47 protein-coding genes (2 of these 47 only partly in view) are annotated in these 57671 nt (G+C 57.8%); 33 read left to right on the top strand and 14 right to left on the bottom strand.

The window, feature by feature from the left end:
- The 7 genes from QFX05_RS04340 to glmM form a co-directional block, all read left to right on the top strand.
- Window positions 1–878: the 3' portion of a DNA-directed RNA polymerase subunit alpha gene (locus QFX05_RS04340; protein WP_279741260.1), read on the top strand. It extends 115 nt beyond the left edge of the window; the window shows 878 of its 993 coding nt (coding positions 116–993); its start codon lies off the left edge, out of view; its stop codon occupies window positions 876–878.
- Window positions 879–983: 105 nt separating this feature from the next.
- Window positions 984–1637, top strand: a complete 654-nt coding sequence (gene rplQ / locus QFX05_RS04335) for a 50S ribosomal protein L17 (RefSeq protein WP_279741258.1) — start codon at window positions 984–986, stop codon at window positions 1635–1637.
- A 174-nt stretch (window positions 1638–1811) separates the two neighbouring features.
- A complete protein-coding gene (gene truA / locus QFX05_RS04330) occupies window positions 1812–2777 on the top strand; it encodes a tRNA pseudouridine(38-40) synthase TruA (RefSeq protein WP_279741256.1) in 966 nt (321 codons plus the stop codon).
- Between the two features lie 365 nt (window positions 2778–3142).
- Window positions 3143–3586 (top strand): 50S ribosomal protein L13, encoded by a 444-nt coding sequence (rplM, locus tag QFX05_RS04325; protein ID WP_005505035.1) that lies wholly within the window; start codon window positions 3143–3145, stop codon window positions 3584–3586.
- 32 nt (window positions 3587–3618) lie between these two features.
- Window positions 3619–4110, top strand: coding sequence for a 30S ribosomal protein S9 (gene rpsI / locus QFX05_RS04320; protein WP_279741253.1), 492 nt, complete (start codon window positions 3619–3621; stop codon window positions 4108–4110).
- Between the two features lie 171 nt (window positions 4111–4281).
- Window positions 4282–5349, top strand: coding sequence for a polyphosphate kinase 2 (gene ppk2 / locus QFX05_RS04315; protein WP_279741251.1), 1068 nt, complete (start codon window positions 4282–4284; stop codon window positions 5347–5349).
- Window positions 5350–5592: 243 nt separating this feature from the next.
- Window positions 5593–6951: a phosphoglucosamine mutase gene (gene glmM / locus QFX05_RS04310; RefSeq protein ID WP_279741249.1), complete on the top strand. Its 1359-nt coding sequence runs from the start codon at window positions 5593–5595 to the stop codon at window positions 6949–6951.
- A gap of 164 nt (window positions 6952–7115) precedes the next feature.
- Here glmM and mscL read toward each other — a convergent pair whose 3' ends face one another.
- The 3 genes from mscL to coaA all read right to left on the bottom strand — a co-directional run bounded on the left by mscL (window position 7116) and on the right by coaA (window position 9778).
- Window positions 7116–7496 carry a large conductance mechanosensitive channel protein MscL gene (mscL, locus tag QFX05_RS04305; protein WP_279741247.1) on the bottom strand — a complete coding sequence of 127 codons (381 nt, stop codon included), beginning with the start codon at window positions 7494–7496 and terminating at the stop codon, window positions 7116–7118.
- Between the two features lie 292 nt (window positions 7497–7788).
- Window positions 7789–8661 (bottom strand): M15 family metallopeptidase, encoded by an 873-nt coding sequence (locus QFX05_RS04300; RefSeq protein ID WP_279741245.1) that lies wholly within the window; start codon window positions 8659–8661, stop codon window positions 7789–7791.
- A gap of 160 nt (window positions 8662–8821) precedes the next feature.
- Complete coding sequence (coaA, locus tag QFX05_RS04295) at window positions 8822–9778, bottom strand: type I pantothenate kinase (protein ID WP_279741243.1); 957 nt, start codon at window positions 9776–9778, stop codon at window positions 8822–8824.
- Window positions 9779–9962: 184 nt separating this feature from the next.
- Here coaA and glmS point away from each other — a divergent pair, with 184 nt between their 5' ends.
- The 3 genes from glmS (at window position 9963) to QFX05_RS04280 (ending at window position 14200) form a co-directional block, all read left to right on the top strand.
- Entirely contained in the window at window positions 9963–11846 is a 1884-nt protein-coding gene (gene glmS / locus QFX05_RS04290) for a glutamine--fructose-6-phosphate transaminase (isomerizing) (protein WP_279741241.1), read from the top strand.
- 252 nt (window positions 11847–12098) lie between these two features.
- Window positions 12099–12542, top strand: coding sequence for a holo-ACP synthase (locus QFX05_RS04285; protein ID WP_279741239.1), 444 nt, complete (start codon window positions 12099–12101; stop codon window positions 12540–12542).
- A 71-nt stretch (window positions 12543–12613) separates the two neighbouring features.
- Window positions 12614–14200: a bifunctional ADP-dependent NAD(P)H-hydrate dehydratase/NAD(P)H-hydrate epimerase gene (locus QFX05_RS04280; protein WP_279741237.1), complete on the top strand. Its 1587-nt coding sequence runs from the start codon at window positions 12614–12616 to the stop codon at window positions 14198–14200.
- 222 nt (window positions 14201–14422) lie between these two features.
- On the opposite strand, the gene QFX05_RS04275 is transcribed toward QFX05_RS04280, so the two are convergent.
- From QFX05_RS04275 to QFX05_RS04265, 3 genes are all read right to left on the bottom strand, one after another.
- Window positions 14423–15904 carry a sugar transferase gene (locus tag QFX05_RS04275; RefSeq protein WP_279741236.1) on the bottom strand — a complete coding sequence of 494 codons (1482 nt, stop codon included), beginning with the start codon at window positions 15902–15904 and terminating at the stop codon, window positions 14423–14425.
- 501 nt (window positions 15905–16405) lie between these two features.
- Entirely contained in the window at window positions 16406–17188 is a 783-nt protein-coding gene (locus QFX05_RS04270; protein WP_279741235.1) for a phosphatase, read from the bottom strand.
- A gap of 28 nt (window positions 17189–17216) precedes the next feature.
- A complete protein-coding gene (locus QFX05_RS04265) occupies window positions 17217–18479 on the bottom strand; it encodes a glycosyltransferase (RefSeq protein WP_279741234.1) in 1263 nt (420 codons plus the stop codon).
- Between the two features lie 144 nt (window positions 18480–18623).
- Here QFX05_RS04265 and alr point away from each other — a divergent pair, with 144 nt between their 5' ends.
- From alr to tsaD, 5 genes are all read left to right on the top strand, one after another.
- Entirely contained in the window at window positions 18624–19937 is a 1314-nt protein-coding gene (gene alr, locus QFX05_RS04260) for an alanine racemase (protein ID WP_279741233.1), read from the top strand.
- Entirely contained in the window at window positions 19937–20542 is a 606-nt protein-coding gene (gene tsaE, locus QFX05_RS04255) for a tRNA (adenosine(37)-N6)-threonylcarbamoyltransferase complex ATPase subunit type 1 TsaE (RefSeq protein ID WP_279741232.1), read from the top strand. Before alr ends, tsaE begins: the two co-directional genes overlap by 1 nt.
- 23 nt (window positions 20543–20565) lie before the next feature.
- Window positions 20566–21393 carry a tRNA (adenosine(37)-N6)-threonylcarbamoyltransferase complex dimerization subunit type 1 TsaB gene (gene tsaB, locus QFX05_RS04250; RefSeq protein ID WP_279741231.1) on the top strand — a complete coding sequence of 276 codons (828 nt, stop codon included), beginning with the start codon at window positions 20566–20568 and terminating at the stop codon, window positions 21391–21393.
- Window positions 21394–21918, top strand: a complete 525-nt coding sequence (gene rimI / locus QFX05_RS04245) for a ribosomal protein S18-alanine N-acetyltransferase (protein ID WP_279741229.1) — start codon at window positions 21394–21396, stop codon at window positions 21916–21918.
- Window positions 21919–22062: 144 nt separating this feature from the next.
- On the top strand, window positions 22063–23163 hold the full coding sequence (tsaD, locus tag QFX05_RS04240; RefSeq protein WP_279741227.1) for a tRNA (adenosine(37)-N6)-threonylcarbamoyltransferase complex transferase subunit TsaD: 1101 nt from the start codon (window positions 22063–22065) through the stop codon (window positions 23161–23163).
- 139 nt (window positions 23164–23302) lie between these two features.
- On the opposite strand, the gene QFX05_RS04235 is transcribed toward tsaD, so the two are convergent.
- The gene (locus QFX05_RS04235; protein WP_279741225.1) at window positions 23303–24451 is read right to left on the bottom strand and encodes a glutamate--cysteine ligase; all 1149 of its coding nucleotides are present in this window, start codon (window positions 24449–24451) and stop codon (window positions 23303–23305) included.
- 299 nt (window positions 24452–24750) lie between these two features.
- Window positions 24751–26199, bottom strand: coding sequence for a class I SAM-dependent methyltransferase (locus tag QFX05_RS04230; RefSeq protein WP_279741223.1), 1449 nt, complete (start codon window positions 26197–26199; stop codon window positions 24751–24753).
- A 226-nt stretch (window positions 26200–26425) separates the two neighbouring features.
- Here QFX05_RS04230 and groES point away from each other — a divergent pair, with 226 nt between their 5' ends.
- The 8 genes from groES (at window position 26426) to guaA (ending at window position 36884) form a co-directional block, all read left to right on the top strand.
- On the top strand, window positions 26426–26713 hold the full coding sequence (groES, locus tag QFX05_RS04225; RefSeq protein WP_005505066.1) for a co-chaperone GroES: 288 nt from the start codon (window positions 26426–26428) through the stop codon (window positions 26711–26713).
- A 106-nt stretch (window positions 26714–26819) separates the two neighbouring features.
- The gene (gene groL, locus QFX05_RS04220) at window positions 26820–28406 is read left to right on the top strand and encodes a chaperonin GroEL (protein WP_279741221.1); all 1587 of its coding nucleotides are present in this window, start codon (window positions 26820–26822) and stop codon (window positions 28404–28406) included.
- A gap of 308 nt (window positions 28407–28714) precedes the next feature.
- Complete coding sequence (gene guaB / locus QFX05_RS04215; protein WP_279741219.1) at window positions 28715–30232, top strand: IMP dehydrogenase; 1518 nt, start codon at window positions 28715–28717, stop codon at window positions 30230–30232.
- A gap of 145 nt (window positions 30233–30377) precedes the next feature.
- A complete protein-coding gene (locus tag QFX05_RS04210) occupies window positions 30378–31508 on the top strand; it encodes a GuaB3 family IMP dehydrogenase-related protein (RefSeq protein WP_049353743.1) in 1131 nt (376 codons plus the stop codon).
- Window positions 31509–31821: 313 nt separating this feature from the next.
- Entirely contained in the window at window positions 31822–32109 is a 288-nt protein-coding gene (locus QFX05_RS08390; protein ID WP_459550495.1) for a lactococcin 972 family bacteriocin, read from the top strand.
- Between the two features lie 236 nt (window positions 32110–32345).
- Entirely contained in the window at window positions 32346–34394 is a 2049-nt protein-coding gene (locus tag QFX05_RS04205; protein ID WP_279741217.1) for a hypothetical protein, read from the top strand.
- On the top strand, window positions 34394–35065 hold the full coding sequence (locus QFX05_RS04200; RefSeq protein ID WP_279741215.1) for an ABC transporter ATP-binding protein: 672 nt from the start codon (window positions 34394–34396) through the stop codon (window positions 35063–35065). Before QFX05_RS04205 ends, QFX05_RS04200 begins: the two co-directional genes overlap by 1 nt.
- Window positions 35066–35291: 226 nt before the next feature.
- Window positions 35292–36884, top strand: a complete 1593-nt coding sequence (gene guaA, locus QFX05_RS04195) for a glutamine-hydrolyzing GMP synthase (protein ID WP_279741213.1) — start codon at window positions 35292–35294, stop codon at window positions 36882–36884.
- Between the two features lie 240 nt (window positions 36885–37124).
- Here guaA and QFX05_RS04190 read toward each other — a convergent pair whose 3' ends face one another.
- The gene (locus QFX05_RS04190; RefSeq protein ID WP_279741211.1) at window positions 37125–37586 is read right to left on the bottom strand and encodes a hypothetical protein; all 462 of its coding nucleotides are present in this window, start codon (window positions 37584–37586) and stop codon (window positions 37125–37127) included.
- A gap of 294 nt (window positions 37587–37880) precedes the next feature.
- Here QFX05_RS04190 and QFX05_RS04185 point away from each other — a divergent pair, with 294 nt between their 5' ends.
- The gene (locus QFX05_RS04185) at window positions 37881–38837 is read left to right on the top strand and encodes an AEC family transporter (protein ID WP_279741210.1); all 957 of its coding nucleotides are present in this window, start codon (window positions 37881–37883) and stop codon (window positions 38835–38837) included.
- A 127-nt stretch (window positions 38838–38964) separates the two neighbouring features.
- Here QFX05_RS04185 and QFX05_RS04180 read toward each other — a convergent pair whose 3' ends face one another.
- The 3 genes from QFX05_RS04180 to QFX05_RS04170 form a co-directional block, all read right to left on the bottom strand.
- Window positions 38965–40770 (bottom strand): glycoside hydrolase family 13 protein, encoded by a 1806-nt coding sequence (locus QFX05_RS04180; RefSeq protein ID WP_279741209.1) that lies wholly within the window; start codon window positions 40768–40770, stop codon window positions 38965–38967.
- A 151-nt stretch (window positions 40771–40921) separates the two neighbouring features.
- Complete coding sequence (locus tag QFX05_RS04175) at window positions 40922–42733, bottom strand: glycoside hydrolase family 13 protein (RefSeq protein ID WP_279741208.1); 1812 nt, start codon at window positions 42731–42733, stop codon at window positions 40922–40924.
- 59 nt (window positions 42734–42792) lie between these two features.
- Window positions 42793–43671, bottom strand: a complete 879-nt coding sequence (locus QFX05_RS04170) for an endonuclease/exonuclease/phosphatase family protein (RefSeq protein ID WP_279741206.1) — start codon at window positions 43669–43671, stop codon at window positions 42793–42795.
- A gap of 436 nt (window positions 43672–44107) precedes the next feature.
- Here QFX05_RS04170 and QFX05_RS04165 point away from each other — a divergent pair, with 436 nt between their 5' ends.
- The 5 genes from QFX05_RS04165 to QFX05_RS04145 all read left to right on the top strand — a co-directional run bounded on the left by QFX05_RS04165 (window position 44108) and on the right by QFX05_RS04145 (window position 51769).
- Window positions 44108–45751 (top strand): alpha-glucoside-specific PTS transporter subunit IIBC, encoded by a 1644-nt coding sequence (locus tag QFX05_RS04165; RefSeq protein ID WP_279741205.1) that lies wholly within the window; start codon window positions 44108–44110, stop codon window positions 45749–45751.
- A gap of 245 nt (window positions 45752–45996) precedes the next feature.
- A complete protein-coding gene (locus QFX05_RS08365) occupies window positions 45997–46815 on the top strand; it encodes a MurR/RpiR family transcriptional regulator (RefSeq protein WP_279741203.1) in 819 nt (272 codons plus the stop codon).
- An 87-nt stretch (window positions 46816–46902) separates the two neighbouring features.
- A complete protein-coding gene (locus tag QFX05_RS04155) occupies window positions 46903–47361 on the top strand; it encodes a cell shape determination protein CcmA (RefSeq protein ID WP_279741202.1) in 459 nt (152 codons plus the stop codon).
- Window positions 47362–47472: 111 nt separating this feature from the next.
- Window positions 47473–51474, top strand: coding sequence for a DEAD/DEAH box helicase (locus QFX05_RS04150; RefSeq protein ID WP_279741200.1), 4002 nt, complete (start codon window positions 47473–47475; stop codon window positions 51472–51474).
- Complete coding sequence (locus QFX05_RS04145) at window positions 51467–51769, top strand: hypothetical protein (RefSeq protein ID WP_279741199.1); 303 nt, start codon at window positions 51467–51469, stop codon at window positions 51767–51769. The genes QFX05_RS04150 and QFX05_RS04145 overlap by 8 nt, the downstream gene beginning before the upstream one ends.
- Before the next feature lie 90 nt (window positions 51770–51859).
- Here the strand turns inward: QFX05_RS04145 and QFX05_RS04140 are convergent, their stop codons facing one another.
- Together QFX05_RS04140 and QFX05_RS04135 are read right to left on the bottom strand one after the other, a co-directional pair.
- The gene (locus QFX05_RS04140) at window positions 51860–52045 is read right to left on the bottom strand and encodes an FmdB family zinc ribbon protein (protein WP_005505091.1); all 186 of its coding nucleotides are present in this window, start codon (window positions 52043–52045) and stop codon (window positions 51860–51862) included.
- 227 nt (window positions 52046–52272) lie between these two features.
- A complete protein-coding gene (locus QFX05_RS04135) occupies window positions 52273–52947 on the bottom strand; it encodes a 5-formyltetrahydrofolate cyclo-ligase (protein ID WP_279741197.1) in 675 nt (224 codons plus the stop codon).
- Window positions 52948–53298: 351 nt separating this feature from the next.
- Between QFX05_RS04135 and galU the strand changes: the two genes are divergently transcribed.
- The 4 genes from galU to QFX05_RS04115 form a co-directional block, all read left to right on the top strand.
- Complete coding sequence (gene galU, locus QFX05_RS04130) at window positions 53299–54207, top strand: UTP--glucose-1-phosphate uridylyltransferase GalU (protein WP_279741195.1); 909 nt, start codon at window positions 53299–53301, stop codon at window positions 54205–54207.
- 302 nt (window positions 54208–54509) lie between these two features.
- A complete protein-coding gene (locus tag QFX05_RS04125) occupies window positions 54510–56105 on the top strand; it encodes a hypothetical protein (RefSeq protein WP_279741193.1) in 1596 nt (531 codons plus the stop codon).
- Window positions 56106–56526: 421 nt separating this feature from the next.
- Window positions 56527–57027 carry a DedA family protein gene (locus QFX05_RS04120; RefSeq protein WP_279741192.1) on the top strand — a complete coding sequence of 167 codons (501 nt, stop codon included), beginning with the start codon at window positions 56527–56529 and terminating at the stop codon, window positions 57025–57027.
- Between the two features lie 96 nt (window positions 57028–57123).
- Window positions 57124–57671: the 5' end (the start) of a LysR substrate-binding domain-containing protein gene (locus QFX05_RS04115; protein ID WP_279741190.1), read on the top strand. Its footprint extends 637 nt past the window's final position; only the first 548 of its 1185 coding nucleotides appear in the window; its start codon is at window positions 57124–57126; its stop codon lies beyond the right edge, outside the window.

Below are 57671 nucleotides of genomic sequence, written 5' to 3'. Positions count from 1 at the left end.
GCCGTACTCTGCTGTCTTCCATCCCCGGCGCCGCTGTTACCAGCGTCCGCATTGATGGTGTACTGCACGAGTTCAGCACCGTTCCCGGCGTGACCGAGGACGTCACTGAGATTATCTTGAACATCAAGAAGCTCTCCATCTCTTCTGAGAACGACGAGCCCGTCGTGGCCTACCTGCGCAAGCAGGGCGAAGGTGAACTGACCGCAGGCAACATCGAGGTTCCCGCTGGCGTGGAGATCCACAACCCGGAACTGCACCTGGCAACCCTGAACGCCTCGGCAAACTTCAACGCTGAGCTGGTTATTGAGCGCGGTCGCGGCTATGTGACTGCAGCTCAGAACAAGGCCGGCGATGGCGAGATTGGCCGTATCCCGGTTGACTCCATCTACTCCCCGGTTCTGAAGGTTACCTTCAGTGTGAACGCGACCCGTGTTGAGCAGCGCACCGACTTCGACAGCCTGACTCTGGATGTCGAAACCAAGGAAGCCATCGCACCGCGTGACGCTGTTGCTTCTGCAGGCAGCACCCTGGTCGAGCTCTTCGGCCTGGCACGTGAGCTGAACATTGCCGCTGAGGGTATCGAAGTTGGCCCGTCGCCCGCCGACGAGTCCATGGCAGCTGATCTGGCACTGGCGATTGAGGAACTGAATATGTCCGTTCGTTCCTACAACTGCCTCAAGCGCGAGGGTATCCACACTGTGGGTGAGCTCGTGACCCGCAGTGAAGCTGACCTGATGGATATCCGTAACTTCGGTGCTAAGTCCATTGACGAGGTCAAGGCAAAGCTCATCGAACTCGGCCTGTCCCTGAAGGACTCCCCTCCCGGTTTCGAGCCTGCTGCACGCCCGCTTGATGACGAAGACGGTTCCGGCGAATAATTTCGACCGAATAGTTCACCCGGTTCCACCGGGATCAGTCAAACTTGATTCCCTAAGAGGCTCCGCTGCTGGGGCGTTAGGGAACGCAACTATGGAGATTTAACTATGCCTACTCCCACTAAGGGTCCCCGCCTCGGCGGTTCCCCGACCCACGAGCGCCACATGCTCAACAACTTGTCGGCGCAGCTGTTCCAGCACAAGCGCATCACCACCACCCTGACCAAGGCAAAGCGCCTGCGTCCGGTGGCAGAGCGCTTCATCACCTTCGGTAAGAAGGGCGACCTGGCTGCTCGCCGTCGCGTGCTGCGTTCCATCACCGACAAGTCCGTCGTGCACGAGCTCTTCACCGTTATTGCTCCGGCAATGGCAGAACGCCCCGGTGGTTACACCCGCATCATCAAGATCGGTAACCGCAAGGGTGACAACGCTCCCATGGCAGTCATCGAGCTCGTAATGGAGCCCGTTGCAACCCAGGGTGCAGTTGCTGAGGCAACCAAGGTTGCTGAGAAGGCAGCTGAGGGTACCAAGGCTGAAGCTGCTGAGGGTCTGCCCGCAGGTTCTCACGCACCCCTGGAGTCCGGCGAGGCTCCCGAGGGCTTCGAGGTTAAGGGTAACGCCGATTCCATGAAGTACCACGTGCCCGGTTCCCGCTGGTACACCAGCACCAAGGCTGAAATCTGGTTCGACTCCGCTGAGTCGGCAGAGGCTGCAGGTTATGCCCCCGCAGGTGGCGCAGCAGCACAGAAGGTTTCCGAGTAATACGGATTCCAGCTGATTTAGGCTAAGCCTAAAATATGCCAATCCGCCGTCCACTATTGTGGGCGGCGGATTGGCATATCTGCATATTTTAAGATGAATCTATTCCTGAGGGTACCCAATCTTCAAGAACTTTGCCAATATTTTCGTACACTATTACTGCTGAAAGGCACACCAATGCAGAATGCTACTGCTTTAGAGAATTACGAAGAGCAGCTTTTCATTGCTACGCACCGCGTACGAATTGATTGCGCCTACGACGGTTCCCTTTTCAGCGGATGGGCTGCCCAACCGAACCTTGTCACGGTGCAGGGAGTTATTGAGAACGCTCTTGAGCTGATTTTGCGTGCATCTCACCGCGTGGTGGTCGCGGGCCGAACTGATGCCGGTGTGCATGCGGAAGCTCAGACCCTGCATTGCGATCTGAGCGATGAGGATTGGACTCGCCTGCAAGGTCGAACGGGGGAGGATGACCCGACGGCTGCCCTAGGTCGCCGCCTCACCGGTGCTTTGCAACGTTGCCTCTACGATGCGGAAGAGCAGTTGAACTTGCCGAAGAACGTCCGCGGTATTATGCGGGGTGCTATTCAGATTCACCGGGTCGCTGAGGTTCCCTTCGATTTTGATGCACGCTTCTCTGCTACCGGCCGCCGCTACGTTTATCGCATTGTAGATGGTGCGGCGGACGGTCTTAACCCTCTGCAGCGCACCTACACCTGGGCAGTGCCTGAGTATCTGGATTGCGCTAATCTTAATGAATCGGCACAGCAGCTACTCGGTCTGCGTGATTTTCTCTCTTTCTGCAAACCGCGTGAAGGTGCGACCACGATTCGTGAGCTGCGAGAGCTTAGCTTCACTCGCACAGAGAGTGGTCTTATTGAGGTGCGCGTGGTGGCTGATGCCTTCTGCCATCACATGGTGCGTTCGCTCGTGGGTGCTCTGGTGCTCTACGGTACAGGTAAACGTGACGCCGCCTGGTTGCGTGAGCGGATTGAGAACCCTGGACGCGAGGCTTCGCTGACTTTGGCACCTCCGCACGCGCTTGCTCTGGCTGAGATTTACTACCCTGCGCCGGAGTTGTACGGAGAACAAGCTGAGCGTGCTCGAGCAATGCGTGAAGACCACGAGGCACAGAGCGTTTAACGCCCTGTGTATATTGAGCACCGTCATGTGCTGGAAGTGATAAGGGGCTCAACGTAGGAGCACAACCGTCGAGGGTGAATTACACGAATGGAATTTAAAAATGTGTTTAAGACAAAAAAGCCCTATTTTTAAGGCTTTGGCGGTGGATTAAGCACTCGACGTCCTGTATAGTGTTGATATGTTGTGCGTGTTCTACCCGGGCGCACTCTAAATCGCTGTCTAGTTGCAGGACGTTAAGGCGGTGTAGAGTACGGGCAGAACGGGCGGCAGCTCGGTCCTCACCCGGGTGTTCGTCATGCACGTAAGTAAAAGGCGCGATACCCAACTAAGCGCCGTATGTACATTTCGAGACAAAGGCCAATATTTTGCGCACTTATACTCCCAAGCCCGGCGAAGTCGAGCGCCAGTGGCACGTCATTGACGCCACCGACGTTGTTCTCGGCCGCCTCGCAAGCCAGACCGCTATCCTGCTGCGCGGTAAGCACAAGCCGACTTTTGCTCCCCACGTTGACACCGGTGACTTCGTTATCATCGTGAACGCTGAGAAGGTTGCCCTGACCGGTGCAAAGCTCGAGCAGAAGCGTGCATACCGCCACTCGGGTTACCCCGGCGGTCTGAAGTCCGTGAACTACGCAGAGCTGCTTGAGACCAACCCCGTTCGCGCGGTTGAGAAGGCTGTTAAGGGCATGCTTCCCAAGAACAAGCTTGCTGCACAGCAGCTCAAGAAGCTGAAGGTCTACGCTGGCCCCGAGCACCCGCACGCGGCACAGCAGCCCAAGACCTACGAATTCAACCAGGTCGCCCAGTAATTCGGGCCTACGAAGAAACAATAGGAGAAATCGTGGCTCAGAACGAAGAGCAGATCGTAGTCGAGGAAGAGCTGACCAGCTACACCTCGGAGTCCGCTGCCCCCGCAGTGGCTAAGGCAGCACGTCCGGCACTGACCGTTGCAGGCGCAGCAGTTGGTCGCCGCAAGGAAGCAGTGGCACGCGTTCGCGTTGTGCCCGGTTCCGGCAACTGGACCATCAACGGTCGTAGCCTGGAAGAGTACTTCCCCAACAAGCTTCACCAGCAGGACGTCAACCAGCCCTTCAAGCTCCTGGAGCTCGAGGGCGCATACGACGTAATCGCACGCATCAACGGTGGTGGCCCTTCCGGTCAGGCAGGCGCTCTGCGCCTGGGTATCGCTCGTGCACTGAACGAGATTGACCGCGAGAATAACCGCCCCGCACTGAAGAAGGCTGGCTACCTGACCCGTGACGCACGCGTCATCGAGCGTAAGAAGGCTGGTCTTAAGAAGGCACGTAAGGCTTCGCAGTTCTCCAAGCGTTAATCGCTGGTTTTACGAAGCACTACGCCCCGTCTATCCCATTGGGAGAGACGGGGCGTTCTGCGTATCTACCGGCCTTAAACGTTAAGGGTGTTTGTAACTGTTACGTTTGTTCATAGAAGAGCACACCGGTAGAGTTAAAGAGTCAAAGCAGACAGGAAGAAAAGAGTACTCATGGCAGAGCAGAATCCCTCCACCAAGCCCGAAGAGCAGGCAGTGGAGGCTCCTCAGACTGAAGCCGAGCAGCACACCGCTGAAGGCGCACACGCATACACCGATTCTGAGAAGAAACAAGCCATCAAGGAAGCTCTGAAGCCCCAGGCACGCCGCACCTCCGTCGTTGAAGACTACTCGGCAGAGCTGGACGAAATGGCTTCCCTCACCCGCGCCCTCGGCAAGGACAAGAAGGACGACAAAACCTCTCAGGCATGGAAGAAGGGCTACCCCTACGACACCAAGCTCAGTCGCAAGGCATACGAGAAGGAAAAGCGCGCCCTGCAGATCGAGCTGCTGAAGCTGCAGCTCTGGGCTAAGTCCACCGGTCAGAAGATCCTCATCATTTTCGAAGGCCGTGACGCAGCAGGTAAGGGTGGCTCCATTAAACGCTTCACCGAGCACCTGAACCCCCGTGGTGCTCGCGTTGTCGCACTGGAGAAGCCGACCGATATCGAACAGACCCAGTGGTACTTCCAGCGTTACATCAAGCACCTGCCCTCCGGCGGCGAAATCGTTCTGATGGACCGCTCCTGGTACAACCGTGCCGGCGTTGAGCGCGTTATGGGTTACTGCACCCAGGCACAGTACTTCGAGTTCATGCGCGAAGTTCCGGACCTGGAGCGCATGCTGGTGAACTCCGGTATCCACATCATCAAGTTCTGGTTCTCCGTCACCCGCGAAGAGCAGCTCGCACGCTTCACCTCCCGCCGTACCGACCCGGTTCGTCAGTGGAAGCTTTCCCCCACCGACCTAGCATCCTTGGACAAGTGGGACGACTACACCGCGGCGAAGGAAGCAATGTTCTTCTACACCCACACCGGTGACGCCCCCTGGACCGTTATCAAGTCCAACGACAAGAAGCGAGCACGTCTGGAAGCAATGCGTTATGTGCTCTCCCAGTTCGACTACCCCTCCAAGGATGAGGGTGTCGTGGGTGAACTCGATTCGCTGATTGTCCGCTCCGCATCACACGTCTTCGAGGACGAGTCCGGTGACTCCCCCGACGGATTCCCCGTCGTCAAGTAAGCGTTGATAGATAGGGGAGAGCAACAACTCAACCCTACGGCGATAGAACAGCTAAACAGCTTGCATTATGAAGGTGCCTGTCTCTCTTTTCCCAACCGCGGGAACGGAGAGCAGGCACCTTTGTGCGTCTGCAGAAACATTAGCTATGAAGCAGATATGTAGCCGCTGAAAATCACTTTCTGATTATGAAGAATTTACGGTGTATGCACCTAAGCAGAGTTATGCGCATCGTAAAATAAAAGGGTGACTGAACGACTTTTTGGAACCGACGGCGTACGCGGTCTGGCAAACGATGTAATTACTCCCGCCCTGGCTATGGAGCTCGCGCAGGCGGCTTCTATTGTTCTGGGCTTTGACACGGTAGAAGAGGGTGTACGCCCCCGTGCCGTGATCGCAAATGACTCCCGATCCTCTGCAGACTTTATTGTCTCTGCGATGAAGGCTGGCTTCGCTAGCGCAGGTGTTGACGTGCTGGATGCCGGTATTGTCCCCACCCCCGCAGCAGCTTACCTGGTGGCACACACCGGTGCTGACTTCGGCGTGATGATTTCTGCATCGCACAACCCCGCAGCAGACAACGGTATTAAGTTCCTGGCCCGCGGCGGCCAGAAGCTGGAAGACTCGGTTGAAGACGCTATTGAGCGTGTTTACCGCGATAAGTCCTTCCGCTACCCGACTGGTGGTGCTGTGGGTACCGTCAAGCCCCTGGAGAACGGTACCGAGGCTTACGTGGAGCACCTGGTCTCCACCCTGCCCGAAGGCACGCCCCTCGCAGGTATGAAGATTGTTCTGGACTGCGCAAACGGTGCAGCCTACACGGCATCCCCGAAAACCTTCGAAGCACTGGGTGCAGAGGTTATCGCACTGGCTGTAGAGCCTAATGGCACCAACATCAACGATGGCGTGGGTTCCACTCACCCCGAGAAGTTGCAGGCAGCTGTCGTTGAGCACAGTGCGGACCTCGGTATTGCCCACGACGGTGACTCTGACCGTTGCCAGGCAGTTGACGAAAAGGGCAACCTGGTAGACGGCGACCAGATTATGGCTATTCTGGCTGTTGCAGCTAAGCGCGAAGGTAAGCTCGTAAAGGACACCCTCGTCGCAACTGTGATGAGCAGCCTTGGTCTGGAACTGTACCTGCGCGAGCACGGCATTACCCTCGGCCGTACCGCTGTGGGCGATCGCTACGTCCTCGAGTCTATGCGCGAGCACGGCTACAACCTCGGCGGCGAGCAGTCCGGCCACGTCATTATGAGCGACTACGCAACCACCGGTGACGGCGTTCTGACCGGCATCCAGCTGGCTGCAGAGGTTGCCCGAAGCGGCCAGACCCTCTCCGAGCTGGCAACCCGCATGCAGCCCACCCCGCAGCGTCTGATCAATGTTAAGGGCGTTGACCGTCTGGCGGTCAAGACCAACGAGGCACTTGCTACCGCTGTGAGCAAGGCTGAAGGCATACTGGGTGACAGCGGCCGCGTGCTGCTGCGTGCATCCGGCACTGAGCCTCTCGTTCGCGTCATGGTTGAAGCTGCAACCCAGGAGCAGGCTGATGAGGTTGCTCAGCAACTGGCAGACGTGGTGGCTAAGGAACTGGCACTCTAAACGTATTCTTCCCTAGCGGAGGATTGAGAAAGGGTTGGGAAGGTAACACTTTCCCAGCCCTTCTGCATTATCTTGAGTGGGTGCAGGGGGAAGAGGGTACGGAAAACCCCCGCATCCACAGGGGATACGGGGGTTTGAAACTTAGTGGTAGAGAGCAGAGCAAATTACTTCTTTGCCAGAGCGTCGCGGATCTCCTTCAGAAGGTCGAGCTCGGTCTCTTCCTTTTCAACAGCCTCGTCTTCAGCTTTCTGCTTAGCCAGTGCGATTTCAGTCAGCTTCTGAACCGGGATAACAACTGCGAAGTATACAGCAGCTGCAATCAGAACGAAGTTGACAACAGCGGTCAGGAACACACCAATCTTGACCTGGCCGAAGACCAGGAAGTCGTCGAAGTTGGGGGAGCCAATCAGCATGGAGATAGCCGGCATCAGGACGGCCTGGACAAGCGAGGTCACCACAGCGGTGAAGGCCGTACCCATAATCAGACCAACTGCGAGGTCGATGACGTTACCGCGGATTAGAAAATCTTTAAAACCCTTAAGCATGAGATATAGAATAGCGCCTTTTAGATGTTCCAAATGCCATATTCTGAGAAAATTTTCGCTGTAAAATATGTGTTTTTCTTCACAGGACTTCTAATGTGCCCAGTACTTAAGGTTTAGGTCGCATGAAGCTGAGTGAAAATCTCTAAAACCTGCGAAAAACCGCGGATTTGCAGGACTTATACGCGAAAAAATATACATCTACTGTGCCTATTTAATTCCGACACGGAAGCTAGAAATATGACACGCATCACCACCCAGCGCACCGGGTAAAGCCGAAAGATTAGCTCAGAGCCTAGTTCGCACTTGCATAATCGGGTGCCGCACCCGTACCGATAAACTCCTCAAAAGTCTTCGCGCCCGAAGACACATACTCCTGAGCAATCTGCACACCCACATAGCGATAATGCCACGGCTCAAAATGATAACCGGTTACCGACTGCCGACCATTAGGGAAGCGCAAAATATATCCGTAACGCGGAGCGTTCTTCGCCAACCACTGACCAGCCAGCGTATCGCGGTAACACTCCTCCAAGCGGCAACCCTCAGGAGAGGCAAAATCAATCGCCAAGCCCGTCTGATGCTCCGAATAGCCGGGACGAGCCGACAACTGGTCCGCCACTTGCTGACCGTTCACCGAAACCCAATACTGATAGGTCTGCTGCTGCACCGCATACGAACGATACGCGCTAGAAACAAGCATAGTCACGCCATCAGTAACAGCCGCATCAATCATCGTATCTGCCGCCTTAGCCGCCTCAGCGCGCAATTGATGACCATAGAACTCCACCAGGTCACTCGGCTCCCAATCCTGCTGCGCAAAGGGGCGCATTTTATTCACGAGGCAACGCAATGAGTGCGGCTGAGACTCAACACTCGGCTGTGCAAGCGCCAATGGGGAAGAAGATGCGCTCGCAGAAGCCGAAGCACTGGTAGCAGAAACAACAGGAGAGGGTGCGGCAGAAGAGGCCGCCGAAGCCGTCGCAGACTCAGCGGCAGAAGCGCTCGCTGCAGAAGATGAAGAAGACGCTCCCTGACCCTGCGAACCACAAGCCGCCAATAAGGCGGTACCGCCAACACCCAAAGCGGCACCCAAGAGAGTACGGCGGTTCACCGCAGAACTATCAAAAGACTCCTGGGCGGTAGACGTACGGTGCAGGGACTTCACAATAACTCCTCATCATGGCGTAGATGCATACAAAAGCGCCGGAAGCCTAAACCCGCCCCGGGAGGGAGTGGAGCCTCCGGTGCCTTCTACTAGAATGCACCACAAACGCGCTACACGGGCAATTAAAGCCGCACACGAACAATAAAAACCTAAAGAACCTCTAGTTCTTACGCAGAAGAACCTGCTCCACGGTATGCTCGGCGCCCTTCTGTAGAATCAAATGCGCACGAGCACGAGTAGGCAAAATATTCTGCAACAGATTCGGCTCATTCACGCTCTTCCAAATGCCGGTCGCAACCTCAACTGCCTGCTCATCGCTCAACTCCGCATAACGCTTGAAATACGACTGAGGATTCGTAAAAGCCGAAGAACGCAGAGTCAAGAAACGACTCACATACCAGCGCTCAATATCCTCAGTGTGGGCATCCACATAAATAGAGAAATCAAAGAAATCGCTCAGCGTCAGATCAGAAGTCTCCGGCCCCTCAGCATGAGAAGGCGCCAAAACATTCAAACCCTCAAGAATCAGCACATCCGGTGCCGTGACCTCAATATGCTCATCCGGCATGATGTCGTAATACAGGTGCGAATACTTTGGCGCCACCACGCGCTCAGCACCGGACTTCACCTGCGACACAAAATTCAACAGAGCACGGCGATCATAAGATTCCGGGAAACCCTTACGGTGCATAATGCCGCGACGCTGAAGCTCCGCGTTCGGGTACAAGAAACCATCCGTCGTCACCAGCTGAACATTAGGAGTAGACGGCCAACGACTCAAAAGAGCCTGCAAAATACGCGCCGTGGTCGACTTACCCACCGCAACAGAACCCGCCACACCAATAATGAACGGGACACGCCGCTGAGACACATGCAGAAAATCATTTGTCATATGGTTTAGGGAAGAAGCAGCAGTCACATACAGATTCAAAAGACGAGAAACCGGCAGATAAATACGCTGCACCTCTTCAAGGTCGACAGTTTCACCCAGACCTCGAAGAGATTCAATTTCCTCAGCGCTGAGGGGAACTGAAATCTCATCGGCTAGGTGCGACCAACGGGAACGGTCAAGATGCATGAAGCGGTCATCGCCAGAAATATACGGTGCGGTGCTCATTTATCTAAGTGTACGAACTTTCAGCCCGCGGGGAAAATACCCGCCCTCACCGTTTGTTTCACGAAATAAATTTATGAGAAGAAAAGGACACAACCGAAAAAGGTAGGAAAAGCCATAGTAAACGTGACGCATAACGGTTTTTCACCGTGCGCATATTCGGATACTTGTGGGATAAACTTATAGCATGTGTGGAATTGTAGGATATGTAGGTCTGGACACTGCTCCGGACGGTAACAAGTTTGACCACAACGCGTACGATGTGGTCCTCGAAGGTCTGCGCCGTCAGGAATACCGCGGCTATGACTCTGCCGGTGTGGCACTCGTATGCCCCGACGGCATCGTATTCCGTAAGAAGGCAGGCAAGCTCCTGAACCTCGAAAATGAGGTCAAGGAAAACCCCCTGCCGGAATCCCAGATTGGTATCGGTCACACCCGTTGGGCAACCCATGGTGGACCCACCGACAACAACGCTCACCCCCACGTCGTCGACAACGGCCGCCTCGCCGTCGTACACAACGGCATTATCGAAAACTTCGCAGAGCTGCGTACCGAACTGCTCGCCGAAGGTGTAGAGTTCGCATCTCAGACCGACACCGAGGTAGCTGCAGCAACCATCGCAAGCATCTACAATAAGCTCGGCACCGGTGACCTCACCGAGGCAGTGCGCGTCGCATCCAACCGCCTCGAAGGTGCATTCACCATCCTGGCAGTGCACGCAGACCACCCGGACCGCGTTGTGGCAACCCGTCGTAACTCCCCGCTGGTCATTGGCCTGGGCGAGAACGAGAACTTCCTCGGTTCGGACGTCTCCGCGTTCATTGACTACACCAAGGAAGCCGTCGAGATGGGTCAGGACCAGATTGTGACCATCACCGGCACCGACTACTCCATCATCGACTTCGAAGGCACCCCCGCAGAAGGCAAGCCCTTCCATATCGAATGGGACGCAGCAGCAGCTGAAAAGGGCGGCTTCAATTCATTCATGGAGAAGGAAATCCACGAGCAGCCCACCGCAGTTGAGCAAACCCTCATGGGCCGCCTCGACGAAAACGGCAACCTCACCCTCGACGAACTGAACATTGACGACTCGGTGCTGCGCACCATCGACAAGATTATCGTAGTCGCATGTGGTACCGCAGCATACGCAGGCCAGGTGGCACGCTATGCCATCGAGCACTGGTGCCGCATCCCCACCGAGGTTGAGCTGGCACACGAGTTCCGGTACCGTGATCCCATCGTGAACGAGAAAACCCTCATCGTGGCACTCTCGCAGTCTGGTGAAACCATGGACACCCTGATGGCAGTGCGCCACGCACGCGAACAGGGCGCAAAGGTTATCTCCATCTGCAACACCCACGGTTCGACCCTGCCCCGCGAATCAGACGCCGCGTTGTACACCCACGCAGGCCCCGAAATCGCAGTGGCATCCACCAAGGCATTCCTGGCACAGATTACCGCAGCATACCTGCTCGGCCTGTACCTAGCACAGCTGCGCGGCAACAAGTACAAGGACGAAATTGCTTCGATCCTCGCCGAGTTGCAGAACATGCCCGCAAAGATCCAGAAGGTCATCGACAACGACACCCAGGTCAAGGAACTGGGCGTCGAAATGAAGGATGCCTCCTCCGTGATCTTCCTCGGCCGCCACGTGGGCTTCCCCGTCGCAATGGAAGGCGCACTCAAGCTCAAGGAAATCACCTATATCCACGCTGAAGGCTTCGCAGCAGGCGAGCTCAAGCACGGCCCCATCGCACTGATCGATGAAGGCCAGCCGGTCATCGTAGTGGTTCCTTCCGCAAACGGTCGCGATTCTCTGCACGGCAAGGTCGTCTCCAACATCCAGGAAGTGCGCGCTCGCGGCGCCTTCACCATCGTCATCGCCGAGGAAGGCGACGAGGCCGTCAAGCCCTACGCGGACCGCCTCATCACCGTCCCAGCATGTCCCTCGCTGTTGCAGCCCCTGCTGGCAACGGTGCCCCTGCAGATTTTCGCATGCGCACTGGCAGAAGCTAAGGGCCTGGACGTTGACCAGCCGCGTAACCTCGCAAAGTCCGTGACCGTGGAGTAATCTTCGGAAATCGCCTCAGCGATAACGAAAGGGCGGTGGTTGAGTTCTTAAAAAACTCAACCACCGCCCTTGTCGTTTAATCTGGTGGTTATTCGTGGATGATCCAACAAAAATAGACGCTGTGAAACAGGTATCAATCATGCGTCATATTTGACGCCATCCCACCTAAAAGAAACGAATCTCGCTAGACTTAAAACAAGAGAAACCGCAAACAGGACGCGGTCACCACCCCTAACGTAAAAGGTGCAGCTCATGATTATGGGAATCGGCGTAGATACCGTCAACATTGAACGATTCGAACGAATTGTCACCGAAACACCCGCCTTCGTCCGCCGCATCTTCACCCCCAACGAACGCACCCGAAATGTACGCTCCCAAGCCGTACGATTTGCCGCCAAAGAAGCCGTCGCAAAAGTACTCGGAGCACCCGCCGGACTCAACTGGCAAGATTGCGAAGTCGCCACCGCCGAAAGCGGCCAGCCCTACCTTATAGTTCAGGGCACCATCGCCAGCCGTGTCAAAGAACTCGGCATCAACCGCATCCACCTCTCGCTGACCCACGACGAACCTGTTGCCATCGCAATCGCAACCGCCGAATACCTCAGTGACGCAGAACTGGCGCACCTGCAAAAGTTCAACCCCGAAAGCTACCGACTCAGCGTCATCGCCGGTGACGATACTACCGACGAAAACTAACGCAGAGTCACATCAACACAACACCCGGTGACCCCCCTAAGGCCCGTACGATGCAACCCAAGGAGACAGCAATGAAGCTCATCTATACTGCTTCCCAGGTACGCGAAGCAGAAAAGCCCTACATTGAAGCCGCCGACTATGACGGCTACCTCATGCAACGCGCCGCAGACGCCGTCGCAGCCGAAGCGCAGGAGCTGCTCCACGGTAAAGACAAAGCAAAAATCCTGCTACTCATCGGTCCGGGCAACAACGGTGCAGACACCATCTACGCCGGCGCCCGCCTCAGCGCCAAGGGGCACCGCGTTGATGCAGTCATTTTCGACTCCAGCGAAAAGAACCTCGAACTCATCGCCCGCGAAGGCGGCGAAGGCACCCGCGTGCTCGACCCCGAACACGCCCTTGAACAGCTTGCAGGCTACGACCTGACCATCGATGGCATCCTAGGTACCGGCTCCAGCGGTGCCGTACGCGGTAACGCCGGCGAATACCTGGGAGTCCTCCGCGCCGCGCAGCTCGACGGTAAGCTCAGCGCAGTCCTCGCCGTTGATACCCCCTCCGGGGTCGATAACAACCGCGGAACCGTGCACGAACCATCCTTACGCGCCGACCGCACCGTCACCTTCATCGGTCACAAGCTACCGGCAGGCACCAGCCATAGCGTCCACTCCGGAGATATTAAACTCTACGACCTGGGTGTGCCCGAAGCCCTCGACGCCCACAAGCCCGCCCTGCGCGTTCTCGACCGCGAAGACTACCGCGAACTCATTGAAATCCCCGACGAGCACTCCCACAAGTACACCCGTGGCGTACTCGGCATGCTCACCGGAAGCCTCGAATACCCCGGTGCAGCCCTCATGAGTGTGCGTGCTGCCCTCAACACCGGCGTTGGTATGGTTCGCTTCGGCGCCAACTCCCACGAGCTCCGCCAGCTCATGATCGCTCACAACCCCGAAACCGTCTACTTCAGCGGCGCACCTGCCCTGCAGAGAGTTACCGTGTGGGCCGGCGGCTCTGGCTCCAGCTACGACTCGCTGGACAAGAACCGCTACCTGCTCCACTCACCCGAACCCGCAATCCTCGATGCTGGTGCCTGCGACCTGGCGGCAGAATACATGGCAACCGGTAAGCACCTCGGATCCCACAAGATCCTCACCCCGCACGCGGCAGAGCTCGAACGATTCCTGCGCATCGTGCACGAGCTCGCGCCCGAAACCTGGAAGAAGCACCTGGGTGACGCCATCGTACCTAGCCGCAAGGACATTGACGCAGAGCCCTTCCGCTGGGTGCGTGCCGCCTCCGAACTCTCCGGCGCCACCGTCATGCTCAAGGGCGGTTACACGCTCATTGCGGCACCCAACGGCGCCACCTACAGCGTTGCCGGAGGAAGCCCCTGGCTCGCCACCGCAGGCAGCGGAGACACCCTCACCGGCATCTATGGCGCGCTGCTTGCCCAGACCGTAGCCGCCTTTGAAGCCCGAGGAGAAATCTTGGAAGACTGCACCTACGCCTCCATCGGTGCGCTCGCAGTCTACCTGCACGGTGAAGCCGCACGTGCCAGTGCCACCGGAAGTGTCAAGGACGCGCTGTTGGGCCCCGCCCCGGCAACCCGCGTTGCGAAGATGCTCCCCGAAGTTATTGCGCGACTCATTGCCGAATAGGGCAGAGATACCCAGCGTGCCTTCACCCTAATGCCTTCAAGAGGCCCTGGAGCGTCTATAAGAGAACTAAACAGAATGCCACACAGAAGGGGCGTGAATCCACCGGAAATGGATTCACGCCCCTTCTGTGGGTTTATATCAATGGATGATGCCAAGCTGCCTGTGCCGGAACAGTGTCTTCAAAAACAGCATACATTCCAGTGGGAGACCCCCCAACTCTTCTTAGTACGCGCCTTCCTTAGCGAAAACCGCACGGACAGTACGCAGAAGAATAATGAGGTCACCGGTAAGCGACCAGTTCTCAACATAGTAAAGATCCAGACGAACCGATTCTTCCCAAGAAAGGTCACTACGGCCCGAAACCTGCCACAGACCGGTAATACCGGGCTTCACCAGCAAGCGGCGGTACGCAATATCCTCGTACTGCTCAACTTCCTCAACCAGCGGAGGACGCGGACCCACCAGCGACATATCGCCAATGAACACGTTCCACAGCTGAGGCAACTCATCAATCGAGTACTTACGGATGAACTTGCCAATGGGGGTAATACGCGGGTCGTCCTTCATCTTGAAGAGCACGCCATTACCCTCGTTCTGCTCCATGAGGCGCTTCTTAACCTCTTCGGCATCAGTACGCATCGAACGGAACTTCACCATCTTGAACATTTCACCGTTCAGACCCACGCGGTTCTGCAGGAAGAAGACCGGACCGCCATCACGCTTGACCAGCAGCGCCACCACCAGGAACAGCGGAGACAGCAGAATCAAACCCAGACCCGAAGACACAACATCCACAGTGCGCTTGAAGAACGCAGACAGACCGGTAATACGCGGCGTGGACACGTGCACCAGCGGCAGACCATTCAGCGGCTGCATGTGCATACGCGGACCAGCAATATCGGTCGTCGCAGGAGCCATAATCAGCGAAATATGCGCGTCAGCAAGCTTCCAACCCAGCAGGCGAACCTGATCCGGGCTCAAGTGGTGACCATCCGTAACAGCGACCATATGGATGTCGTTCTCGCGGATAGCTTCCATAATGTCAGCCGGAGAAGTGCTGTAACCAAGCACCGGAATCGGTGCGCCAGCAACAGTGGTACCCGGGGTGAAACCGGGCAGATAGAACGCAGCGGGGGACAGGCCGGAAGCAACCACACCCTCCAGGTTCTTGTACAGGTGCTGACCGGTCGTCACATCAGAAATAATCATGACGCGAGTCAACGCACGACCGCGAGAACGCGAACGCACCAGACCCTGACGAATCAGCCAACGCTCAACGAGCAGAAGGAACAGACCCAGCGGGTATGCAATCAGTAGGTACATGCGGGTGACGTCAATCTTGAGGAAGAACGCCACAATAATCAGCAGACAGAAAAAGTAAGTAGCGCCGCGAGTAATGAGACGGTACTCCTCGTTGCCGAACCCCATGATGCGCAGGCTGCGGGAGCCGTTCACCTGGAGGATAAACCACCAGCCGACGACCATACCAACGCCCAGGAAGATGTAATCAATAGCGGGAATACGGCCATCCAGGGCGTTAATAGGCCAAACGTTCACATAGGGCAGGTCAGCATTCTCCCACCCGAAACGAATTAGATGCGCAGCGATAACCGCAATAGCAATGGCGAGAAAATCGCCAAAGTAAAGGGCTCGCTGAACCTTGGGATGCCAGCTTCGCCTGACGACGAAGTCTGAACCCCACATTTTTTTAAGACGATCTTGTACTTTCAACGGTGTAATCTTCCCCGGAAATTTGTCCTGTGTCGTGGACTGAGAGCGGCGAATAGGCACATTTACCCCTAATTATCGGTGAATAGGGAATCGTATCCTAGTCAGTGTTCTGAATGAATGAGTGAACCAGTAATCTTGCTGAGTGAATAGTGGCAGAAACTACGGTAAAGGCGCTGGTAAGGCGCCTAGTGGAACGCTATATGAAGCTAAAGAGCGCATAAACGTGTTCCGTAAACTATTCTACGGGGTCGGGGGTCTTGTGGCGCGAAGAATGAAGGCACAAAGCCTCTTGGGTGTGATGAAATCAATCACAGACAAAGAAGGAAAAAAGGGCCTTCGGGAAGAATACCTAGTGGAGCTAAGAAACCCCAAAACCAGCAGTATGTTTCACGCACTTGCAGGAAAACAATAACCGACAGATAAAAGACAAACCCCAAAGACCCCACACCCTAAACGCAGGGTGCACAAGAGACGTTAAGGACGCTCAAGCCCCGCACGATCCAAAATGAAATCAATCATCGGCTCATAACGACGCGGCGGAACGTTATCGTCCATCGGCACGCACACCGGCAGATTCCCCTGCTCAGCCGCCACAAACAAACCCGGATCATTACAATCCGCAATACCAATCGTCAACAACTTACAGGTCGAAGAAGCATAACCAGCCATGCCGTGATCCGAAACTACCAGATCCGGAGTCACACCGCGAGCCTTCAACTGATCCAGCGCGATGCGCATCGGGCCAGGGAAATGCGTATGCTGCAGATTGCCGTACTGCTCAAACATCACGACATTCATAATCTGGCGGACATCGCCATCCAGGAAGCGCTCGCCCTCCTCAATCTGAAGAACCTCAGCGCCGGCAGCCTTTGCCGCCGCTGCCATCACCGCATACATGGGGAACAGACCCGCTGGGTGACCGGTCGCAAACAGAATACGAGAACCCGCACGCACCGCATCGCCAAAGATGCGGGCGTACTCCTCCAGCGCGCTGATGCACTGCTCGGCACCAATAGTGTCCTGACCGTGAGTATGCGAACGATCCGGGTTCAGGCCCGCGCGGCGGACCATCACCTCAAACACCGAATCATAATCCCACTCGCGGTTCCACTGCACACCAAACTCAAGGTGCTCATTACCATCCAGGAAACCCTGAATATGGTCCAGGTTATTCTCTCGGGCGGTCGCCACCTCACCGGTAATACGCACCGAATCCAGGTACGCGGCGAACTCATCGCGGCTCATGGAGAAAGACATTAAAACTCCTCACAACGTGAAAAATACATTACTGCGAGATACCCTGACGTACCTCGGCATAAGCTTTAAGGGTTCGGCGCGCCGTCTGATCCCAACCCATCGTACGGGCACGCGCCGCGGCGTTCGCACCCAACGAATGACGCAGATACGGGGCACGCACCAGACGCTCAATAGCCGCAGCCCAACGCTGCGGAGTACGAGGCGCCACCAGCAGACCCGTACGGTGGTTCTCCACCGCATAGCGCAGACCGTCAGCATCCGTAGCGAGCACCGCCGCGCCGCATGCCTGCGCCTCCAGCGCCACCAAACCGAACGTCTCAGATGACGACGGGGACGCCACAATATCGGCGGCACGGAAAATATTCGCCAACTCAGACGCCGGAACTGGGTCCTTCAAATGCACCCGATCTACGACACCCAGCTCAGCTGCACGTTGCAACAGGCGGCGCTCATAATCCGAACCGGAACGACCAATAATATCCACGTCTACCTCCAAATCATCGGGGAGCAACGCGAGCGCCTCCACCAGCAGATGCGGGCCCTTCAACGCCTGAGGCCTACCGGCAAAAATAATGCGGGAACGAGTCTCAGAGGTGTCATTGAGCGGATGCACGCCAGGAATCGTATGGAAAATCGAGGTATCAACACCCGGTGGGATAATGGCCAGCTTCTGCGCCTCCGTACCGTAGTACTCGCCCATCTGCTGTGCCTCCAGGGGAGTATTCACAATCACCCGGCTGGCGGAGCTACTCATCAGGCGCTCGGCGGTATAACGTTCCTCAGGCTCGGGTGCTTCACCTTCGCCGCGGCGCGTATCCTTAGCGGCAGCCGTCGTATGCGGAGTAAAAAGAACAGGAATCGGGAATCCAACGCCCTGAGCCGACCACAGCTGGGATGCACGAGCCGCAGCCTGACCCGACAGCCAATAGTGGGCGTGAATAATATCCGGGGTGTACAGTGCCTGCTCCACACATGCCTGCGCAAAATCATCGGTGACCGCAACCAACTCGTTCTTCGAAAGACCACGGGCGGATGGAAGATCAAGGCTGTGGTGCACAATGCGTTCGCTGGGCTGAGGAGGCTGATGGAACAGCGAATCAGCCAGAAGCGCCTCACCGCGGTCCAGCGTGAAAACCTCAATCCGCAACTCGGGATTCAGCTCCAGCATGGCATGTACCGACCGGGCAATATAGACGTTCATGCCGCCTGCATCTCCGCTACCGGGCTGCGCAAAAGGGTCGGTGTGCATGGAATACACGTGAACCGTCCGAACCGGCGGCAGAGTGCTCATCGATGCTTTCCTCTCTCAAAGGTGTACCTGACCTAGTGTAGCGCGATAGGACTTTCGCACACCGGGAGGTCTAGAATTTAGTACAAGAGAGGCTGCCCAAGTACAGCCTGTAGTACCCGCCCGTCAGAAGGACCGTGAAGGACCGTGACTCACCCTCAGCAGCCTGCCGAACCGATCTACTGCCCGCCCTGCACCCCGGTAGAGGTAGAGCGAAGCGCCACGATTGACCTTGATGCGCTAGAACATAATGTGCGCCGTCTCAAGGAACTTATTGGCGACCGCGTGCTCATTGCAGTGATTAAAGCGGATGCGTACGGTCACGGCGCGTACCCGGTGGCACGTTCGGCTATTGTCGCCGGTGCTGACCTGCTGGGTGTGGTGCACGTGAACGAGGCGCTGGAACTGCGTGCTGACGGTATTGATGCGCCGCTCATGGCGTGGCTACACACCCCCTCCACCGATTTTGAGGCTGCACTGCAGGAGAAAATCCGCCTGGGTGTTTCTGGTTGGGACCTGGAGGCGGTAGCCGCCGCCGCTGAACGCGCCGGCGAGCGCGCTATCGTGCATCTGAAGGCTGATACCGGTCTGGGCCGTAACGGTGCCACCGCTTCGGATTGGCCGGCGTTGGTGGCTCGCGCCGCATCCTTGGAGGAGTCTGGGCTGATTGCGGTTGAGGGTATTTTCAGTCACCTGGCGGTTGCGGATGAGCCGACCCGCGCCGAGACTGCACAGCAGCTCGATACCCTGGATGCTTTTGTGGCTCAGGCTCGTGAAGCCGGCCTGGACCCGAAGATTGTGCATCTGGCGAACTCTCCGGCGACCCTGACCGCCTCGCTGGATGGTTGGGATACGGAGGAGCGTATGCTCGGTGACGGCGTGCGTTGCGGCCTTGCACTGTATGGTCTTTCCCCGCTGCCGGAGGTCACCGCTGAGGAACTAGGCCTAAAGCCCGTCATGACGGTGGGTAGCTATATTGCCGCCGTGAAGGAAGTTCCTGCAGGTCAGGGTGTTTCCTACGGTCTGCGCTACCACACCGGAAAGCCGACCACCCTGGCGCTGGTGCCGCTCGGCTACGCTGACGGCGTGCCGCGTATTGCGGAGAACGCGCCGGTGCGCATCTATCCGGGCGCGCAGAACGTGGAGAACGGCTGCGTGCCTAATAACGCGGAGGGTAAGACCTACCGCGTGGTTGGTCGCATCGCCATGGACCAGATGGTCGTTGACCTGGGCGAACCCGGCCTGAGCGACCCCGAGCTGGGTTACCTTGGTGCTCCCGCAGTCCTCTTCGGTGCCGGTGAGAACCCGCCCGTGGAAGAGTGGGCGGATGCCGCGCAGACTATTAACTATGAAATCGTAACCCGTATTTCACCCCGCGTGGAGCGCCTCTACATCGGTGGCTCCTGGGTTGAAGCTGAACTGAACGAGCTGTGGGGCACCGGTCAGGAGCAGGAGGGCTAATGAGCACTGAGTACATTTCTACCGTCTTCGACCTGGATGTGACCGGCCCCGACCATACCCGCCGCCTGGCGCTCACTCTGGCGCAGCACCTGAATGCCGGGGACGTACTGTTGCTCTCGGGTGAACTTGGCGCGGGTAAGACCACGTTCACCCGCTCCCTGGGTGAAGGGCTGGGCGTGCGCGAAGGCGTTATCTCACCGACCTTCGTGCTCTCGCGCGTGCACCCGAACCTGACGGATGGCCCCCGCCCCGGTGGCCCCGACCTGGTGCATGTGGACGCCTATCGCCTCTCCAGCGCTGAAGAGCTCGACGACCTCGACCTGGAGTTCTCCCTGCCGCGCTCTGTGACCGTCATCGAGTGGGGCCGCGATAAGGCTGAGCACCTGAGCGATTCTCGCCTGGAGCTGGACTTCACCCGACTGACCGGTGCGGATGCACGCTTCGCCTACTCGGGTGCCGAAGAGTTCAGTTGGGACGACGAAGACAAGGACGAAAGTGACGAGGACGCGGATACCCCCGAACCTCGTCTGCTGCGGGTGCGCGCCTTCGGCCCCCGCTGGGAGCATGCTTTCGACGCTCTGAAAGAGGACCTGCAGAGCGCCTAGAGCCCGCGCGTTAGAATGATAGGGTGCTAGTACTTGCCCTTGATTCATCCGCCACCGCATCCGTGGCGCTCGCCCGTGTGCACGGCTCCGAAGCCGGTGCATCCTTCGAAATCCTCGCCCGCTATGAGAGTGAAGATACCCGCTCCCATGCCGAGGTGATGGGGCCCTACGCGCAGGCTGCCCTGCAGGACGCTGGCGTGCGCGGAGAAGAATTGGATGTGATTCTGACCGGTACCGGCCCGGGGCCTTTTACAGGTTTGCGTGCCGGTATCGTTACTGCGCGTACTCTGGGTTTTGCCTGGTCGGTGCCGGTGTACGGCTTGATGAGCTTGACCGCCCTGGCTGAGCATGCTGTATCTGGCGCAGCTACCGGGGAAGCTAGCGCAGTCGCCGGGGAAGAAAACACAGAACGAGCGTTCGCTTCTGCTGATCTTGTCGAAGGTGCTGAACTGCTCGTACTCTCCGACGCGCGCCGCCGCGAAGTCTACTCCGCCCGCTACCGTGTGAACGCCGAAGGTTACAACCTAGTGGGCGGCCCAAACGTATGCCCCGCCTCCGAAATTCTGCCCGGTGGGGATCCCGCCTACGCATACGGTTACGGTGCTGGCCTGTACCCCGAAACTCTCGAAGGGCACGGCTGGGCCATCATCGATTCTGCCCGTCAGGTTCACCCCCACGCCGAGTACCTGGTTGCCGCCGCGGCACGCCTGGGCGTAAAGAACCTGAGTGATGACACCTCCGCCCAGTACCTGCGCGACTCGGACGCGAAGATCCCCGCCGCAATGCTTGCCCGCCAGCAGAAGCAGGGCGCACAAATTGCTGCACAGACTGCCGCGCAGGAGGAGAGCTAAATGAGTGCTACCGAAAATATCGCGCGAGATGACCTGGCACTGAATAACCTGGCTCTGGGTGCCCGTCTGCGCATTGCCGAACTTGCCGACGTGCAGGCCATGCACCGCATGGAAACCATCCTGTTCCCCGTCGACGCCTGGCACATCGACATGTTCCTCGAAGAGCTGACCCACCCGACTCGCACCTACTACATACTTGAATTGCCAACTGAAGGTTCGGAAGATAACGAGGGCAGCTGGCGCGCTGTCGGCTACTGCGGAACCATGGTCGTAGCTGACACCGCCGATGTTCAAACCATCGGTGTGGTTCCCGAGTATGAGGGCCACGGCTACGGTCGCACCATGCTTGAGCAGATGCACGAGCGCGCCCGCGAGCAGGGTGCCGAGCGCATCCTGCTGGAGGTGCGTGCCGACAACCCGCGCGCCCAGCGCCTCTACGAACGCAACGGCTACCGCGCGATTCACGTACGACGCGGCTACTACGATGACGGAACAGACGCCATCATTATGGAATGCACGTTCTAAATAGTCCGTTGGGTTAAACGGCAATCCCCGCAGTAGGGGCATGCTTCCGCCGCCCTCTATATCTCAGCATCTCTGCATCACAGCATCCCTACACCACTGCAACTAGAAGCACTACGCGCAGACAGCGCAACAGAAAGACGAACTATGAGCACTCGCGAACCCCTCGTTCTGGGCATCGAATCCTCCTGTGATGAGACCGGTATCGGCATTGTGCGCGGTGCACAGCTGCTCAGCAACACCATCTCCTCCTCTATGGAGGAGCACGTGCGCTTTGGTGGAGTAATCCCCGAAATCGCCTCCCGCGCTCACCTGGATGCCATGATTCCCGCGCTCAAAGCGGCACTTGCCGAAGCGGACATCACCCTCGATCAGGTGGACGCTATCGCCGTCACCGCGGGCCCCGGACTGGCGGGCGCACTCATGGTGGGTGTCTCCGCGGCCAAGGCGCTCGCTATTGCCACCGGTAAGCCCCTCTACGGCATTAACCACCTGGTCGCCCACGTTGGTGTTGGCCTGCTGGAAGATAACGGTACCGAGGACGGCTCCGACCTGTTGGCGAACGCCGGTTCCGGTGGCCTGGGCGCACTGCTGGTCTCTGGCGGTCACACCGAAATCCTGCAGGTGCGCGACATTACCTCCGATGTGCGTCTGCTCGGCGCGACCCTCGATGATGCCGCAGGCGAGGCCTATGACAAGGTCGCCCGACTGCTCGGCCTGGACTACCCGGGCGGCCCCGCGATTGATCGCGCCGCCGCTGACGGCAACCGCAACGCCTTCGTGTTCCCTCGCGGCCTGTCGAACCGCAAGTTCATGGGCACCGCCGAGGAGCCCGGCGCGCACCGCTACGATTTCTCCTTCTCCGGTCTGAAGACCGCTGTGGCGCGCGTGATAGAAAGTTTTGAAGCAGCCGGTGAAGAGGTTCCGGTTGCCGATATTGCCGCGTCCTTCCAGGAGGCGGTCGTGGACGTCATCACCAAGAAGGCGATGCTTGCCTGCCGCGAGCAGGGCATGAAGACTCTGCTGCTTGGCGGCGGCGTGGCGGCTAACTCGCGCCTGCGTGAGCTGCTTGCCGCTCGATGCGCCTCCGAGGGGGTGCGCCTGATTATTCCGAAGTTCACCCTGTGCACCGATAACGGTGCGATGGTTGCGGCGCTGGGCGCTCGCCTGGTCGCCGCCGGTCGTGAGCCCTCGGGAGTGGAATTCACGACGGATTCCTCGCTGCCGGTGACCACCGTTTGTTTCTAAGCGGTCTGCTTCTAAACGGCAATGCGAGCACGTTGAAGCGGCTCGCCTCGAAAATGCTCATAAAAATGCCTCGGCACAGTCTCCCAAAGGACTGCGCCGAGGCATTTTCTGTATTCAAGCTTTAGTTACGGGGGAGGGTCTAACGCAGTGCTCGCGCGCGGGACTGCGTGGCGACATCTAGCGCCACCTCACGCAGAGAGCCGGTCTTCTCAAAGACTGCACGCTGACGATCCGCGCCCGTACCCTCGGCGAGGATGCGGCGTACCTGAGTTAGCTCTACCTCGCAGTCAAGGTCGCGTGACACCGGCTCCAACTTGGGTAGAAGCAGCTCAAAATCTTCATGCAGAGTACGCTGTGTCGGCTCGTTAGAGACCACGATCTTAGCCTCCAGACCGTAGCGGGCAACGCGCCACTTATTCTCCTGCGCGTGCCAGGGGGCGAGCACCTCAATGCTTTTACCCGCCTCAATACGGCGGGAGAAGTATTCCACCAGGCACTGCGTGAACGCCACGATCGCCGCAACATCCGGCAGGGAAGCGAGGCCATCGCAATAGCGCATCTCAATGGTGCCGTAACGCGGAACCGGGCGAACATCCCAACGGTCTTCGCTCGAATCGGTAATCACGTCAGTTGCCACGAGCGAATCCAGGTAGTCGCTGTACTGCTCCCAAGTATCAAAGTGGAAGGGCAAACCGTTCGTCGGGAGCTGCTGGTAAAGCTGGGTGCGGTGCGAAGCGTAACCGGTATCGACTCCGTCCCAATAGGGGGAAGAACACGAAAGCGCCAGCAGGTGCGGACCGTAGTTGGTCAGCGCGTCAACGAGCGGCAGAACCTTATCGCGAGAGTCAATGCCCACGTGCACGTGCACACCGTAAATGACCATGTGATGGCCCCAATACTGGGCTCGTTCGACCACACGCTGGTAGCGTTCCTTCGCCACGACCGGCTGGTCAGCCCAATGGGAGAAGGGGTGAGTGCCGGCGGGGTAGAACTCAATGCCGAGCTCATCGGTAATTTCACGCAGGGTATCCGTCAAATCCTGCAGCTGACGGCATGCCTCAGCGACGGTGCGGCAGATGCCGGTCACCACCTCGAGGGTGTTTTCCAGGAATTCGCCGGTTACGTGCGCCCGGTCGGAGGCGGGCTTGAGCAGTTCGGGGTGGCGCTCGCGCAGAATGGAAAGCACCTCGCTGGCGCGCTGTGTCAGTTCGCCGCTTTCACGGTCGATGAGCGCAATCTCCCATTCCACGCCGAGAGTGGACTGCGGGGAGGTAGCAAAGTCGATCATATTGCCTTTCCTGCGTCTGGAAATAGGGTCGTGCATGGTGCCGACTGCGGAAGTTATTATCGGTGGGCTCTACCCGGTCGTGCGCTAACTGATGAGAGATCGCTTTCGCGGGGGAGTACCTCTACTAGGCACCGTATCTAGTGTACGGTCTTGCGGTGCCCAGCGCCCTGTCGAGCGCAGAATCCGGAACGGGAAACGTCACGAATCGTTAAGAACGGTAACCCGTCCTCGGGGCTGGGCAGTCAGGGCTGAGCAGCCAGAGTTGAGTAGTCACGGCTGGGCAGTTAGGTTTGGTGAGGTTAGAGCGGGCGCACATGCCAGCCGACGCGTCGTGAATCCCTACCCAAACCGATGCGGGTAAAGACCAGCGTTGCCGGACGGTACGAGGACTCCTGCGCACCCGCCTGTGCATCTGAAGAAGAAATATTGTTCTTTTTCTTTTTCCTCTTGAAAGGCTTAGAACCCGCAGAACCCAGCAGACGCGCACGCAACTGCTCCGGAACAATATCCACGCCACGCTTCTTAATCGTCAGCGCAGTAAAGCCCTGCTCGCGCACCCAACGCTTCAGCTGCTTCTCCTGCAGAGGAATCTCCTCCAGCACCTCGTAGCAAGCAACCAGCGGATGCTCCACCAGCTCGGCAGAATACAGATATGCAAGATGCTCATCCAGCAGATGTGCGCCAATGCTCTGCGCAAACTCAGCGACTAGATGTGAACGCACAACCGCCGGGGCAGGCTCCAATAGGTAATCACCAGGCTGAGGTAGAGACGCCGGAACATCAACGCTCTGCTTCGCCTCTTCCGCCGTCAATGGGCTACGGAAGCTCACCGCCTCATACGCCGGCATCAGGGCACCGGTTTCGGCGGTGCCTTCATGAGGGATAGTCTCTTCCATAGGCAGCTCATGCACTGAGGTGGCCGTGCGAGCCACCCCCTCCTGAGCTAGCGCGTTAAACCAGAGCACCAACTCGGCAAGCGAACCCTCCGACTGAATCCACTCCGCCTCAACGCACGGGTTGGGGTTTGCCTCCGACGCAATATCTTCTGGTGAGGGGATGCCCTCATGCGGAAAACCGGGACCCAACTTCACGCCCATCGGCACGCCCGTACGAGCCAGATTCAGCACGAACGAGAACGGGGGAGAGAACGCCTCCGGATCAAAAAGACGCTCCGTATGAGCCTTCTTCGCACCCCGCAACTCGCGGCGTGCCGGGTCCATCCACACCATGCCCACCGGCTCACCGGCAGCGTCCAGAAGCTCACCGTGCACATAGCCGGTCACATCCCCCGAATACACGCGCGCCTGCGGGCAAAACTCAAGATTCTTCGCCGCAAAAGAAGCCGTCAGCGGGTCCAACTCCACCGCAACCACGGCACCGCGATCTGCCGCATACACGGCAGAATCTGACGCAATACCGCAACCCAAATCAGCCACCGTGCCGGCAACCGGGCGCAGACGCTGGGCGCGATAATGCGCAATCACCGGGCGGGTCGCCTGCTCCGCCGCCTCCTGAGTCAGCATGAGGGTGCGGGCGCGCTCGCCGAATTTGGCGCGTGCACGGGTACGAGCCTGCGCCAGCGAAATAATCTGTGCAGACTCCTCGGGGCTGAAACCTTGCGAACGCAAAGAAGTAACGGTGCTGAGCGTATCCGAGCCCAGCGGGTAGAGCTCATCGGCTGCCGCGAGCGCTTCGGCGCTGAACGGAAGCGTGGCGGCGGGAGTAAAAGGGGATGCGGGAATAGGCATGCTCCTCATTTTACGGGGTGCCGGTTTCGGCAGGTGGGGAGCCTGATTCGCCCAGCTTTTTGCTCAGCGTTCGCCTTGCGGTGAAACACTCCGACAGAGGGGCGCTTTTCTTGACCGAAAGCACAGGTGAAACTAGAGTTGAGGTAGCACTCGAGACAGTTATCGGGCGCGCCACTGCGCCGCTATCTCGCATCAAACGTAAATCCACAACCCGGAGGAACCGATTATGGCTATCAAGCCCCTGGAAGACCGCGTCGTTATCAAGATTGAGCAGGCTGAGCAGACTACCGCATCCGGTCTGGTCATCCCCGAAACTGCGAAGGAAAAGCCGCAGGAAGCACGCGTTGTCGCCGTTGGCCCGGGCCGCGTGGATGAGAAGGGCAACCGCATTCCCGTAGACATCAAGGAAGGCGATGTTGTCGTTTTCTCCCGCTACGGTGGCACCGAGGTCAAGTACCAGGGCGAAGAATACCTGATTCTTTCCGCACGCGACGTTCTGGCAATCGTCGACTAATACTTTCAGATGCTCATGCGCCGTACCGCTCATCCGGTACGGCGCATGAGCTATCATCTGCCCCTCAAAATTTCCTTTTCTGTGACGCACTAGGAGTAGCGAACACATGGCTAAGCAGCTTGAATTCAACGATGCCGCCCGCAAGTCCCTGCAGGCTGGCGTCGATAAGCTGGCAAACGCGGTCAAGGTAACCCTCGGCCCGCGCGGGCGCAACGTTGTGCTCGACAAGCAGTGGGGTGCACCCGTCATCACCAACGACGGCGTGTCCATTGCTCGTGAAATTGAACTGGATGACCCGTACGAGAACCTGGGTGCCCAGCTGGCGAAAGAAGTCGCCACCAAGACCAACGACGTAGCCGGTGACGGCACCACCACCGCAACCGTGCTCGCACAGGCACTGGTCAACGAGGGCCTGCGCAACGTCACCAGCGGCGCGGCACCCGCCGACGTCAAGCGCGGCATTGAGGCTGCCGTGGAGGCGGTCTCCGCACGCCTGCTCGAGAACGCACGCCCTGTGCAGGGCTCGGAGGTGGCTCACGTTGCCGCTATCTCCGCCCAGTCTGAGCAGATTGGTGAGCTGCTGGCTCGCGCCTTCGAGAAGGTCGGCCAGGACGGCGTCATCACCATTGAAGACGGCTCCTCCACCGAAATCGAACTGGACATCACCGAAGGTATGCAGTTCGACAAGGGCTACCTCTCGCCCTCCTTCGTCACCGACGCTGAGCGCGGCGAAGCAGTGCTGGAGAACAGCCTCGTGCTGCTCTACCAGGGCAAGATTTCCACCATCGCAGAAATCATGCCCGTGCTCGAGAAGATTGTTCAGGCCAAGAAGCCGCTGACCATCATCGCAGAAGATGTTGACGGTGAGGCGCTCTCCGCACTGGTCGTGAACAAGCTGCGTGGCACCATCAACGTGGTTGCTCTGAAGGCTCCCGGTTTCGGTGACCGCCGCAAGGCAATCATGCAGGATTTGGCAATTCTGACCGGCGGTACCGTCGTGACCGGTGAGCTGGGCATCGACCTGCCGCAGGTCACCTTGGAGCACCTGGGCTCGGCACGCCGCGTGACCGTCACCAAGTCCCACACCACCATCGTGGATGGCGGCGGCGCCCCTGAGGCAATCGAGGATCGAGTGCAGCAACTACGCCGCGAAATTGAGCGCGTGGATTCCGAATGGGACCGCGAGAAGCTCAAGGAGCGCCTGGCTAAGCTCGCCGGCGGTGTGGGGGTCATCAAGGTTGGTGCCGCAACCGAGGTTGAGGCGAAGGAACGCAAGCACCGTATCGAGGATGCTGTGTCCTCCACCCGTGCCGCTCTGGAAGAGGGCATCGTCTCCGGTGGCGGTTCCGCACTGGTTCACGCGTTGAAGGCACTGGACGGCATGGACCTGGGTAATCACGACGCAAACGTGGGTGTACAGATCGTTCGCCGTGCCCTGGCTCAGCCGCTGCGCTGGATTGCTGAGAACGCTGGCGAAGACGGCTACGTCATCGTCTCCAAGGTCTCCGAGTTGCCCGTGGGTCACGGTTTCAATGCCAAGACCGGCGAGTACGTGGACCTCATCGAAGCTGGCGTGATTGACCCGGTGAAGGTGACCCGTTCGGCTCTGCAGAACGCCTCCTCCATCGCGGCTCTGGTGCTGACCACCGAGACCCTGGTGGTTGAGAAGCCTGAAGAAACTGAAGAAGACTAAATAGTGTGTGTGCCCGGTACCGCCCCCTCCACTATGGAGGCGGTACCGGGCACTCGCTGTCGGTAGGCTCGGGCGCGCTCGCGTTCGAAGGACGCTAGAACCTGCCGACAGCCTCCCGCTGAAGGACGCTTACTATGAGTGCTTCTCAGCAAAGAAATCTTTAGCGGTTTACTATAGAAGGTAAGCTGTTCCCGTTTGCGCTCAAACCACCTTGTGGGGTGCGAGCAGACGGTTCGTACCGCATCTTGACATATGCAACGTATAGGCTGAGCTTCTCACCGATGAAGCCAGCATCCGAAAGGTAGACAATGACCATTCCCACCGCTCTGTCCGAGGATCCCTTCGGCTTCACCGGCCTGACCTACGATGACGTGCTGCTGCTGCCCGGTAACACCGACGTCATCCCCTCCGATGCGGACACCTCTACCCGCCTGTCCAAGCGCATCACCCTGAACACCCCCATTATCTCCGCCGCAATGGACACCGTGACCGACTCCGCTATGGCTATCGCTATGGCACGTCTGGGCGGTATGGGCGTTATCCACCGCAACCTTTCCATCGAGGACCAGGCTGCACATGTGGACCGTGTTAAGCGCTCCGAGTCCGGCATGATCATTAACCCCGTTACCATCGGTGCTGACGCAACCATTGCCGAATACGACGAGGTCTGCGGCTACTACAAGGTCTCCGGTCTGCCCGTCGTTAGCGAAGAGGGCGTGCTGGAAGGTATCATCACCAACCGCGATATCCGCTACATCTCCCGCTCCGACTACGAGGGCATTCGCGTCCGCGATATCATGACCCCCATGCCGCTGGTCACCGCGCACCCCAGCGTCACCAAGGACGAAGCATTTGCGTTGCTGTCCCACAACAAGATTGAGCGTCTGCCTCTGGTCGACAACGCAGGCAAGCTCGCCGGTCTAATTACCCTCAAGGACTTCGTCAAGACTGAGCAGTACCCCAATGCCACCAAGGACGAGGACGGCCGCCTGCGTGCCGGCGCCGCTATCGGATTCTTCGGCGACGGCTACGAGCGCGCAATGACCCTGGTTGAGGCAGGCGTTGACGCACTGTTCGTGGACACCGCAAACGGTCACTCCCAGGGCGTGCTCGACATGATTGCCCGCCTGAAGAAGGACCCCGCCGCAGCACACGTGGACGTCATCGGTGGCCAGGCTGCAACCCGCCTGGGCGCGCAGGCAATCATCGACGCTGGCGCTGACGGTGTGAAGGTTGGCGTTGGCCCCGGCTCCATCTGCACCACCCGCATTATTGCCGGTGTTGGCGTTCCCCAGGTGACCGCTATTAACGAGTCCGCTAAGGCAGCAATCCCGGCGGGTGTGCCGCTGATTGCTGACGGCGGTATGCAGCACTCCGGCGAGATTGGCAAAGCACTGGTTGCCGGCGCTGACTCCGTGATGCTCGGCTCCCTGCTGGCTGGTACCACCGAGTCTCCCGGTGAGCTGATCTTCATGAACGGTAAGCAGTACAAGGCATACCGCGGCATGGGTTCGCTTGGCGCGATGCAGACCCGCGGTCGCCACAAGTCCTTCTCCAAGGACCGCTACTTCCAGGCTGACGTCTCCAGCGAAGAGAAGCTAATTCCCGAGGGTATTGAGGGTCAGGTTCCCTTCCGCGGCCCGCTCTCCGCAGTGATTCACCAGCTCGAAGGTGGCCTGCGTCAGACCATGTTCTACGTTGGTTCCCGCACTATCGAGGAGCTCAAGTACAAGGGTCAGTTCGTGCGCATCACCCCCGCAGGTCTGAAGGAATCGCACCCGCACGACATCATGATGACCGTTGAGGCACCGAACTACCGCCGCTAAAACGCCTCACCAACGATGATTCGCCGCACGGTGTGCACACCATGCGCCGTTGAGCCCGCCCCATACCCGTTCAGGGATCGGGCGGGCATCGGAGCGAATAACGCCCAGCGGCACCCCTCAAACCGAATTCGAAAGGATTCACCCCATGTCTGAAATTCAGATTGGCCTCTCTAAGAACGCCCGCCCCACCTATTCCCTGGATGATGTAGCGCTGGTGCCTACCCGCCGTACTCGCGACCGCCGTGACGTTGACACCTCCTGGCAGATTGATGCCTTCAAGTTCGACACCCCGATTATTGGTGCGCCCATGGACTCGGTCATGTCCCCGGCGACCGCCATCGCACTGGGTAAGCTGGGTGGCCTGGGCGTTCTAAACCTCGAGGGCCTGTGGACCCGCTATGAGGACCCGCAGCCGCTGCTGGACGAGATTGTTGAGCTGCCCGAGGCGGACCCCGCCTCAGCGACCACCCGCATGCAGCAGATTTACTCCGAGCCGATTAAACCGGAACTGATCACTGCACGCCTGGAAGAGATCCGTGACTCCGGTGTGGTTGTTGCCGGCTCCCTGAGCCCGCAGAACACCCAGGAGCACTACGAAACCGTGGTGAAGGCTGGCGTTGAGCTGTTCGTCATCCGCGGTGCATCTGTCTCTGCTGAGCACATTTCGACCTCGCACGAGCCGCTGAACCTAAAGAAGTTCATCTACGAGCTGGACGTTCCGGTCATCGTTGGTGGCGTGGCTGGCTACTCGCAGGCTAAGCACCTGATGCGTACCGGCGCAGCCGGCGTGCTGGTGGGCTTCGGCGGCGGTTCTGCACAGACCACCCGTCAGGGCCTGGGCATTTCTGCACCGATGGCAACCGCTATCGCTGATGTGGCTGCAGCACGTTCGGACTACCTGGATGAGTCCGGCGGCCGCTACGTGCACGTGATCGCTGACGGCTCCCTGGGTCGCTCCGGCGACATGGTGAAGGCGCTTGCACTGGGCGCTGACGCTGTCATGCTGGGCGCTCCGCTGGCTCGCGCATCCGAGGCTCCCGGCCAGGGCTGGTACTGGGGCAACGAGGCGCACTCGCTGGACTTCCCGCGCGGCGTGCGCACCCCGCTGGGTGTTGTCGGCTCCCTGGAGGAGGTCCTGTACGGTCCTTCGCACCACGTGAACGGCACCAGCAACATTGTTGGTGCGCTCAAGCGCGCAATGGCTAACTGCGGTTACCTGGATCTGAAGAAGTTCCAGAAGGCTGACCTGACTGTGGTTCCCTCCTACCGCGGCTAATGTAGCTTCAAGAATCACCGCCCGGTGGTTGGTGGGTTTATCCCTCCGACTACCGGGCGGTATTGTTTTGACCTGCTCTTTTAGGTAGGGGTTGAGTCACTGCCTTTGGGAGAATGGAATTTATGACATATTGTGAAACTTTCTCATTTTTATGGTGACTGAGATTATATTTTCACTGTAGTATATCTGGCAAGGATATGGCTAAAGTCTATATTCCTTGAAAGAACTTCTGCAAAACTGCAAGTTCAATACCATATGGATATACCTATCGAAGGAGATTAGAAATGGGTATCTTCGCCCCCCTGGTAAAAAGGTGCTTACCGCTATCGCCTTGAGCGCGACGGCACTGACTGCCGTTCCTGTCGCAACTGTCCCGGCTGTGGCGACTGTTGTTGATGTGCATGGTGGTACTTGGGACTATGGCTCATCTGTCTGGGGTGTGTGGTCTCGTTATTACCACAAAGAAGAACGGCATAGCGCAACCGTTTGGGGAAGTAACTGGGTTTACTCCGGATGTCAGAAGCCCTTTACCACTGCTAGGGCTTGGTCTGGTCGTTCCTGGGACCACACTAACGAGTCTTACTATAACAACCATTGTTAGAGATGAGCGCGTTGGATGTTCTATAGCGTATTAGCAATATGGCCCTGCAAATGATGCAGGCGGCTAATATACAAAATATTTGGCGGGCCGTCTGAGTGAATCTATCAGACGGTCCGCCCATGTGACAGAAATGAATCCCCATGCTTAAGTGTCGATTCCGATTTGGCCGGTATGTATCGGTCCTCACCTCAGTTTATCTATGGGCGACCCTCGCCTCCATTGTGTTCCCTTTCTTCATGCTTCTGAGTATCAACTCGGAGATGTCTCTTGGGCATACCCGTAACCTCCAGATTGCTTCAATCAGTGAAGGCGTAGATACTCGCAAATTTCTAGAGGATATGTGTCAGGAAGCGGAGAAGAACAGTATCGCTATAGCTCGTCGCACCCTTGATGTGTCAGATACTCGGCACGGTATCGTACTCGAATTCTGTGGTGCCGAAAATACTGTACGTGGGTGGGAACAAACAGGATACCCTTCCTATACCCCTGAAGACCGCGTTGAGGTCAAAAGGTTTAATCCGGGCAAGGTTGCAGAAGCGCGAGGTCTCTACAACCTTTATGGCGGTAGTGAGCAACAACGCGCCCAGCTACTCGCTACCCTGCGTGAAAATGGTGCGCATACAACGGAATACGATGTTCTCAATCTCCGAAGTATTGCAGGGTACTACATGGGAACCCCAGGCGGGTATGCCTTTATTGCAACATGCCTAGCCCTTAGTACGGCTCTGATTGGTGCCATATTCCGGCAGACGAAAAAAAGCGCGCGCCTGCGTCTGCATGGAGCATCCTTAAACCGTGTCTACGGTGCACAGCTGCTAGAGTCGGGGCCTGCTATTCTTTGTGGAATTCTGAGCCTCTATGCCCTTTTCTATATATTCCTCGCCCTGTACAATTCGTGGGCTTTTGCGGCTTTGACACTGAAAGTTCAGCTTATTCTGCTGTGCTGGATGTTAGGCCTTATGCTTCTGTTGCATTATGTGGCTTGTGCACTTACTGTAGCTATACCTATTGGACAAGCCCTTAAAGGAAAGGTACCCACGCGTATTACCTATGCGGCTAGCTGGGCGTGCCGCTCTTTGGCGCTTATTCTTGTTGTTGCTACTCTGACCACTTTGGCTTATGCGACTCAGCAAGTCCATGCACTCAATCAAGCCCGCCCCGCGGTGCTTCAGGGTAACGGATATAGTGTGTCCTTTAATGGTTTCCGATATAAGACTAGTGACATCCAGAACCTTCAAGGCTGGAGTAAAGAACAGATAGAATCTGATAACGTCATCCTCGCTAGTGCAGAGAACCTTGTCTATACATCCTATGAATCGATTGAAGCTTATAGAGCCGGAAAGAATGAATCAGGCTCTCTGAAATCTGATCAGAGCTTGGGCCGTACCTTCCTGTACGTGAATCGTGAATATCTGGACAGTAATCCTGAATCCCTGCCAGCAGGCTTACCTCCTCTTGATGACCTGGAAGGTCGTAGCGGTCTTAGCGTCTACTATCCCCAGGAATTGGAAAAGCACACTGATGATATAAGGCACCTTGCTTCTAGTACTTTTGACTCGGCTGATAGCTCTTCTTCCTCGAATAATTTAGAAGCTTCACGTGCTGAGCTTTCGGAGTTGAGGGCATATGAGTCTGTAACGAGATCCTATACATATGGTGACGGTACTAAAGCGAACTACTTTGTGCAGAACCCCATCATTGTGTATGTCCCGAAAACTGTGCTGACTGACAGAACGGAGATGCTCGTTGCCGCCTTCAGTCAGAACGGGGCATTTATTAAGGACCGGCAGAAAGCTCTTGATTCTCTGAAGGGTAGTGCAGCTCGAAGCTACGTAGGTGAAATTCTGCCGGTGAGCGAAAAATATTTTAGTCTCACAAGCAGGATGCAGAGCGAACAACGCATTAGCTTGTATGCGCTCATCATCCTTTCCGTTTTGTGTCTTGTGACCCTTCTGGAGTACGCACGTGTGTACTGCGCAGAACATCAGCAGCGTATCGCTCGTTCCTTTACCTACGGTATGCATCCGACCCGGACTTTCCGTGGGGTTCTCATTGGGGAGGCGGTTTTGACGATTCTTGTCATTAGCTATGGAGTCCTCCAACTAACGAGTTTGGCCCACGAGCAGTATCTCAATGCTGGGGCTGAGACTGCATCTGTTATTGCAGTACTGGCAACGGTACTCTTCACATCCACTGTTATTGTGTCGATTGGTACGAGTTTATGGTCCTTTGGTAGAGGCTACCGAGTTACTGTTGCCAATCATGCGCGAAAGGAAATGTACTGATGACGTCCATCTTAAAAACAGAGAATCTGCTGGCCGTAAGCGGGGGGTCTGTGCGTATTGCAGGACATCCTATTTTTGCTGATGTCCATATTGCTGTAGCTCCGGGGGAAATGATAGCCCTTACCGGTGCTTCGGGAAGCGGTAAGACCACCCTACTCAATTGCCTGGGAACCCTCGCAGATTTTAGTGAGGGCGAGTATTCATTCCGTGGTGCACGGTTAAGCGGAGCTTCAGCGCGAACCCGCCGTCATTTCCGCCGTGATAGTCTAGGGTATCTCTTCCAGAACTATGCCTTAGTAGAAGGGGAGAGCGTTGAAAAGAATATCCTCGGACCGCTCGCGGTTATGCCGCGTTCGCAGCGTCCGAGCCGCAAAGAGCTAGAGTCCGTCCTCGCCCGGGTCGGTTTGTCTGGGCGAGAGAAGTCTCTTATCTACCAACTCTCGGGTGGTGAGCAGCAGCGCGTGGCGCTTGCTGGGCTTATGTTGAAGCAGCCTTCCCTGATTCTGGCAGATGAGCCGACCGGCGCGCTGGACGCCGAGAACGAGGCGCAGGTGCTTGATATTCTGCGAGAGCTGGTGAACGCCGGGGCCTGTGCCATTATTGCTACGCACAGCGATGCGGTGGCGGACTTCTGCGACCGGCGTATTGATATGTCTCAGTTCAAGGGATAAACGAAGAGGATTGTTTTTTGCAATGTGCCGCCTGGCTATGGAGTCGTTAACTCCGTCGCCGGGCGGTACTTTCTTATACAGGGTTTATTTTTACTTGCTGAAAAGAACGGTCATTCGCTGAAGGGTTCCCGCGCCGCGGGCGTTCAACCCCACAATGCGATAGCGTAAAATAGATATATCCCCGCGCAAGTGCGCGGATTAGTACCAACACGTTGAGGTAATTTTCGTGACCAACTCTGTGAACCTGGACCAGCTCGAAGAGCGTCCCGTCCTGGTGGTAGATTACGGTGCACAGTACGCACAGCTCATTGCTCGTCGCGTGCGTGAAGCCGGTATCTACTCCGAAATCGTCCCCCACTCCATGAGCACCGAGAAGATGCTCGCCAAGAATCCGGCAGCCATCGTGCTCTCCGGTGGCCCCTCCTCGGTCTACGCCGATGGTGCACCCAAGGGTGACAAGACCCTGTTTGAAGCCGGCGTGCCGATTTTCGGTATCTGCTACGGCTTCCAGGTCATGGCCCAGACCCTCGGCGGCACCGTCGCCCAGACCGGTCTGCGCGAATACGGCGCAACCGACGCTGTGGTCTGCGCTGAGAACTCTTCCTTCCTCACCGGCACCCCCACTACCCAGAACGTGTGGATGTCTCACGGTGACTCCGTGACCGAAGCCCCCGAAGGCTTCGAGGTGCTGGCAAAAACCCCCGGTGCATCCGTGGCAGCCTTCGTGGACGAGTCCCGCAAACTCGGCGGCGTGCAGTGGCACCCCGAGGTGAAGCACTCTGACTATGGCCAGGTTGCCCTGGAGAACTTCCTCTACAACGTGGCAGGCCTGAAGCCCACCTGGTCCACCAGCAACATCATCGAAGAGCAGGTCGCAAAGATTCGCGAGCAGGTCGGTAGCGACCGCGTCATCTGCGCGCTCTCCGGCGGTGTTGACTCCTCCGTGGCGGCAGCACTGGTGCACAAGGCTGTTGGCGACCAGCTCACCTGCTTCTTCATCGACCACGGTCTGCTCCGTGAGGGCGAGCGTGAACAGGTCGAGCAGGACTACGCAGCCTCCATGGGTATCAAGGTCATCACCATCGACGAGTCGGAGCGTTTTCTCTCCGCCCTCGAGGGTGTCACCGAGCCCGAGGCGAAGCGTAAGGCTATCGGCCGCGAGTTCATCCGCTCCTTCGAAGAGGCACAGCGCAAGCTGATTGCTGAAGCAGGCGAAGAGGGCGCAGACATCAAGTTCCTGGTCCAGGGCACCCTGTACCCGGACGTTGTTGAGTCCGGCGGCGGCGACGGCACCGCAAACATTAAGAGCCACCACAACGTGGGCGGCCTCCCTGACGACCTGACCTTCGAACTGGTTGAGCCGCTGCGCACCCTGTTCAAGGACGAGGTTCGCGCTATCGGTCGTGAGCTCGGCGTTCCCGAGAAGATTGTGGCACGTCAGCCGTTCCCCGGCCCCGGCCTGGGCATCCGCATTGTCGGCGAGGTTAACCGCGAGAACCTGGAGACCCTGCGTGCCGCTGACGCTATCGTGCGTGAAGAGCTGACCGCAGCAGGTCAGGACGAGCACATCTGGCAGTGCCCCGTGGTTCTGCTGGCTGGCGTTCGTTCCGTGGGCGTTCAGGGTGACGGCCGTACTTACGGTCACCCGATTGTGCTGCGCCCGGTCTCTTCGGAAGACGCAATGACCGCTGACTGGTCGCGCCTGCCGTACGACCTGCTGGCTAAGATCTCGAACCGTATTACGAACGAGGTCAAGGACGTTAACCGAGTGGTGCTGGACGTTACCTCCAAGCCCCCGGGAACCATTGAGTGGGAGTAATCCTTCCACCGGTAGGCTCGTAGCTGCTTGAGGTAGTGAGAGTCTATAAAGAAAGCCGCCCGGTGCATCCTGTTAGTGGATGCGCTGGGCGGCTTTCTTCATGTGAGCGTTTCTAAAAAAACTCCGTAGCTTAGATTTTTCGCATAAATTTTAAAGAAAAACGCCGAAATATTTAAAACGAGAGTTCAAATAAAAGAACTAAAAAATCTCCACAAAACCACACGGGGAAATGAAAACCCTTTAATGCGGGTGATGCGGGTGACGAATCGAATCACGCCAATGAGCGCTCGAACCCAATCCAAAATGCAACGCAAAGAATATTCCAAAGCAACAGAACCCAAACGCGCACGCCATGTAGACGCCATAGGTCAGCATCATGAACTCAGAATCATGGTTCACATCCGATGCCACAATTAGGGCCAAAGAGAAACCCAAGATCACAAGCCACATGGCGCTCGCAGCCGCAATCAGCCACGAGATAATGCTCAATACCGGGTGAGGCACCCTAAAGGTCTGCTCAGGGCCCTCGGGGGTGGGCACGGCGGCTACAGAAGCTGTAGCAGGGGTAGTAGACATAGCGGGAGAACGCCACGGAATATGCGCATCAGCATGCTGGCTAGAAGCCTTCGCCGGACGCTGCGGGACACCACCAGATTCGGGAGGGGATGAAAGATACGGCTGTTGCATTGCGGGCTCCTGCATATTTAGCCTCACGGGAGAAGAAACAGCTTAGTTCCTAATCTCGTAAGGAATGAGTGTCAGTGATAGAACGAAAGAATATGGTGGAAAATATATTCCCTCTATATTTCAAGATTAGAAGCGAACCGTCTAAAAAATGAGAGTATCAGCGAATAAGATGCAATATGACGCAAAAATTTCGAAAAATACAAGGAAAAATTAATAAACCTCAATCTGAAGGTTCAGGGTAGGGTTATTAGACAGGGACCTTAACCGTAAAACAACGGCACAGACACAGCAACAGCGAAAGGAACGAGCATGGGAATGATCCTCCCACTCCTCTACTTAGGGGTAGGCTTCGGGCTCGCAACGTTGCTACCCGAGCACTGGGGCAACCACCTGAAAGAAAGCGCCTCCGCCCTGCTGACCTGCTGGATTATCCCCACCGTCATCGTTTATATCGTCGCCACCAGCCGTCCCGAACTCTTCTTCATGGCAGCCTCCACCATGGTGCTCATGGCGCTTCTCGTACGCTGCTCCGGCTTTTTCACTAACGACCCGGTGCAACGGCTCGCCCTCGTCTACCTCAACGCCGGAATCTTCGGAATCCCCGTAGTCGCCAGCTTCTGGGGTGAGGAAGCCGTACGCCTATACGTCGGCGCGTATATCGGCAACTCCGTCATGGGTAATATTCTCGGCACCTCACTCATGCGCAGAGAAACCAATACAGATGGACTCACGACTAGCCGCACCAAGCCCACACAAAAAGCTGCCGTTAGTGCGGTACTACGGTCCCTGCTCACTAACCGCCCCATTGTCGCCGTAGCAATCGGGCTGATATGCATGCCCACCGGACCGTTTCTCAACACCCACGCCGCCGGTATCTACCGGCTCATCACCTGGGTCTTCAGCTTCGTCGGGCTCATGGTGCTAGGCATGTGGCTGAGCACCGCCCGACTGCACCGAACCGACCTAAAACAAGCCCTCGGGTGGGCAGTACTTCGTGTTGTGCTCGTGAGCGTCTACAGTGTCGGCATACTAACCGCTGCATACTGGATGCACACGCATACCGGAGTGCACCTCGATCAGCTACTGGCACACCCGCAGGTACTTTTTATCCTCGGAGTGCTACCGCCAGCCGCTAATATCGTCATTCTGGAAACCCACTACCGGCACGAGGGGACTGCAGCTCCGGTTATTGCTGCCGGGGCAGTCGTCAGCCTGGGAATGATAGCGCTCGCCGTGCCGATTCTGCAGCTGATGTTCTCCGGCTAAGCGGCACTAAGAATGCACGCCGGAATAATAAAGGACAACACAAAAGGAGGGCGGGACATAAGCCTCACCCTCCTTCTGCTGTCTAATACCTTATCGGCACGCGGTAGCACTCAACGAGCTACAGCGCTTATCGAACGATGTAGTACACCTTCGCCTCGTAGGGGCGCAGGGTCGAATCCGCGTCGTCCTTGTAGTTCGAGCTCACCAGCTCAACACGAGCACCAGCCTCAAGAGCCTCAGCAAGCACATCGAAGTCGCGCTCCTGCTCCTCGGCAGTGAAGTTCGAAACCACCAGCAAAGACTCGTTCGCGGGGCTGCCGTCCGCACCACCGGTACGGGTGTACGCGTACACAGCCTCGTCTTCGTTGTGCGGAACCTGAACCGAGTCCACCGGAGTGAAGGCCGCGTAAACCATCAGGTCCTTCAGCTTGCCGCGGCGCAGAGCCACCAGCTGCTGGTAGTGGTAGAAGATCGAATCCTCATCAGCCAGAACAGCCTCAGCGTTAATCGCCGGGTAGTTCGGGTTCACGGCAATCCACGGGGTCACACCCTCGGGGCTGAAACCACCGTTAGCGGATGCATCCCACTGAACCGGGGTGCGAGCATTGTCGCGGCCCTTAATGTAGATTGCCTGCATCGCCTCTTCGTGGCTCAGACGCTTGTGGTCAATGTGCATATCCTCGTAGAAGCGGATCGAGTCACCATCGCGGTAATCCTCAATCGAATCGAACTTCACGTTGGTCATGCCCAGCTCTTCACCCTGGTAAATGTACGGGGTGCCCTGCATGAAGTGCAGGGTGGTCGCCAACTGCTTAGCGGACAGGGTACGGAACTCATCCGAATCGTTACCGAAACGAGAGACAACGCGCGGCTGGTCGTGGTTGTTCCAGTACAGCGAACCCCAGGCGTTACCCGCCAAGGTGGTCTGCCAGTCGTTCAGGATGCGCTTGAGCTCGGTCAGCTTGTACGGCGCGTAGGACCACTTGCCGCCCAGATTGCCGTTCGGGTCGTTATCCACGCCCATGTGATCGAAGTGGAAGATCATGTTCAGCTCACCGGTGTGGTAGCCAGCCCACAGCTTAGCGTCCTCGGGGCTGGTTGCGCTGGTCTCGCCCACGGTCATCACATCGTAGCGGCTGAAGGTCTCACGGGTGAGCTCCTTCATCCACGGGTGTACCATGGTGCCGTTCGCAATGACGAACGGAATTGAGGAAGTGTGCTTCTCAAAGTCAGTGGAGGGGTCATCCGGGTAGCCCTCGGGCTTGGAGATGATGTTGATAGCGTCCAGGCGGAAGCCGTCAACGCCCTTGTCTAGCCACCAGCGGACCATGGAATACAGGTCCTCACGAACCTTCTCGTTCTCCCAGTTCAGATCGGGCTGTTCCTTGAAGAAGATGTGCAGGTAGAACTGGCCGGTCGCCTCGTCCCACTCCCACGCCGGGCCGCCGAACTCGGATGCCCAGTTGTTCGGAGGAATTGGGTTGCCGTCCTCGTCGAAGCCCTTCGGGTCCTTCCAAATGTAGTAGTCGCGGTAGGGGTTGTCCTTCGAGGAACGGGACTCCTTGAACCAGGGGTGCTCATCGGAGGTGTGGTTTGCGACCAGGTCCATCAGGATCTTGATACCGTGCTCGTGAGCGGTTTCGAGCATCTCGTCGAAGTCTTCCATGGTGCCAAAGTCACTCATGATCGCGAAGTAGTCAGAGATGTCGTAGCCGTTGTCCACGTTCGGCGAATCGAACACGGGGGAGAGCCAGATGACGTTGATGCCCAGCTTAGCCAGGTAGGGCAGCTTCTCGGTGATGCCCTTAAGATCACCGATACCGTCGCCGTTTGCGTCGTTGAAGGAGCGGGGGTACACCTGGTACACCACGGCTTCCTTCCACCACTGGCGGCCTTCGTAGGAGGGAACCTCGTATGCCTCGGAGTTGCTCATAATTGCCTTTCTATACCGGCTAACCAGCCAAAAAGAGAACAAGTTGTCTGTGAAAAATAAAAGACGGTGAAAAATAAAAGATAGAAACCCACGCCGGTGCGGGAAACCCCAAACTATGGGGGTTTCCCGCACCCAAATGCAAGAGCCTTACTTACGCATTACCGAAAAGGTAAACCTTCACCTCGTAGGGACGCAACAGGGTACCCTCGTCGGTGAACTCGCGGTTCTCGTCGCGGTAGTTCGAGCTGATCAGCTTCGGGCTGTTCTCAGTTGCTTTCAGCTCAGCAGGGGAGAGAGCCTGCGAGTTGGTCAGCACCACTGAGTCCAGGTTGCCGCCCGCATAGTTCAGCTGAACGGTGTCATCGGTAAAGTTAGCGACAACCAGCAGGGTGCGCTCGCCGGTTGCTTCGGCGTCCTCGTCGGAGTTCACGCGCAGGTAGGCGTAGACCTGCTCGTCTTCTTCATCCAACAGGCGGTACTCACCGGTCAGGACAATCGGGTGCTCGCGGCGCAAGCTAATCAGGTCGCGGTAGTGGTAGAACACGGAATCCGGGTTAGCGAGCTCTGCCTCTGCGTTGATTTCGGTGTAGCGCGGGTTCAGCTTCAGCCACGGGGTGCCGGAGGTGAATCCTGCGTTCTCGCCGGCGGTCCACTGCATGGGGGTGCGGGCGTTGTCGCGGCCGGAGGTGCTGATGTAGCGCAACATATCCTCCGCGGAGACGCGGCCCGACTCTTCAACGTACTTGCGCCAGGAGTCGTGAATCTCCAGGTCGTTGTAGTCCTTCACATCGTCAAAGAAGACGTTGGTCATACCCAGTTCTTCACCCTGGTAGATGTAGGGGGTGCCATGCATCAGATGCAGTACGGTGCCCAGCATCTTGGCGCTGACGGTGCGGTACTCAGGGGAGTCGTTACCGAAGCGGGAGACGGTGCGCGGTTGGTCGTGGTTGTTCCAGTACAGGGAGTTCCAGCCGCGGCCGTGCAGACCCTCCTGCCAGTGGGTGAGGACCTTCTTGAGGTCAACCAGGTTGAAGCGGCGGTCGGACCACTTGCCGGTCACGCCACCTTCGGAGGCGTCTACGTCCATGTGCTCGAATTGGAACACCATCTGCAGCTCATTGCGGTCGAAACCGGTGTAGAGCGCGGCGTCGTCCACGGTCACGCAGGGGGTTTCCCCCACGGTCATGACCGGGTACTTGCTCAAGACCTCGCGGTTCATCTCCTGCAGGAATTCGTGCACGCGCGGGCCGTTAGCTGCGACAGCCAGGGAGTTGTCGAGGCCGCCAGCGAGGACCGCAGGGTCCTCGGGGAAGGAGAGGTCCTTAGAAATCAGGTTGATGACGTCCATGCGGAAGCCGTCCACACCCTTGTCCAGCCAGAAGCGCATGATGTCGTAGACCTCTTCGCGGACCTTCGGGTTCTCCCAGTTCAGGTCGGGCTGCTTGATGGAGAAGTAGTGCAGGTAGAACTGGCCGGTCGCCTCGTCCCATTCCCACACGGAGGGGCTGAAGCAGGAAATCCAGTTGTTCGGCGGAATCGGGTTGCCGTCCTCATCGAAGCCCTTGGGATCGCGCCAGATGTAGTAGTCGCGGTAGGGGTTGTCCTTGGAGGAGCGTGCCTGCTTGAACCATTCGTGTTCGTCGGAGGTGTGGTTGACAACCAGGTCCATCATGAGCCTAATGTCGTGCTTGTGCGCGGTTTCGAGTAGCTCATCGAAGTCTTCCATGGTGCCGAACTCAGTCATGATGGCGCGGTAGTCGGAGATGTCGTAGCCGTTGTCATCATTCGGCGAGGCGTAGATGGGGGAGAGCCACAGCACCTGAATACCCAGCTTGGCGAGGTACGGAATCTTCTCGGTAATGCCGGGCAGATCGCCGATGCCGTCGCCATTGGAATCGTTGAAGGAGCGGGGGTAGATCTGGTAGACCACCGGTTCCTGCCACCACTGGGTTTGGGTCGTCATGATTGTTCCTTCCCTTGGTATGGTTGCGTGGGGCCGCTCTGTGGGCGGCTAAAGTCTGATTAGCGCTGGTTGGTGAGAGGCGTAAGGAGGCTCTGCGGTGCCCAGCTGGAGGGGTCAATGTCCAGGAGCAGACCGCTGTGATCGGAGATCGCTTCGGGGGAGTTGTCGCGGAAGACTACCGCGTGAGAGTTGACCGTGAGCAGTCGGTCGGCGAAAACGAAGTCGATGCGCTTGGCGTCAGTGTTACCTTCCCAACCGGCGATTTCGCGGTGGACGGTATTCTCACCGTCCGTGTGCTCAGCCAGCATGCGGGTGTCAATCATGCCGCTGGAAGTCACATATGCGTAGCCTTCATCGCTCAGATGCGCGGCAGAGTTAAAGTCGCCGCCGAGTAGCACGGGTGCGGTGAGGGCGCATTCTGCGAGTGCCTGCGAGAGACGGGTGTATTCCTGCGCGAAGAGGGGTTCGCCGTCGAAGTCCCACCAGGACATGTGGGTGGTGGCACACCAGAAGGTGCCCGTCTCAGTTTCGATGAGCGCAGCTTGGGCTGCACGGCGCTGTACCTGGTGGTAGACGTAGTCGGGGGACATCTCGATGGGCTTGATGCCGCGAATCGGCAGGCGCGAGAGGATTGCGACGCATTCGTCGTAGAGGTCCCAACCGATGTGGGTTTCGGTGAGGGTCCACTCATAGCTTGCACCCATTTCGTTGAGTGCCTGTACGAGTAGCAGGGCGTAGTTATCTTCGCGGACCGGCACGCCTGCGCCGCCGCGGTAGTTCAGGGGCTCCTTCACAACGGGGGTGGAGGTGAGCTGGTTGACTTCCTGCAGCGCAATGACATCTACCTGCTGTTCAATGATGAACTTTGCAAGGATGCGGATTTTCAAAATCTGGTGGATTTCGCACCAGCTATGGGTGTTGAGGGTGAGGAAGCGCATATAACTAAGTCCGGGGTAGTGTATGAGAAAGAAGTTTGAGGGACGCACCCCGTTGTTGAAGGTTGGGAGCACAGCGGGGGCTCTGGACCTATGGGTGCACTGTTTATGCTATCGATTCTGTGCGCTGGGTAATAGGGAAAAAGTCTCATCTGCAGCAAGTATTTTTAACCAGTGCCGGGAGATGTTTCAGGTTCTGAAAAACTCTTTCAAAACTTCATAAATTGGTATCTCTGACTACGTAAAAGCTGGCATTATTGTTTCTGTCTAAAAACACATTCGGCATTTAGCGCACGCAGGTCATGTGGCGCCGATTTCATACACTTCCAATTAATTAGAGGTATAAAGATACGGCGCTCGAATGCATGAACAGCAGGTTGGCAATGAACGCCAACCCCTGCGTCCGCGCACTCGACAACCCGAAAGGGCGTATAGCCTCATGATGGAAAAAGTACAGAGGTTCGGCTCTGCCATGCTGGCACCCGTTCTTCTCTTCGCATTCGCTGGCCTCGCGGTCGGTATTGCGATCATTGCACAGAACGGCGACCTAATCCCCCTCGCCGCTGACAAGAACAGCCCCTGGAACCACTTCTGGTCTGTTTGGGAGTCTGGCGCATGGACCGTCTTCAACCAGATGGAACTGCTCTTCGTGATCGGTCTGCCCATTGCACTGGCAAAGACCGCTAACGCACGTGCAGTGATGGAAGCTGCCATGGTCTACCTGACCTTCAACTACTTCGTTGGCACCATGCTCAAGGTATGGGGTAAGGGCGAAGGCGGCACCGGTTTCTTCGACCTGGACTACACCACCGACATTTCTGAGAGCGCGGCAGGTACCGGTCTGAAGATGATTGCCGGTATCAAGACCATGGACACCGGTATCTTCGGTGCCATCATCATCTCCGCAATCGTGGTGTGGGTACACAACCGCTGGTTCGACAAGAAGTTGCCGGACTTCCTCGGTATCTTCCAGGGCTCGCAGTACGTTTACGGCGTCTGCTTCTTCCTGATGATGCCCGTGGCATTCCTGTTCTCCTGGCTGTGGCCCTACGCTCAGCACGGCATCTCCTCCCTGCAGGGCTTCTTCATCGCATCCGGCGCAATCGGTGTGTGGGTTTACACCTTCCTGGAGCGCTTCCTGATTCCTACCGGTCTGCACCACTTCATCTACTCCCCGTTCGTCTTCGGTAACGTTGTTACCCCGAACGGTATCGCTAAGGACTGGCCGAGCCACCTGAGCGAGTTCGCTAAGAGCGACAAGCCCCTGAAGGAACTGTTCCCCGGCGGCGGCTTTGCACTGCACGGTAACTCCAAGGTCTTCGCACCCATCGGTATCGCCGCAGCGTTCTACACCACTGCTCGCCCGGAGAAGCGCAAGGAAGTTCTTGCTCTGCTGATCCCCGTCAGCCTCACTGCAATCCTGATCGGTATTACCGAGCCCCTCGAGTTCACCTTCCTGTTCCTGGCACCCCCGCTGTTCCTGGTCCACGCAATCCTGGCAGCAACCATGGCAGCAATCATGTACCAGCTGGGTCTGGTTGGTTACATGGGTGGCGGTCTGCTGGACTTCCTATTCCAGAACTGGATCCCGCTGTGGGCAAACCACTCCGGCACCTACCTCATGCAGATCGGTGTGGGCCTGTGCTTCACCGTCCTGTACTTCGTGATCTTCCGCTTCATGATTCTGAAGTTCGACTTCAAGACCCCCGGTCGTGAAGAAGACGGCGGCGAGACCAAGCTCTACAGCAAGGCAGAGTACAAGGCTGCTAAGGCTGCTGAGAAGGACGGCGGCGCAGCAGCTCCCGCAGCTGACGGTGACCTCTACGCACCTCGCGCAGCAGGCTTCCTCGAACTGCTCGGTGGCGCAGAGAACATCACCACCGTGAACAACTGCGCAACCCGCCTGCGCGTCTCCGTTGCTGATGAGTCTCTCGTCAGCACTTCGGACGCAGACTTCAAGAATGCAGGCGCTCTGGGTCTGGTCCGCAAGGGTAAGGCATTCCAGGTTATCGTCGGCATGGACGTTCCCCAGGTTCGCGAGCGTTTCGAGACCATGGTGAACGAAGCTAAGACCCTCTCCTAAGAGGATTCAGCTTTCAGCCGCCTGACGGCATGACGCCTCATAAGGTATAGACTTCGCCGGCGGTATCGGATAACACCGATACCGCCGGCGAAGCTGTACCCGGATACATACCCGACGTATACCCAGCTCAAATCTGTAGACACACTCACCCTAAGTGAGAGATGACTATCCTCACCCACCCTGGCCGATAACCCTAGAGCGTGTACTATTTATATATTGCTCACCATCGGATTCAGGAGCTTTGAGTGGATTTACAAGACGTCGTGAATGCGAACCAGCACCGATTCAGTGAAACTGAGCGGGAAATTTTGGCATTCATGCTGGAAAATGAAGAGTTCGTTGCAGAGTCAACGATCAACTCCCTGGCGCATAAAACTTATACTTCGACCAGCTCAATTATCCGTTTGACGAAGAAACTGAACTTCTCCGGATTTGCTGAGCTGAAGTACTTCATTAAGTCATCTCTGAACCGCAGCGAACCCTTCAATCCACGGTTCATTGAGAGCGGCCGCGAAGACATTCAGCGGACCTACGACTACCTCGAGCATATGGAGCTGAGCGGACTGCTTAAGCGCATTCATGAGGCTCGCACAGTGTACTGCTTCGGTACCGGCTACGCTCAGCGTAACGCCGTGCAGGAATTTGCCAAGTCCATGCAGGTTTGCGGTAAGTTCTGCCACGTCATTCCGGCACGTAATGAGTTCGAAAGTGCCATGAACAATATGACCCAGGACGACGTGGTCATCATTGTGTCCTTCTCCGGCCAGACCGAGAACATGCGTGAACACATTAAGATGCTGGCGCTACGCCGCATCCCAATGATTGCGGTGACCGCCATTGGCGTGAACTACATGTCCTCGCACGCCGAGTACTCTCTGCACTACCAGACCACTCCCACCCATATCAGCACCCACCGCAAGCCCTACTATTCGTTCGTGGCGCTGTCGGTGCTGCTGGACTACATCGTGCGCCGCTACATTGAATTCGTTGAACACGAGCGCCGTGAAACCCTGCAGGACCAGGTGGACGACGCTCTCAACAGCGGGGGCGAAATCGACGCCTGACAAGGCGTGACTGTGCCCGTCTGCTCCTTTACTCACTCCTCCTGAATCCGACCGAATCCGCCTGAGACCATCTGAAAGAGACACCCTGTGACCGCAATTTTCGCGCTCATCGATAACACCGAGAAGATGCGTAAGTACCTGTTCTGGTACCTCATGATCATCCCCGCACTGCTGTTGCTGTGGATTGTGCTGGGCGCAGCGAACTCCCAGATGGACTTCCAAGCAGCCCTGAAGATTCCCTTCTTCACCGTGGCGTTTCTGAATGCCTGCCTCAGCCTGCTGCTGGGTGGCACCCTCAAGCTCGCAGGTGCAGAGAACGAACGTACCGAACGGGCCTACGCCCTGTACCTGACCGTACTGCTGGTCATTATTGGTAACCTGCCCGGCGCAATCCTGAGCTTCTTCCTCTTCCGCTCCCTGCGTTTCGGCAACCTGGAAAGCGAACTGGCGCCCAAGTACCGTTGGGTGCTTCTGCCTGCCCTGTTCTTCTACGTATTGGTGACCGTAGTGCTGTTCGCCGTCAATATCGCAATGTGGTCGAAGTAAGCGCACAGGCACAGTAAGCACAAAAGTGCAGTAACCATACAGGCACACACTGACACTCGCCCTTTTGAGGCACACCGGGCAGAGGACCCCGGAAGAACTACAATCTTCGGTGTGTACGCGCAAACGTACACCGTACTGATCCACAAGGACACTCGCACCGTGAACCAGATTCCAGAGCCTACCGACGCGCACCACGCACCCGGCACTCCGGCTGATACTGCTCAGCCCGCCGTAGCCGCCGCGACCTCAGCAGAGGAAACCCACGAAGTAGCCGACGAAATCAACATCGCCGAGCTGCCCGCACACCTGAACCCCGCCCACGAGGACTTTGACCCCTCGGCGGGGCTTGAGCGCTGGACAGAACAGATGGACATTTACACCGGTCCCGACGCGATGCTCGACTTCAACCAGGTCGACTACGTGCACATCGACCTGTCCGAGGCGAACCCCTCCGGTTTGGCTCAGCTACTCGCTGGACGTAAGACTCGCCTCTCCACGATTCTGCGCGAAAAGTCGCAGCTGGAGGCAGGCATGCGCTCCGCACGCACCCTGCGCACCAAAATCTACGAGCTTGCCACCGACCACGGCCTGGACTCCGGCTACTTCGTGGCGGGTACCGCCTCGTGGCTTTCGCACGACACCCGCGAGAATACCGCCGCCTACGAGAAGCGCTTCATCGCACCGATTCTTATGGCACCGCTGAGCATCACTCCGCACCCGAAGGACGATGACTTTGAGCTGCGCCTCGCCGGTTCCGCACGCCTGAACCCCGCGATGGTCCGACAGATCAAGCAGGAATACGGTATCGATCTGGGCACCATGGATGTGGCGCAGCTGGCGAACTCCATGTCCCGTCTGGACCCTGAGCCGGTCATCGAACGTATGCGCGCCTCTGCAGGCCGTATTCCGGGCATGACCATCGAGTCGAAGTACTTTATCTCAACCTTTGCTGACCTGAAGGAAAGCCTGGGCGAGCTGCCGCATACCGCCATCACCCCGCTGGTTCGTGACCTGGCGGCGCTGAAGGTGCCCGGCGTGAAGCCCCGCGAGCTCAACGCCCACAACCTGCAACCACCCCTGGATCAGCGTGACCCTGCAGAGGAAATGCTCCTGCTGGATGCGGACGCAAACGCTCAGGAAATTGTTGACACAGCGGTCAGTGGATTCTCCTTCACTATCACTGCGGCGCCCGGCACCGAGCCGCTACGTACTGCTGTGAATATTGCTTCTGCCCTGATGGGGCGCGGCAAGTCAGTGCTGGTGGTGGGCGAGAAGCGCTCCACTCTTGCCGATTTTTCGGCGCTGCTCAAGCGCACCGGCATTGAGAACCTGCGATACGATCTGCTTGCCGAGCATAATGCTGAGGCTCAGCGCGCCGAGTTCATCCGCGCAATCGTGCGTAATGAGGGCGCCGAAGAACCGAACTCCGAGGACCTGAACGAAGAGCTCATGGCAACCCGTGCCGCGCTGCTTGACCATACTCGTGCCCTGCTGAACAAGGACTCGAACTGGCAGATTTCTGTCTACTCGGCGCTGCAGCGTCTGGCTGAGCTGACCGCCTCCGAGGACGGCCCGGCAACCCGCGTGCGTTTTGACCGCCCTATGCTTGATTCGCTCATGGAGCGTGAGCAGGTGCGTGCCGAGCTGGTGCGTCTGGGCGAGATTGATGGTTTTGCGGCAGCTTCGCGTACCTCCCCGTGGTACCGTGCCCGCCTGGTCAATGACGAGGAAGCTGCCGAGGCATACGCCCTGGTCATTACCCTCAAGTCGTCCTTGCTCAACCTGCGTGAGACGATGAACCACACCAGCGCCATGCTGGGTTTGCGCCCGGGTCGTACCATCGCTGAGTGGGAGTCGCAGCTGGCGATTCTGATGCGCATCCGTGAGACGCTCAAGCGTTTCCGTGCGGATGTCTACGACCGCCCGGTGACCGACCTAATCGCGGCGACTGCCTCCGGTTCGTGGCGCCGTGAGAACGGCATCGAGATGAGCAGTATGCAACGTTCCCGCCTGCGCCGCGCGGCGAAGGAGTACATCCTGCCCGGAGTGAATATCGGTGAGCTGCACGAGCAGCTGAAGGTGGTTCAGTCGGAGCGTGCCGAGTGGATTCGCCACATTGAGGCGCCCCGCACCCCGCAGATTCCGGAGAACCTGGATCAGCTGGCTGACGCCCTGAACTCCCTGGTTTCTGAGCTGGCGGGCCTGGGCATTGTCCTGGCTGACACCATTGAAGGCACCGACTTTGTGCGCACCAACCTTGACACACTGGATGCGCGTCTGGACGCCCTCATGGCGGACCGCGTGCTGCTGATGACCCTGCCGGAGCGTGACGCCCTGACCCAGAAGCTGCGTGAGCGCGGTCTGTCGGAACTGCTCGATGACCTGTACGCGCGTCAGGTTCCGACCGAGGTTGTTTCCGCTGAGCTGGAGCTTGCCTGGTGGCAGTCTGCCTTGGAATTCTTGCTACAGCATCACGAAGGTAAACTGCTGGACGGTGACCGTCTGCGCGATGCAGAGTCACGTTTCCGCCGTGCCGATTACGCCCACATGACTAGCGCTCCGGCCCGTTTGCTGGCGAAGGTTGCTCGCGTGTGGACTGAGCGTATTGAGTCTGAGCATGACCAGGCGGCGTACCTGAAGAGTCAGCTGCGTGGCTACGAGTTCATGCTCGAAGAGTTGCTGACTCACGCCCCGGTCATGGTGCGTACCCTGTTTCCGCTGTGGACTGCGAGCCCTTTCGCCCTGGCGCGTAAGGTTCCCTCCTCCATGCGTTTTGATACGGTGCTGCTGCTGGACTCCGAGTCAACCCCGCTGGCGGCGAACCTGCCGGCGATTACCCGCGCCGACCAGGTGATCGCCCTGGGCGACCCGCATTCGGGTTACCCCTCGCCGTTCATCGTGTCTGCGCCGACTTTCGGTGCACCTGAGCCGACCGATGAGCAGCTGGACAGCACCTTCGACGTGCTCGCTACCGTGCTGCCCAACCGTACCCTGGCGATGCTGCACCGCAGCATGGACTCGGTGATTCTCGACTACCTGAACCGTGAGTTCTACGGTTCGCAGCTGCATGCGGCTCCGGTGAGTCGCGCCTCCGCCCAGCCTGCCGGTTCGCTGACCGTTGAGTGCATTGATACTCGCGGTAAGGTCAGCGATAACGCGAACCTGGATTCGCCCGGTGTTGAGGTGGAGCGCGTCACGAACCTGGTGCTGGAGCACGCGTACCGCACCCCGGACCGTTCGCTGGCGGTTGTGACCGCTAGCCCGAAGCACGCTCAGCGTGTGGCTGAGTCGGTGCGTCACGCCCTGAGCCTGTACCCGCAGCTGGCACCGTTCTTTGCCGCCGGCGAGGAGTCTTTCCGTGTGGTCGACCTGACCCGCGCTGAGAGCCTTGAACGCGATACCGTGATTTTCTCCCTGGGTGTAGGCCGTGCCCGCCTGGGCCAGGCGTCGTACGATTTGGGTCAACTGTCTGCCGAGCACGGTCGCCAGGGCTTTGTGGTTGCGTTGACTCGCGCACGCCGTGCCCTGCGCATCGTTTCGTGCATTGACCCGTCGGAGCTGGACCCGCAGAAGCTACATCATGGTGCGGTGGACTTCTACCATCTGCTGCGTGAGCATGCGGAACGTCAGGAGCGTGAAGAAGTGGAGGCGAAGGCACAGCGCGTACCGGAGAGCCTGCCGCGTAACGCATTCTTGGCAGCTGATAATGCGGACACCCCGGATTTGGGCGACTGGCTGCTGAACGATTTGGTAGCGCGTCTGCAGGATTGCGGTGTGCGTGTGAGCCGCGGTGAGGGCGATATCGCTCTGATTGCGCACGCCCCGGAGAAGCTGGCGGCTGAGCCGGTGCCTGCGTTGGGCGTGGCTCCCGTGGTCTCGTCGAACCCGAGCGTCCCGGCGGCTATGCCGCTGGTGGCGTGCTCTGATGGCGAGCAGAATTATGCGCGGGCTTCGGTGCGTGAGCGGACCCGTCTGCTGCCGGAGCGTCTGAGCCGCACGGGCTGGAACTACATTACGCTGGGCACCCTGGAGGTGTTCGCTGACCCGGATGCTGTGGTGGCGCGTGTGCTGCACTACCTGGATATGGATGAGGGCGCTGAGGTCCGTGGCTAGTTATTCGTCGACGCCGAAGCCTCGCCGCGGCCACCGCCGTGTGAGCGGCGGCGGCTCGGTGAGTGGGGCTGAGCCTCTGCTGGTGGGTGTAACGACGCCTCCGGCGGTGGCTTCGGGTACTTTGTCTGTTGCGGGGACTTCCGCGAAGAAAGCTGATGCTCAGAAGCGGACCTCTCAGAAGGTGGGTTCGCAGAAAGCGGCTACCTCCGCGCAGCCACTGCCACCGGAGGAGCGTGAGCGTCTGGAGTGGATGCGTCAGCAGTGTCCTCCGCACTGGGGTAACAATATCGTGTAGTGCATCCGAGCCGGGAGTGCTTCTTGAACGCCGAGGGGCGGGGCAACTTGTGTTGCCCCGCCCCTCTTATGACTGGTGTGGAACTTTCGCTTAGGAGTTGCCCTTATCGGTGCTGTAGAAACCGGAACCCTTGAAAGTCACGCCAACGGTGTTATAGCGCTTGCGCAGGGTTTCTTCGCCGCACTGCGGGCAGACGCGCAGTGCATCGTCGCTAAAGGACTGGCGCTGTTCAAAGACGTGATTGCAATTCTTGCACTGGTAAACGTAGACCGGCATATTGTCCTTCTGTATCGATTTTTTAGCTGAGCGGGTTTAATAACAGTGGTTTGAGTGTACCGCTTTTGAAATGCTCTGGGCTATTTGCGGTTTCTTCTCAAAAGCTATTGCTGGTTTCTTTTTGCCTTTTTCTTGAGCGACTTTGTTGGAGTGTTCCTGCATATCTTTGAGCTTTTGCATGAAGATTTGGGGTGTCAAGCAGGAGGTGGGCGGTGCTGGTCAACCGGCTACACTGATGACTGCTGAGAGGCATGGAAAATGCCTTCTTCGGTGAGGATGACTGGCAGAATAGCGTCCCACTGGTCGTAGGGAATAGCTTTATAAATTTCATCGGTAAAGACCACACCGATGGTCTGCTCATTCAGCTGCTGTGCGCTGAGCAGGGGGATAATGCGGTCGTAGTAGCCGCCTCCCTGACCGAGGCGGTGCCCGCCAGCATCAAAGGCGAGAGCGGGGATGAGGCGCACATCGGCGTTCACGAAGGCTTGCTCGTCCTGTTCTTCGCCCTCGGGTTCGGGGATTCCCATGGGACTGAGCGGATGCTCAACGGCGGGGTCCCAGTGCACCCAGGCGAGCTTGCGGCCGGGACGCACGACGGGTACGAGGATGCGGTGTCCCTGCTGATGGAGAGCGTTTAGTGACTGAACGATGGGCGGTTCAGATTTGGTGGGCAGGTATGCCGCGATGGTGCCGGGGGAGTGGAGGCGCTGCGCGACCGCCTCAAGAATGTGGCGGGTGAAAAGGTCAGCCATCTGCTGCTGGTCATGTTCGCCGCGGCGGCTGCGTGCGGTGAGGCGGTGCGGGCGAATCTGGGAACGGAGAATGTCTTTATCCAGGGAGATATCTTCTGCGCTGGCACCGGTGTCGGAGTTGCTGATTGCGGCTGCGGTATTGAGAAGCATGGTGTGTCCCATCGTCTTGCGGGTGAGGTCTTAATATAGGGGCGGGGGAGAGTGGCTCTATGGGTTAGGTTGGCTGGTTTGAATCGTGGTGCCTCTGCGCTGAGGGGCGTTTAAGGTGGGGCGAAAACATCTATGCGGGCGGCAAAAAGTAACCTACTCTGCTGGGCTGTAGAATCTACTTTTTAGTATAGGGATTACAGAAAATAGCATTGGGTTCTGAAGAACGTATTTTCTCTACATCCGGAAGAATGTAGCTTCACTGATATGTAGTTAGTCACGTTGAAGATTTTTTCATGTCATAGTGTCGATAAATCAGCTTAAGTACTTTATAACTTAGGGTATTCTTGTGGCATGGCTACTGAAATTAAGTCTGTTACTAAGGCAGTTATTCCTGCTGCTGGTCTGGGCACCCGATTCCTGCCCGCCACGAAGGCAACCCCGAAGGAAATGCTCCCCGTCGTCGATCGCCCCGCGATTCAGTACGTGGTGGAGGAAGCAATCCGTGCCGGTCTGAACGACGTTCTGATGATTACCGGCCGTAACAAGCGCGCTCTTGAGGATCACTTTGACCGTGTTCCCGTTCTGGAGCAGCAGCTTGCTGAGCAGGGTAAGGACGCCCTGCTCGCATCCGTGGTAGCTACCAATGAGATGGGCGGCGACCTGCACTACGTGCGTCAGGGTGACCCCAAGGGTCTGGGCCACGCTGTTCTGCGCGCAAAGCGCCACGTCGGCGATGAGGCATTCGCTGTTCTGCTCGGCGATGACCTGATTGACGAGAAGGAAGACCTGCTCGCTCGCATGGTGGAGGTCCAGGAGCGTACCGGCGGTTCCGTCGTTGCTCTGATGGAGGTTCCCCGTGAGGCTATTTCTGCTTACGGTGCAGCTGCTATTGAGGCTGTTGAGGGTGAGGACGATTTTGTAAAGATTACCGGTCTGGTTGAGAAGCCTGCTGCTGATGAGGCTCCCTCGAACTACGCTGTGATTGGTCGTTACGTTCTGAGCTCGAAGGTCTTCGAGGTTCTGGAGAACACTGCTCCGGGTCGCGGCGGCGAGATTCAGCTGACCGACGCTCTGCAGACCCTGGCTCAGGGGGAGGGCGAAGGCGAAGGCGTCTACGGCGTGGTCTTCTCCGGCCGCCGTTTCGACACCGGTGACAAGCTGTCCTACCTGAAGGCAAACGTTATTCTTGCTGCTGAGCGCCCCGAGTTCGGTGAGGACCTGCGCGCATGGCTGAAGGACTTTGTCGCAGAGAACTGCTAAGCACTCTGCATCCGCTCTCTAGCGAGGGCAACCGATAAATACCAACCACGCTGAGGAAGGTGTTCTCTCTTGTGGGCGTTAGCCCAAGAAGGGGGCGCCTTCCTTTGTGTCGTACGTGGGATATTGTTGAGTGAGGGGTCAATGAGAGTACTGCTGCGAACATGTATTGCATCTTCGGATGCATATTCCTTCTAGGGTATATGCGCATATTTAGACCGATTCTTGCCCCTTATGGAAAGCATCGAGAATATAAGGGTATGATTAAAGTCTAGGGATAAAGGGACTATAGAGGGCGACCTGATATGACGCTGTTGAACACTTCTGGTGTGTTGGTAATTCTGACCGTGATTTTGCTGCTGTGGTTTGTACCCAGGAGTCTCCATCGAGCGCCCGCAGGTTCCGTCATGGAGCCTGAGCGTCCCTTGATTAGCGCCGAGCGTACCGCTGAGGACATTCTTGCCTCTGCAGGTGTGCTGCTGAATGAGTCGGATGCGTACCAGTCTTCCGATTATGCGGTGGCGCCGGGTACCTCTCTGCCCTCTTCTGCTCTTTCGCAGGCTTCTTCCTCTCACGCTGTCGATGACTCCGCTCAGCCTGCTCTGGATACGGCTTCTATTTCGCAGATTCGCGAATCTTCTCCCACTGCGCCCTATACCGATGGAATCCCTGTAGTGGAGGAGGTAAAGCCCTCCGCCCTGTCTTACTTTGACACCTCAAGCCCGAGTGGTATTGGCCTGCTGGTTGCTGTTGCATTGGCTGGTTTGGGCCTTCTGAGTGGCGTTCTTGCTCTCTTTGGTGTTGCGGCGTGGGGTTGGGCTGTTCTCTTCCTGATTCTTGCCGGTGGCGTGTGGGCTGTGAGCCGCTTCGGTCTGCTGGAGTCTGCGAGTCATCAGATTAAGGCTCGTCGTGCTGCTCGTCTTGCTGCGGCATCTGAGGAGGAGCCCGGTGAAGAGGATGCAGAAGATTCTGATGAGGACGAAGTGCCTGCCGGTAGTGCCGACGAGTCTGCGGAGGCGCCGGTTCAGGACCCGATCGAAGAAGAGAAAACCCCCGCTCGCTCCGCTACCCGCAAGCCCGTACACGGCATGAACCGCGAGGCAGCACGCCCGAGCCGCGCACATGCTGCAGTGGAGGCATCTGAGGGTGCACCCGAGGTGGCTGCTCGCGAGGAGGCGCCCGCGCCTTCTCAGGCTGTTCGTCCTGTTCGCCCGGCACCCGCTCGTTTTGCCGCAACTAGCTCTGCCGAGTCGCCTGCGGCTCATCGCCCTGAGCATCGCCAGCAGCGTCCGAGCCGCTTCCAGCCGATTCGCCGCGGTAGCGTGCTCTTCGACCAGGAGAGTGGCTCGGCTACTTCCTCCGCGGCTGCGCCTCGTACCGCGGGGCAACCTCAGGTTGTACAGGCGTATGTTGGGCAGGCTCAGGCGGTACAGACTCCTATTTCACAGCATCAGCCCGTTCAGAAGGCTCCGGCACCTGTCGCCCAGCCGGTAGCGCCTCAGCCTGCTCAGGTTCAGCAGGATTCCGCTCAGGCACCTGCACAGTCGATGGTAGCTGCCGTACAGCAGCCGGCAATTCATCCTGATCAGCCGGTGGCTCGCCAGGCTCTGCGCGACGGTTCACCCGTCCGCCAGGTAGCTGAGGCTCCTGCCGCTCAGCCGATTCCTGAAGAGATTCCTCTGCCGGATATCCTGGATGATTCCGAGTTCGATACGCTGGATATCGCCTCGCTGAACGACCCGGCTCTCTCGACCGGTGCTACCGCGACCGTTGGTGTTCGTTCGACGAGCCGTCACCCCGGTGCTGGCTCCTCCTTTGAGGCTGTGAGCAACACCTGGAACCCGGTTCAGTTGCCCAAGCCGCTGAGCGCCCTGCACCGCCAGGATCAGGATAAGAAGTAAGCTCTGCGGTCACTACATGTAAAACCCCCGACATGTCGTACTGTCGGGGGTTTCGCGTCCCTGGGTAATAGGGACGGTTAAAAAGAAAAAGGAACCCCGTCTATGGGGCTCCTTTTCTAGCATCACACACAGGAAGAAAGCCTTCTAGACCGACTAGGAAGGCCTTCCCACAAGACCTGCCCTATTCGGTAATAAAAATATATCCTAATTCCTGCACCTGGTACAAGCTGAAAATAGTGACACCCTGTCAATAAACTAAGGTTTACCTAAGTAAAATCCTTGTTATTGCAGGCGACAAGGGGCAATAACCCCTGGCTGAAAAAAATTTAAAAAAAATTTTAGCCCCCTCCGTACGTTGAATAAGAAGCCTCAAAGAACCTTCAATCAGGCTAATATTGCCCACTCATGAGAAAATAGCCAGATGAAAGATTGGTTTGACGCACTCCCGATTGAGGTAGCCCTAGCAATCATGTGGGGTGTCGGCATTGTTCGCACCAGCATTGTCTACGGCCTCGGAGTGCTGACCGCAGAAGGGGGATCCCGCTTTGACCGCATCCGCAAAGCCATGGATAGCCCGCTCTACCGCAAAGCGCGCGCCTTCATCAACCGATGGGGCGTTATTGCCGTGCCCCTCTGCTTTCTTACCGTGGGTCTGCAAACCGCGGTCATCATCACGACCGGCTTTACGAAAATGCCGTTGCGTCGCTGGGTTCCCGCGATGCTGGTCGGAACCTTCATATGGGCGTGTATCTACACCACCATCGGTTTCGCAATTCTTGCCGCGCTCGGCCTGGAACCGTGGATGTTCCCGGTCGCCCTCGCCATTGTTATTACGGTGCTGGTCATTGCGGCTCAGCTGCGCGAACGCCGCATTAACCGCGAAACCGTTGAGAACGCTACAGCAAACATTACCGAGAACTAGTCCTGCCCCCAGCAGGGGATAGGTGCACTATCTCCCCGGGTTGAGGCCGCTTACCTGACCCCAATACCCCCGCCCAAGATGTGCTAGCGTGGAGGGATGACTTCATCCGCACCCTCCACCGTAGGTATCCCCGAAGAGCAGCCCGCCAACGACCCCGCTCTCACCGCAATCGACCCCGAGCTGAGCGCGCCTGAAAACGCTACCGACGAGGTAGAAACCGAAGCGCTCACCGAGGCCCCCACCCGCGTGTACCTGCATCCCGAGCAGCTGGCAATGATTCAGACTCCGGAGGCTTTGCCCATCCCCGTGCTACAGCGCTCTGTGCTGCGTGTTAGCTACGTTCCGGCGATTATGCCCGGCAAGTGGTTCAACCGCTGGCATGAGCGTTACGGCGACCGCGTGCAGCTGGCGGAGGTACCCGTGCGTGAGGCGCGCGGCCTGGACTCCCTACATCAGGATTTGTGCCTGATTGATCCCGCCGATAACCTCCCTGCTGGATCTTCAGAAGAGGGAACCTCCGAGGTGCCTGCCGAAGTTGCCGAGCACTCTCCCATTGAGTGTAAGGACGTACCCGAGAATCCCTTCGCACACATGAGCATTGTGCGCCCCGACCGCGAACCGGTAAGCACCGACGGCGAGAAGTA

The organism is Rothia similimucilaginosa (genome assembly GCF_029850875.1).
Taxonomy (GTDB): domain Bacteria; phylum Actinomycetota; class Actinomycetes; order Actinomycetales; family Micrococcaceae; genus Rothia.
This window is presented reverse-complemented; position numbering and strand designations above follow the sequence as displayed.

Coding starts and splice junctions, on each gene's coding strand:
- rplQ (WP_279741258.1), top strand. CDS start 984: ATGCCTACTCCCACTAAGGGTCCCCGCCTCGGCGGTTCCCCGACCCAC.
- truA (WP_279741256.1), top strand. CDS start 1,812: ATGCAGAATGCTACTGCTTTAGAGAATTACGAAGAGCAGCTTTTCATT.
- ppk2 (WP_279741251.1), top strand. CDS start 4,282: ATGGCAGAGCAGAATCCCTCCACCAAGCCCGAAGAGCAGGCAGTGGAG.
- mscL (WP_279741247.1), bottom strand. CDS start 7,496: ATGCTTAAGGGTTTTAAAGATTTTCTAATCCGCGGTAACGTCATCGAC.
- coaA (WP_279741243.1), bottom strand. CDS start 9,778: ATGAGCACCGCACCGTATATTTCTGGCGATGACCGCTTCATGCATCTT.
- glmS (WP_279741241.1), top strand. CDS start 9,963: ATGTGTGGAATTGTAGGATATGTAGGTCTGGACACTGCTCCGGACGGT.
- QFX05_RS04285 (WP_279741239.1), top strand. CDS start 12,099: ATGATTATGGGAATCGGCGTAGATACCGTCAACATTGAACGATTCGAA.
- QFX05_RS04280 (WP_279741237.1), top strand. CDS start 12,614: ATGAAGCTCATCTATACTGCTTCCCAGGTACGCGAAGCAGAAAAGCCC.
- QFX05_RS04275 (WP_279741236.1), bottom strand. CDS start 15,904: ATGTGGGGTTCAGACTTCGTCGTCAGGCGAAGCTGGCATCCCAAGGTT.
- QFX05_RS04270 (WP_279741235.1), bottom strand. CDS start 17,188: ATGTCTTTCTCCATGAGCCGCGATGAGTTCGCCGCGTACCTGGATTCG.
- QFX05_RS04265 (WP_279741234.1), bottom strand. CDS start 18,479: ATGAGCACTCTGCCGCCGGTTCGGACGGTTCACGTGTATTCCATGCAC.
- tsaE (WP_279741232.1), top strand. CDS start 19,937: ATGAGCACTGAGTACATTTCTACCGTCTTCGACCTGGATGTGACCGGC.
- rimI (WP_279741229.1), top strand. CDS start 21,394: ATGAGTGCTACCGAAAATATCGCGCGAGATGACCTGGCACTGAATAAC.
- tsaD (WP_279741227.1), top strand. CDS start 22,063: ATGAGCACTCGCGAACCCCTCGTTCTGGGCATCGAATCCTCCTGTGAT.
- QFX05_RS04235 (WP_279741225.1), bottom strand. CDS start 24,451: ATGATCGACTTTGCTACCTCCCCGCAGTCCACTCTCGGCGTGGAATGG.
- QFX05_RS04230 (WP_279741223.1), bottom strand. CDS start 26,199: ATGCCTATTCCCGCATCCCCTTTTACTCCCGCCGCCACGCTTCCGTTC.
- groES (WP_005505066.1), top strand. CDS start 26,426: ATGGCTATCAAGCCCCTGGAAGACCGCGTCGTTATCAAGATTGAGCAG.
- groL (WP_279741221.1), top strand. CDS start 26,820: ATGGCTAAGCAGCTTGAATTCAACGATGCCGCCCGCAAGTCCCTGCAG.
- guaB (WP_279741219.1), top strand. CDS start 28,715: ATGACCATTCCCACCGCTCTGTCCGAGGATCCCTTCGGCTTCACCGGC.
- QFX05_RS04210 (WP_049353743.1), top strand. CDS start 30,378: ATGTCTGAAATTCAGATTGGCCTCTCTAAGAACGCCCGCCCCACCTAT.
- QFX05_RS04205 (WP_279741217.1), top strand. CDS start 32,346: ATGCTTCTGAGTATCAACTCGGAGATGTCTCTTGGGCATACCCGTAAC.
- QFX05_RS04200 (WP_279741215.1), top strand. CDS start 34,394: ATGACGTCCATCTTAAAAACAGAGAATCTGCTGGCCGTAAGCGGGGGG.
- QFX05_RS04190 (WP_279741211.1), bottom strand. CDS start 37,586: ATGCAGGAGCCCGCAATGCAACAGCCGTATCTTTCATCCCCTCCCGAA.
- QFX05_RS04185 (WP_279741210.1), top strand. CDS start 37,881: ATGGGAATGATCCTCCCACTCCTCTACTTAGGGGTAGGCTTCGGGCTC.
- QFX05_RS04180 (WP_279741209.1), bottom strand. CDS start 40,770: ATGAGCAACTCCGAGGCATACGAGGTTCCCTCCTACGAAGGCCGCCAG.
- QFX05_RS04175 (WP_279741208.1), bottom strand. CDS start 42,733: ATGACGACCCAAACCCAGTGGTGGCAGGAACCGGTGGTCTACCAGATC.
- QFX05_RS04170 (WP_279741206.1), bottom strand. CDS start 43,671: ATGCGCTTCCTCACCCTCAACACCCATAGCTGGTGCGAAATCCACCAG.
- QFX05_RS04165 (WP_279741205.1), top strand. CDS start 44,108: ATGATGGAAAAAGTACAGAGGTTCGGCTCTGCCATGCTGGCACCCGTT.
- QFX05_RS04140 (WP_005505091.1), bottom strand. CDS start 52,045: ATGCCGGTCTACGTTTACCAGTGCAAGAATTGCAATCACGTCTTTGAA.
- QFX05_RS04135 (WP_279741197.1), bottom strand. CDS start 52,947: ATGCTTCTCAATACCGCAGCCGCAATCAGCAACTCCGACACCGGTGCC.
- galU (WP_279741195.1), top strand. CDS start 53,299: ATGGCTACTGAAATTAAGTCTGTTACTAAGGCAGTTATTCCTGCTGCT.
- QFX05_RS04125 (WP_279741193.1), top strand. CDS start 54,510: ATGACGCTGTTGAACACTTCTGGTGTGTTGGTAATTCTGACCGTGATT.
- QFX05_RS04120 (WP_279741192.1), top strand. CDS start 56,527: ATGAAAGATTGGTTTGACGCACTCCCGATTGAGGTAGCCCTAGCAATC.